This window comes from Acinetobacter sp. 243_ASPC (assembly GCF_001054715.1).
GTDB classification, from domain to species: domain Bacteria; phylum Pseudomonadota; class Gammaproteobacteria; order Pseudomonadales; family Moraxellaceae; genus Acinetobacter; species Acinetobacter soli.
The window spans coordinates 1-57,671 of the sequence record NZ_JVOR01000098.1 but is presented as its reverse complement, the minus strand read 5'-3'; the positions used below and the strand labels follow the sequence as shown (position 1 = coordinate 57,671).

The following is a 57,671-nucleotide window of genomic DNA, read 5'->3' as shown; positions in this document are numbered from 1 at the left end:
AAAACTATATTAAACCCGGCAAATTATGGGAAGCTTTTCGTAGCGAGGAGCGATGTGTGTTGTTGATTGATGAAATTGACAAAGCCGACATCGAGTTTCCAAATGACCTACTGCACGAACTAGATAAAATGTCTTTCTACGTGTACGAAACTGGTGAAACGATTAGTGCAATTCAACGTCCGATCGTGATTATTACCTCGAATAACGAAAAAGAATTACCCGATGCATTTTTGCGCCGCTGCTTCTTTCATTATATTGAATTTCCAGATGAAGCGACTATGCGCGAAATTATTGATGTGCATTTTCCGCAGATCTCAAATACCTTGGTCAATGAAGCACTTCAGATTTTCTTTAAACTCAGACAAGTGCCTAATTTAAAGAAGCCACCTTCTACCTCAGAACTGATCGACTGGCTCAGCTTGCTTATGGCCGATGATATGCCTGAAGATATCTTACGCAATCATGATCGTACCAAGGCCATACCTCCGTTATATGGCGCATTGATTAAAAATGAACAGGATGTACAGTTACTCGAACGACTAGCATTTATGACACGTCGTTAAGGATGGTGCGCCATGTTCGTTCGATTGTTTTATACGCTACGCAAGTATGGTGTTCCGGTCACAACACGTGAGCTGATTGATCTTAATCAGGCGATTGCTCAAGGCGTTGTCTTTGCGGATCAAGAGGAATTTTATGAATTGGCCAAAACTATTTTGGTCAAAGACGAACGTTTCTTCGATAAATTTGATCGTGCCATTAAAGACTATTTTGATGGTATCGAAACCTATGATCTTAATGAGCTGCTTAAACAGGTTCAAAAACTCCCCAAAGACTGGTTCGATCTAGAACTATTAGAAAAGCATTTATCGTCTGAAGAACGAGAGGCACTTGAAAAGGCAGGCTCGATCGAGGCACTAATGAAAATGCTCGAAGAACGTCTTCAAGAACAGCATAAGAAGCATCAAGGTGGCAATCGGATGATTGGCACAGGGGGTACTTCACCATTTGGTGCATTTGGCGATCATCCCGAGGGTGTTCGCATTGGTGGACCGGGGCGAAAAAAATCTGCGGTTAAGGTTTGGGAACAACGCAAATATCAAAATCTGGATGATGAGCAAGTTTTAGGTACTCGGCAAATGCAGCTCGCATTAAGGCGATTACGTAAATTTGCGCGTCAAGGTGCTGCCGAAGAGCTAGATGTCGACAAAACTATTCATGAAACAGCCAAGCAAGGCATTTTAGATGTGCAAATGGTTCCAGAGCGACGCAATCGCATTAAGGTATTGATGTTATTTGATGTTGGTGGCTCGATGGATGCCCATGTGGCGCAATGTGAAAAATTATTTAGCGCTGCAAAGACTGAATTTAAGACACTTGAATACTTTTATTTCCATAATTGTTTATATGATTACGTCTGGAAGGATAATTATCGACGTACCTCAAGCCGCTTAAACACTTGGGACTTGTTGCATACTTATGGCCGTGATTATCGTGTGATCTTTGTTGGTGATGCCAGTATGGCGCCATATGAATTAAGATCGGTTGGTGGCTCGGTAGAATATATGAATGATGAGTCAGGTGAAGTGTGGTTACGCCGTTTGCGTCAGCACTTTGATAAGACTGCGTGGTTAAATCCAGAAGAAGAAGGGTATTGGAAATACACACAAACCATTGCACAGATTGATGAAATTTTTGAGAAGCATATGTATCCCATGACCCTCAAAGGGGTTGAGGACATGACACGTTATTTATCTCGATAATGATTGATGAAGGTGCTTTTATTTATTGATGTTGTGACTAAAACACACGCTTAGCCACCTTCAACGATGTGCTAGGCGCGTGTACGGCTTTAAACTTATAGCCTTAACCCGAGATATATTGCTTAAGCTGTACGATCAACTGACGTTGATCTTCCATAGCAGCCTTGACCAAGTCACCAATTGAAATAAGCCCTTGAAGTTTACCGTTTTCGACCACTGGAAGGTGACGTAAATGTCGGTCTGTCATGAGCTGTAAGCAATCTTCTACACTAAATGATTTATCAACTGTAAAAACTTTTGCAGTCATGATTTCGCTGACCAACGTGTTGTCTGAGGAACGTTCCATCAGCGTGATCTTGCGCATATAATCGCGTTCAGACAATATTCCCGCTACTGCATCATTTTCAACCACAACCAGCGCACCAATGCCTTTGTCTGCCATGAGGGTAATGGCCTCAAGTACTGTTGCGTCCGGTGAAATGGTATATACGGTGTGTTCACGTTTTTCATGTAAAACTTGGGCGACATTGGTCATATTCGGGTCCCTCTGGATGTTTTTGTTGTTCCCATTAAACTTAACTTGAATTAAGCAAAATTCAAATATGGGCTGATCAACAATTATGCAAAAAAATCACTTCCTACAAAAAAACTTATGACGAGATGGATTTACATTACATTCAACTGAGATTGCGCAAAAAAGAAATGACTCATTTGCGTAGTTGAGAGTTTAAATTTGCACTGCGATGAACTAAACAAGGCAGGCGTTACGTTTAACCGCTTTAAGGTGGGTAATAAAGCGGTTTGAAAATCCTGCGGCTTGATTTTTTTTGGAACATAATTAGGCCAATGCTTTTTGGCATAACGATGAGCTTGTACACCATTTAACCAAAAGGGAAAAATGAAGCTGTCTTCGTCGGATTTAATTGCCCAGCCTTGATGGTAAAGACCCCAAAGTGTACCGCAGTACATCATTGTTTTAAGAATTGAAATTTTGAGAATTAAATCTTTAGAAGCTGGGGGAAGGTGAGTAATGCGTCTCATGATATAAATGTTCTAAAAATGCTTTTGTATTATAAAAAAGAAAGATTTAAGTTTCGTTTAAGTCTTGAATAAAATCGTAATTTTTTTTAACCGGACATTAAAAAACGCCACCTAGGTGACGTTTCATTATGCTTGCATTGTGGCCATCTTTTGCCAGTACTGGGCTTTCATCGAATCACGTTCTACGCGAAAACCTTGATAATAAAGTTCTGCCAAGAACAATGCCGCTTTACCATGGCCGGCACGGGCCGCTTCTTCGAGCTGTGTTACTGCGTCTTGAAAATTCATTTGTGATTGAATTGTGTTGACTGCAGTTGCATATACATGCTCTAACTCATGATGAGAGATTTGCTGAATCATAGTTAAAAACTCCTTATAGTTGTAGTTATGATTACATTTTTAGACTTATCTCAGTCTTGCGAACCAATTTAACAGTTCATTGTTAAACTAATATTACATTTTAGTGGATAAGTCAAACAATAAGTGGGGTAACTTTATTGTATTTCAAGTTTACATGATTAAACAATGAACTGAAATATTTTTTATTAAAATCAATTGAAGAATTATATCAAAGGAGAAAAACATGATAACCACGATTGATGGCTTTAACTTTGGCATCCCTTTTGATCGTAATGACATTATTGCCTTGGCTCAATATCATCGTCAACAGCTTGACGAGGCGGTATTTCACCAAGAAATTCACTTAGGGGACTACTGCTTAGCACAGCGTAAACGCGTGTATGATTATACTCGCCAGCTTGATCCAGAGCTTAAAGCTGAGTTTTATCGTATTTACGATGGAGAGCTGCTTCGTTTGGCCGACGAAGATGATTTGCATCCCGCAGATGCCGAAGGGGGACTAAGTTATTTTGCAATTGGCGTTACGCTTTTGTTAATTGCATTTATTTTGTATTTTGCTTTTGTGCGCGCATTAACCAGTTAATGTGCTCAAAAATGCGTTTCATTTCACACGATTACTTGTGAAAAGTCTCAATGAGTCATACACTACTTCAGATTCGAGGTAGGGTATGCTCATATCTAAACAAAACATTTTAAAACTTAAGTCAGAATTTAAAATTGAACGAATCTATAATGCCGTCGTTATTCTGATTATTTCTGCAATTCTTTTCTTTGGTTTTCAGTCTCTTCATAAGCCGATTAAGACTCAATATTATCGTCATATCGTGGCACTTTCGCAGCAGGCCAATAATCCAAAAACGCAAATTATGGCCAAGCACATATTGCAGCAATCTGAGATTGATTTGGGTGATTATTTAAAATTGATGCATGCATATCAATTTGAAAAATCTCAAGCGCGTTATTATCCAGCAATTTCTTTAGACGACCCACAATAGACGATTGAGCTATTTTTGTACAGACTTTGCCGAGCTTGATAAGTTGTGCAGATTCTCTTTTAAAAGCGTTTCAATCTGTTCTGAACTGATATCTTGACCTGCCACAATCACGGTAAGGCGGTCGGGGTGAATGTGGCGACGAATGGCGTGCTGAATATCTTCTGCTTTAATCGCATTCAATGCTTTGGGATATTCTGTCAAATAGTCCGATGGCAACCCGTAAAAGCCAATTGCTCCGAGTTGGGCATTAATACTGGCATTGCTACTAAAGCTCATTGGAAATGCACGTAGCATGCCTATTTTGGTTTCTTGAAGTTGCTTTGAATCAATTGGTGTGTTTACAAAGTTGATTAAGGTTTGATGCGCCACGCGTATGCTTTCAAGAAGTTGTTTTTGCTGAGTGGAATAATTAAGCTGAAAAAGTCCTGAAGATTGGGTGAAGCTAAACGAACTGTATGCGCCGTATGTATAGCCGCGTTTAACACGTAATTCTTTCATGAGTGCCGAGTTAAAGCCATTCCCTCCGAGCATTTGATTGGCAACTTCAAGCGCCAGAACGTCAGGATCGCTACGTTTCAAGCTTAGGTGCCCCATACTGACATGCGCCTGTGTGGCTGCATAAGGTAGAATTCGGACATCAAATCCCTGTTGCTCAAGTGCATCTGGTAGTGGTGCTGCAAGTTGCCCTTGAGGAAGGCGTTCAAAAATACGTGCTGATAATTGCTTGGCTTCTAGTGCATTGAGCTGTCCTGTTATAGCGAGGTTCATATTTTGCGCCACTAAAAATGTATCGCGAAATTGTTTTAATAAGACGGGTGTGAGTTTTTTTGTACTGACTACGGTGCCACTAGTTGGTTCTGCATAGGGATGATAGCCATAAATTGCACGGTACAAGGCAATATTGCTTAAACGTTCCGGATTTTCCTGAAGCTGTTTTTGTCCCACATTGGTATTGCTTAGTATCAAATTGAGTCCCGAAGGCTCAAAGCTTGAATGTTGAATCAGATCAAGCATTAAATCGACAGCCGGATTAAGCTTCTGGGGATCAGACAATACACGTAAGCGAATCACAAACATATCGCGGTAAGCTTGTACGTTTAGCTTTGCTCCCAATTGCTCAAAACGATTTGCAATTTGCGCTGCACTTAAATCGGGTGTTCCGTCATCGAGCAGTTTGGCCGTCATATTCGCAATACCATATAGCCCCTTGCCAAGTGATTCGTCTCTGGCAGAGCCGGCGTTAAAGGTCAGTTGAATGTCGACCATTGGCAGCGCTTGCGACTCTACAAATAGTGAGCGAATGCCTTGTGGAGCGGGCAGTTCGACCACATACGGTGCGCTACTGGTCAAATCGTCTGATATGCTTTTTAGGCTTCTGAGCTGTTGAAGTGATTTAAGTTGTCCGCTTTCAGTTTCTGCCATCACATTTGCCGATTCGGTTATTTCGGCGTAGACTGTGGTACATAAAAAACTTGATAGCAGCAGTAATTGAAATGGTTTTAGGCAGAGGACTTTGTTCATGGGTTAATCTGTCTGTGTATCTTTAGAAGCGGGTTGCAAGTACAGTGTGGTCAGGTTGTCTCGAACAAAATAAGCATTTGCAACGCGCTGAATATCTTGTGGCTGAACGCTTTCATAGTGGCTTGGCAGTTCGTCAATCAGACGAAAACTTAATCCGTTCACTTCGAGATTTCCAATCATGTGCGCTTGTCCTGCAATATCGTCTTGGCTAAACACCAACTGTGAAACGAACCTTGATTTTACTCGTTGTAGTTCATTGTTATCTAAAGGCTGAGTTTTAAGTTGGTCTAGCTCTTCTTGAATAGCGTACTGTGCATCACGAAGTGATATGCCAGGCGCAGGCAGTGCGGTAATGGTAAACAAGCTATCGCCACGATTGTATGGTTCATAACTGACATTGATCGATGTTAAAATTTTCTTTTTGCGGATCAGCTCAGTTTGTAAGCGTGAAGAAACACCACCATTGAGTATGGATTGAATAATACTCAACGCATAGGCATCCTGCGGATTTTTAGCGGTGACTAAAGATTTAACATTCCATGCCATATAAAGGTTAGGGACCTGTACACCTAAACTGGATTCCATATGTCGGTAGCCAACACGTTCAAATTCAAGCAAATCGTTACGTGCGGGTAAGGGAGACGATGTGATTGAAGCAAAGTAGGTGTGAACTTGTTTGAGTGTTTGCTCTGCATCTACATCTCCAATAATCACCAATGTTGCATTGTTTGGTGTATACCAAGTCTTATACCAGTCTTTGAGCTGATCAAGCTTGAGATTTTGAAGATTTTTCATATATCCAGCGACAGGCTGTCGATAGGTACTGGTGGGATAGGTAAGCCATTGAAAGCGTTCAAATCCTAAAGCAGTCGGTTTATCTTCAATTCGCTGGCGACGCTCTTCCATCACCACCTGAATTTCGGTATCGAAATCTTGCTGTCTCATGCGCAGATTTTTCATTCGGTCGGCCTCGAGTTCGAGTGCCAATGGTAAATAGGCTTTAGGATACAACTGATAGTAATAGGTGTAGTTACTCGCAGTTGCAGCATTGACACGGCCGCCGTAAATTCGGCTTAAGCGAGTGAACTCATTGTCTGGTACTTTGGTGGTGCCTTTAAACATCATGTGCTCTAAAGCATGCGAAATCCCCATAAGGTGGCCGGGTTCGTCGGCACTTCCCACACCATACCAGAGTTGTACCACTGCAATCGGGGCGCGGTGATCCTCACGGATAATGACTTTCAGACCGTTTGGAAGTGTACTTTCTACAATGCTACGCGATAACTGACTCTCAGCCGCTTGTAGCGTCGATACTTTACATACAACTAAAACACTTAAACCACACAAAAAGGAATGAACGCCTTTACGTAAAAATGTCTTATATTTCGCTTTTAACACAATCCAATCCGTGACAAGGCGCTTGATCTTGAGTTCTATTGTTGAAAAAACATTTTTTGAAAACAATGTTTTCCTGTTGTGATTTAGTTATGCCGCTTCCTGTGCCAGATATTCACAGGCATGGCGCTGAAACTGTGTTAAACTCTCGCTTTTAACCCGCTGCTTTTCAAGGGAATCGGCATGCAACAGCAATCCAATATGCACAATAAATTCTTGATAGATGCTGATATCGGTGATGACGATGTCACATTACCTAATTTACCAGCAGTTGATGTGCCTATTGTTGAATCTCATACAACAAATTTCACCGCAGCCCCTACACCTGCGGTACAAGAACAAAAAATAGAAACTGAACAGACTGAAGAGACATCAGCAAAAGGTGGTTTTTTCAGTCGAATGAAAGAAGGTTTAACCAAAACCCGTCGGAACCTTGCCGACGGAATGGTAAATATTCTGATTGGTGGTAAAGAAATTGATGATGAGTTGCTCGAAGAGGTTGAAGAGCAATTACTGGTGGCCGATATTGGTGTCGAAGCAACCAAAACCATTATTACCAACTTGACCGAACGAACTGCGCGTGGTGATTTGATTTATTCGCACTCGTTATATAAGGCTTTGCAAGAAGAACTTGTAGCACTGCTTGCACCACGCGTTAAACCGTTGCATATCGATCCGAATAAGGCGCCGTATGTGATTTTAATGGTAGGTGTCAACGGTGTGGGGAAAACCACCACCATCGGTAAACTTGCAAAACGTTTACAGGGCGAAGGAAAGAAAGTCATGCTGGCTGCTGGCGATACTTTCCGTGCTGCTGCCACTGAGCAATTACAAATCTGGGGTGAACGCAACAATATTCCAGTTGTAGCGCAAGGCCATGGCGCAGACAGTGCGTCGGTTATTTTCGATGCCTTTGAAAGTGCGCGTGCTAAAGGAATAGATGTTCTGATTGCAGATACGGCTGGACGTTTACACAACAAGAGCAATTTGATGGAAGAGCTCAAAAAAGTAAAACGTGTCATGCAAAAGATTGATGCAACTGCACCGCATGAAATCATGTTGGTGGTTGATGCTGGAACAGGTCAAAATGCGATTAATCAAGTGCAAGAGTTTGATCAGGCCGTTGGATTAACAGGACTGACCATCACGAAGCTGGATGGAACTGCAAAAGGTGGCGTACTTTTCAATATTGCAAGTCGTACTCATGTACCCATTCGCTTTATTGGTGTGGGTGAGAAAATTGACGATTTGCGTCCTTTTTCCGCTAAATCATTTGTTGCAGCGTTATTTGAAACTGAGAAGTAACAAATCGCTTAGTTTGATTTCAAAACTCCACATTATGTGGAGTTTTTGTTTCAATCTGCTTAATAATATAAAACTGTCCTATAAATAAAACGATATGTCGTACATTTAATACTGATTTCAACATATGACCTCGATAAACTTAACTCATTCAAAGACAACTGGCCTGCGTGCCTTAAATCGATAGGACACAAAAAATGGTTTCATTTTTAGACAAAATTAAAGAACGCCGCTCAATCTATGCCATTGGTAAAAATGTTGCCCTAGAGCAACATCAGATCGAAGACATCATTAAAGATGCCGTAAAACATAGCCCGTCTTCATTTAACTCACAGTCATCACGTGTCGTGATTTTATTTGGTGAGTCACATCATCAGTTCTGGAATATCGTACGTGAAACATTGCGTAAAATCGTACCAGCAGATGCGTTTGAAGGGACCAATACCAAGATTGATAGCTTTGCTGCAGGTTTTGGTACAGCATTGTTTTATGAAGATCAGGCTGTGATTAAAGGGTTACAAGAGCAATTCGCTGCTTACGCTGATAATTTCCCAGTATGGTCTGAACATTCGTCTGCAATTGCACAATTTGCGACATGGACTGCGCTTGCAGATCATAACATTGGTGCATCTTTACAGCACTACAACCCAATTATTGATGAAGAAGTTGCACAAACTTTTGACGTTCCAGCGAACTGGAAGCTTCGTGCACAACTGGTATTTGGTTCAATTGAAGCACCAGCGGGTGAAAAAACATTTATGAATGACGAAGAGCGTTTTAAAACCTTCAACTAATTCATATTGAATATAAAAAAAGAGCATCTAGGATGCTCTTTTTTTATAAAGAGATTTATTGAACTAATCATCAGTTAATTCGCATAAGTGTCATAAAATTGTCATGCTCTCGTTGCATAGTGCCTGCACTGAATCGAAAAAATGATCCAAAAGAAGGTAGGCCATGACATTTAGATTAACTGCTGCTGTACTGGGATTGATGCTAAGCAGCTCTGTGTTCGCAGCTGCAACATTGACCACACCAGAAGAAATTGTAATTCTTGCTGTCAATGATCAAGAAGTGAATAGCGGACTATTTCGTGGCACTAAAAATGTGTTTAAAGTCGATTCAGGTGAAAATAGCCTAAGTGTTCGTTATCAAGGCTACTTTGGTCATAATGATGGTGAGCATGACATTTTAAAATCAGGTGTAATTACATTGAAAACACCTGCACTACAAGACAATCAAACCTATCGCCTTGCATTGATCAATGCACCTCAAGAGTTTGAGGCTGCCAAAAAATATGCCGAACAACCGACCATTGGTTTGTATAACAGTGCCAATCAATTGCTTGTTCAGCAAACAGGTGCCAATACACAATCTAAGCCTTGGTTAAGTGGTGGTATTTTTGGTAAAGCCTATGATCTGACGCAAAAAAAGACAACAGCGATTCAGCAGCCAGCACCTGTCTACACAACGGTTCATACAGCAAATACGGCTTCGGTTGCTGCTAATGGCCAGAGTTTAGTTGATGTCTGGAAAAAGTCCTCCAACGCTGAACGTCAAAAATTTATGGCCTGGTTGGCAGAGCAAGCACAGTAAATATATAACTGACTGAATTTTGTTGGAATTAAAGTGCATTTAGAGTAGTTTGAGGGTATGAATTTTTGTGTAAATAGCGCATGCATAACCTCACTATTCGAGAAGCACAACCTGACGACCTAACAACTTTAGTCGAGATCATTAATCAATCGTATCGAGCTGGCGGACAGCGTAGCTGGACCTCAGAGCAAGGGCTGGTACAAGGGCAACGTATTGGTTTCGATCAGTTGAAGCAGCTCTTTTATAAGAGCAACGTAACGCTTTTGGTTGGAGAAATTTTCACTGCGAGCCAGCATAGTCCTGTTACTGTTGCTTGTCTGGCCTTAAGCTCTAACAAAGATCGGGTTGAAATTGGCACTTATTGCGTAGCACCAGCATATCAAAATTTAGGATTAGGACGACAAGTACTATCTTTGGCTGAAGCCTATGCGCTTCAGAACTATCCAAATCTGAAAATTTTTGAAATGTATGTACTAGATGTCAGGACTGAGCTTATCGCATTTTATTTGCGTGCAGGCTATATCAAAAGCGGCCATACAGAACCTTATCCGGTTGATGCAGATGTCGGCGTACCATGTGTGCCGATTGAGTTGATTCATCTATATAAATCTATTTAAATTATCCACCCTCCCTAAGCAGGGTGGATAAATAAGTTCTAGGGTAAATACCACAGTACGTAGCCCAACAGCATGAGTGGCCAAGAAATTAACGGGCTAAAGAGCAGTTTCCAAAGCCAAAATTTTGGAATAAATCCCACGCCATGAACAAATCCACCGCAAATCCCAAACATGATCAGTGTTAAAGCACCGTGACTATAATTTCCATATTGATCAAGCATGAGATTCGGATAGACCATCATGATTGCGGCCAGTGGTAAAGCCATTAAAAATGAGATCGGTCTAGTCCAGCTTATGAACCGATGATGTAAAGGAGTGGATATATCGACTGACATGATCTAATCCTCATCGAGATTCTGATGATGTTCAATATAAAGTGCCCCTAATACACTGGCAAAACAGGCCATCAATATTCCTAAAATCCATGCAAAGTACCACATAAACGTTCTCCGTCTTAATACAAGTGATGTGAATGAGATTCAACATGTTGATTGGTGATGACGCCCCACATTTTGTAATACGACCACGCGGTATATAGCAAAATGAGTGGTACAAAGATACAGGCCGCAATGGTCATAACGCCCAATGTTTTTTGGCTAGAGACAGCATCCCAAAGCGTTAAACTCGAATTTGGCTGAACACTCGATGGCAGTAAAAAAGGAAAGAGCGCAAAGCCAGCAGTTAGAATGCATCCGATAATACTCAGGCTGGTTCCGGTAAAACTTAAACCTGCTTTATTTATTACGCTGCCACCAGTCGCCAGCAATGCACCTAAAATAGCGATGAGGGGAGCAAGCAATGTGACCGGATAAGTATGGTAGTTATTCATCCAGCCAGGATTTGCAGTGGTCACTACAACTTTTGCAAGAGGATTTAAAGCGGCGTTAGTGTTTATATGGCTTGCGAAGCTGTATCCGTTAATATGACCCATAAACAGCCAAACGCCTGCAACAACAAAACCCATCAGAAAAACGATAGACATATAACGTGTTGTCCGCGCTGCGCGCTTATACAGATCACCCTCTGTACGAAGCATCAGCCATGATCCACCATGTGCACATAGCATAGAGAGGCTAACCACACCGCACAGCAGCGCAAATGGATTTAATAAACCAAAAAAGCTACCGCTATATGTGGAGCGTAAGGTGTCGTCAAGATTAAATGGAATTCCCAAAAAGAGATTGCCAAATGCAATACCAAAAACTAAAGCAGGTACTGCACCTCCAATACAAAGCGCCCAGTCCCACGCATTACGCCATGTCGTATTTTCGAGCTTAGAACGATAATCGAACCCCACCGGTCTTAAAAAAAGCGCAAATAAGACCAAGAGTAATGCCCAGTATAGACCTGAAAATGCGACAGCGTAGACCATAGGCCAAGCAGCAAATAATGCGCCCCCTGCAGTAATAAACCAGACCTGATTGCCATCCCAATGCGGGGCAATTGTATTGATTGCGCTACGTCTTTCAGTATCCGTTTTACCAACGAAAGGCATAATGGCCATAGCCCCCATATCAAAGCCATCTGTCAGTGCAAATCCGATGAGTAATACGCCAACCAAAACCCACCAAATGATTTTTAATAGTTCGTATTCCATTATGATTTTACCTCACCAGTCGAGAACGTTTGCGGCTGTGGCTGTTCAAAGTGATATTTGCCTGTGTGCAAAGCACTTGGACCTAGTCGTGCAAATTTGATCATTAAATACATCTCAATAATCAGTAAAACGGTATAAAACGTTGCAAGCGCTAGGATTGATCCCCATACATCATGTGAAGTTAAAGTTGAAGCTGATAAATGGGTTGGTAATACTTCACCAATTGTCCAAGGTTGACGGCCGCCTTCTGCGACATACCAGCCTGTTTGTGCAGCAATCCAAGGTAGAGGAAGAGCGAAAAGCGCAAATTTGAGTAGCCAAGGTTTGTTTTCTGCATTGCGTTTTGCAACGGCCCAAGCGGCTAAAATAAATAGCAGCAACATCAGCATGCCTGCTGCAACCATGGCACGAAATGAGAAAAACAAGGCTTTTACATTTGGAATTGAATCTTTAACCGCCATTTTGATTTCGGCTTCAGAGGCATCAACAACATTGGGTGCATATTTTTTCAGTAACAGACCATAACCAAGATCTTTTTGGTTTTTCTCAAAAGAGGTCAATACTTTTAATGAACGTTCGCCAGCGCGCAACTGCTCTAAATCTCGATAAGCATGCATACCATTTCGAATCCGAATTTCATGCTGGCGCATTAAGTCCTGAATGCCGGTCACTTGCTCTGTGGTTGATCGTGTTGCAATCAAACCTAATGCATAAGGTATTTTGATTGCATAATCGGTTCGCATTTCTGTCTGATTTGGAATACCAAAGAGCGTAAAACTTGCTGGAGCCGCTTGAGTTTCCCATTCAGATTCAATTGCAGCAAGTTTAGTTTTTTGTACATCACCAAGTTCATAGCCTGACTCGTCTCCAAGCAATATGACCGACAAAATTGAGGTCATGCCAAAAATGGCAGCAATTGCAAAAGAACGACGTGCAAAGGGAAGGTCGCGTTTTTTAAGTAAATAATAGCTTGAAATGGCCAGCACAAATACGGCGCCTGTGACATAACCAGCAGACACCGTATGAACAAACTTGACCTGTGCAACAGGGTTGAAAATTAATGCTGAGAAATCGACGAGCTCCATGCGCATTGTTTGATAATTAAATGCTGCACCCACAGGATTTTGCATCCAGCCATTGGCGACTAAAATCCACAATGCTGACATATTGGAACCAATCGCGACGAGCCACGTGACAGCAAGGTGTTGAACTTTAGATAATCTGTCCCACCCAAAGAAAAACAGGCCAATAAAGGTTGATTCAAGGAAAAAAGCCATTAAACCTTCGATTGCCAAAGGTGCGCCAAAAATGTCTCCAACATAATGAGAATAGTATGCCCAATTGGTTCCGAACTGAAACTCCATTGTTAGACCTGTGGTAACACCGAGCGCAAAATTAATCCCGAAAAGTTTTCCCCAAAACTGGGTCATATCCTTATAGATTTGTTTGCCAGAAATCACATAAGTGGTTTCCATAATCGCCAGCAGAAATGCTAGACCAAGCGTCAATGGTACAAATAAAAAATGATACATCGCAGTCATGGCAAACTGGAACCGCGAAAGATCGACAACGCTTTCTGAAATCATCAACGTGTCTCCTTGCTTGAGGATAAACTGCCAGCAATATGCTCAGCAGCGTGATGGTCAAAGTTTTTGGGAGTTGTAGGATGATCAAACCAAATAAGTTTGATTGATATTAGAAGAATTAACTTTAAGATTAATATTAAAGTTAATTCTCGAATTAGCTTTTTATCTAAATTCTGATTTGATTTCATTATTTAATCAAATAGATTGAGTTGTTATTTTTATTATTAAATAAAAACAATTTAAAATAAATATAATTTAATAATTTATTTTAAAAAATTTAATATTTATATGTAAATCATAAACTTAAATAATAAGAAATTAATTCATATTAAAATAGTTGGGTTTTTATTTTAATCCTATTGAAATGGTTGGAATTAATGTAATTCTGATAAAATTAGTAAGATTAATCAAGTTAATTCTGAGTGAATTAATCAGAATTAACTATGTTTTTATAATATTTTAAACCAAGTTTTTTGGTTGGATTAAATTGTGAATAAAATTGAATTAAATAGATAAAGATTAAAAAATAAAAAATTAGGAATGAATTGAATACATATTAAAGTATGATGTATTAATCAGAAGAAGTGACTGTCTTGATTAAAAAAGCCCCGAGTGCGAACACTCGAGGCTTTTTTTTATGAGCTGTGTGCAGATCGCTCATGGCGTTGTTTAAGTGAAGCAAGCGCATCAATACGATACTGAATCAACATTTCGCCAATTTCCGGCCCCTTAATGTCAGCGGGTAAATCTTGTGCCTTGATTGAGCGGACCACTTGTATCGCCTCATATAAAAATGATGCTTGAGGATAAGGACGATTTTCGAGTCCTAAGCGTCCACGTGCATCACATTCACAGGCTTGTATAAAGGCTTCTACACGTTCAGGTCGACGTAACACATCTAGGCGTTGTAATAAACGCCATAACGTACCGGGCTTGAGCGACATCGCTTGATGGCATTTTAAGTGTTCTTTACATACTGCAAGCGCAAGCTGTTTGGTTTGTGTTGATACTTTTAATCGATCAGACAATGCCTCGACAGGTGGGATTCCTCGCTCTTCGTGCATGATGTGCCGCGGTAGCATCTCTTTGGGGGTGAGGGCCTTACCTAAATCATGAACCAGTACCGCATAACGCACATCGAGTGAATAGTTCGCTTTACACGCTTGTCTTAAAGACATCAACGTATGAATACCACAGTCAATTTCGGGGTGATATTCTGGCCGCTGCGGTACACCAAACAGCGCATCAATTTCTGGAAAAAGTACTTTGAGTGCATCACAATCGCGTAAAACCTGAAAGTAAACATCTGCGTGCTCTTCCATCAGTGCTCGCGATGTTTCTTTCCAGACACGTTCCGCTGTTAAACATTCAAGTTCACCAGATACACTGATCCGCTGCATAAGTTGTAAGGTTTCATCAGCAATTTGAAAGCCATATTTTTTATAGCGGGCTGCAAAACGAGCTACACGTAATACTCGTAAAGGATCTTCGACAAATGCCTCGGATACATGACGTAATATCCGGTTATTTAAATCATCTTGACCACCATAGGGATCATAAACATTTCCAGCATCGTCCATGGCCATGGCATTGATGGTTAAATCCCGACGGATCAGATCGTCTTCTAAACTGACTTCTGGCGCGGTGAAAAAATTGAAACCATGATAACCCGTTCCCGATTTACGTTCGGTACGGGCGAGTGCGTATTCTTCTTTTGTTTTTGGATGTAGAAAAACGGGGAAATCTTTCCCCACGGGGGTAAAACCTTGATCGAGTAATTGTTGTGGGGTTGCACCCACCACCACGTAATCTTTTTCGTGATAGGAATGACCTAAAAGCTGATCTCGAACGGCGCCGCCGACTAAATACACGTGCATGAAAAAACCTCTGTTCCTTAAGCAATCATGCTACAGAACAGAGGTTTTCACAAGTCACAAAAATGTGCTTTTCAATAAAGCAAAGGCTTATGCTTCACTTTGCTGAATTTCTGCTACAGTCAAGGCGGTCATGTTTAACACACGACGTGTTGTTGCTGTTGGCGTCAAGATATGTACAGGTTTTGCAGCACCAAGCAAAATTGGGCCAATCGTCACGTTGTTACCAGACGTTGCTTTTAACAGGTTAAACGAAATGTTTGCCGCATCAAGATTTGGCATGATCAACAAGTTTGCAGAACCTTTAAAGCTTGAGCTTGGGAATGCAGAATGACGAATGCTCTCATCAAGTGCTGCATCACCGTGCATTTCGCCTTCAACTTCAAGCTCAGGCGCACGTTCACTGAGTAAACGATGCACTTCACGCATTTTTTGCGCACTTGGATCATGCTGATTGCTACCAAAGCTTGAGTGTGAAAGGAGTGCAACACGTGGTGTAATACCAAAACGACGCACTTCTTCAGCTGCCAGAATAGTCATTTCGACCAGTTGTTCTGCGCTTGGATTGGTATTGACATAAGTATCTGCAATAAACAAGTTACGATCTTCAAGCATCAAGGCATTGAGAGTGAAGAACGTATTTGAACCTTCTTTAAGCCCAATAATGTTGCTAACAAAGTCTAAATGAATATCGTAGCTACTATAAGTACCGCAAAGCATACCGTCTGCTTTACCAAACTTCACCAGCATCGCTGCAATTAAGGTCGAGCGGCGACGAGCTTCACGTTGAGCATATTCAACAGTCACGCCTTTACGCTGCATAATCTGGTAGTAATCTTTCCAGAACTCTTCGTAAAGCGGATTATTTTCTTGGTCAACAATTTCAACGTTTACGCCATTTTCCAAGCGAAGCCCCAATTTTTTGATATTGGCTTCAATGACAGCAGTACGACCAACCAAAACAGGGAAGGCAATACCGTCGTCCACTGCAATTTGTGCTGTACGTAACACGCGGTAATCTTCACCTTCAGCATATGCGATACGTTTAGGATCGGTTTTTGCCTGAGAGAAAATAGGCTTCATAATAAACGCTGAGTTATATACAAACTCAGACAGTTTTTGGCGATACGCAGAAAAATCTTCGATTGGACGAGTCGCTACGCCAGAATCCATTGCTGCTTTTGCTACGGCAGGTGCAATTTCAAGAATCAAACGTTGATCAAGCGGGCGTGGAATGAGGTAATCACGACCAAAAGATGCTGATTTCTCACCGTAAGTTGCAGCATCGGCTTCAATGTGTGCCATACGCGCAATCGCGTGAACACAAGCAATCTTCATATCTTCATTGATTGTGGTTGCGCCCACGTCCAATGCGCCACGGAAAATGTACGGGAAGCACAGTGCGTTGTTTACTTGGTTTGGATAGTCTGAACGACCAGTTGCCATAATAACATCTGGACGCACAGCATGCGCATCTTCAGGTAAAATTTCAGGATCTGGATTGGCCAAAGCAAAGATGATTGGATTTTCAGCCATCACCTTCACCATTTCTTTGGTGAGAATACCCGCAGCTGAAAGGCCAAGGAACATATCTGCTCCCGCCATCACTTCGTGAAGCTGAGTGGCAGCAATGTCTTGAACATAACGCTTTTTGGAATCGTCCAAGCCGTCACGAGAAGTTGTGATTAGGCCGCGTGAGTCCGCAACGATAATATTTTCTTTATTTACGCCAATAGCACAAAGTAAATCTAAGCAAGAAAGTGCCGCTGCACCTGCGCCTGATGCCACAATTTTAATGTCTTCAATCTTTTTGTTGACGATTTGAAGTGCATTTAATAGGGCAGAACCGACAATAATACTTGTTCCGTGCTGATCGTCATGAAACACAGGAATGTTCATGCGTTCACGAAGTTTTTTCTCGATATAAAAACATTCTGGCGCTTTGATGTCTTCAAGGTTGATCCCACCAAAAGTAGGTTCTAACGCTGCAACAATATCCACAATTTTGTCTGGATCATTTTCATCAATTTCGATGTCAAATACATCTACACCAGCGAATTTTTTAAATAAAACGCCTTTACCTTCCATCACTGGCTTAGATGCCAAAGGTCCGATATTGCCTAGACCTAAAACAGCAGTACCATTACTGACAACGGCGACCAAGTTACCACGTGCCGTATATTTTGCAGCAGCTGAAGGATCACGTTCAATCTCTAAACATGGAGCCGCAACGCCAGGTGAGTATGCAAGTGCTAAGTCATGCTGATTGACAAGCTGCTTACTCGGCGTAACGCTGATTTTCCCCGGAGTTGGGTTTTCGTGGTAATACAAAGCAGCCTGTTTTAATGATTGATCGTCCATCTGAGTCTCGGTTGTTACAAGTGTTTAACTAGTCAAATACAGGGGGTGTAATGGGCTAAATTCAATCGAATATATCATTAGTTCGATACTTCTCACAGTCAAAAAATATCAAAATTCAATAAAGTTCGCCTTTACCTGTATAGCGAGGTCAGACCACACTGACCAGATTTTTTTTGAAAAAAGCCCTGCGTGATCTAACTTATAGATTTTAGCGCTTAATAGCGCATCGCTTGTTGAATATGAAGTTGAGGTGATTAGATCACCAAAATGTTAAGCACTAAAGTGATAGTTCAAAATTGATAAAGCAACTACAGGTGCGGTTTCCGTGCGTAGTACACGCTCACCAATACACCAGTTGATGAAGCCTGCTTGATTGGCCGCACTGATTTCAGATTCGCTCAAGCCACCCTCGGGGCCAATCAGTAAAGCCAGTGCCTGATTTGCATGTTGCAAAACGGGGGATTGCTCTTTTTCGGGAGCCAGTACCAATTTGGTCGCTGGAAGTGAATCAGACTGCAACCATTCATGAAGTGCAATGGGTGCTAAAATTTGAGGCACACGATTTAAACCGCATTGTTCACATGCTGCGATTGCTACACTTTGCCAATGATCCAGCTTTTTTTGATCACGATCGTATTTTAGACGCATCTCACAGCGTTCACTGGTAAGAAGTTGAATCTGATCGACTCCTAGTTCAGTGGCTTTCTGAATTGCATAATCCATACGATCGCCTTTACTCATGACCTGCCCAAGCAAGGCTTTAAAGCGTGGGCTACGATCAGTTGCATCAAATGCCTCGACTTGTACAGTGGCATTTTTTTTATTGATTTCAATAAGGCGGACATGATATTCACCGCCCTGACCATTAAAAAAAACAGCCTGATCATTCAATTGTGCGCGCAACACACGAACCCAATGATGAAATACAGACTCGGTTAACAAGAGTTGCGTGTCGACGTGAAGATCTGCTTCGATAAAAAAACGGTTCATTGGGATGTGACTCAAAAAAGTTAGTTCAAACCTAAATCAACAACGAGTTGGCGAGTAGGTTCTGTGGTGTTCATGGTGTAAAAATGCAAACTTGGTGCGCCGCCATCGATGAGGCGCTCACAGAGTTTCAGGATCACTTCATGACCAAATGCTCTGATACTGCGGCTATCATCGCCGTATGCTTGTAGTTGTTTACGAATCCAGCGCGGTATTTCTGCACCGGTACCGTCAGCAAAACGTATCAAATTACTGGCATTGGTAATCGGCATAATTCCCGGAGCGACCGGAATGGTAATGCCTTGCTTTTGAAGGCGATCTAAAAAGTAAAAATACGCATCTGGATTAAAGAAAAACTGTGTAATCGCAGAATTTGCGCCTGCATTGACTTTTTCAGTAAAACGCTGAATATCTTGATCGAATGTTTCTGCCTGAGGATGCATTTCAGGATAGGCAGCAACTTCAATATGAAAATGATCACCAGAATGCTCGCGTATAAATCTAACCAGATCTTGAGCATACGGCAGTTCGCCTAAACCCACCTGACCTGAAGGTAGATCACCACGTAATGCCACAATTTTGTTAATCCCTTGCGCAACATATAAATCAAGCAATTCGGCAATTCTGGCTTTATCATCGCCAATACACGACAAATGTGGTGCAACAGGCGTGCCTTTACCATTGAATTCTTTGATTGCTGCAAGGGTACGCTCACGTGTTGAACCGCCTGCACCATATGTAATCGAAAAAAACTCTGGCTGAAGCTGCTGTAGATCTTGGTGTACTGTAATTAACTTTTCAGCACCAATGTCTGTTTTAGGTGGGAAAAACTCAAATGAAATTGGAACACGTTTGGTCATCATCAAATCCTTTTAACTCACTGAAACGATACCAGAAAAAAGGGCAGTCCGTTAAACGTCTGCCCTATATTTCTTAGTACTTATAAGCGTCAGACTTGTATGGACCTTCAACTGGTACACCCAGATAGTCGGCCTGAACATTTGTCAGTTGTGTAAGCACACCACCAAAGCCAACCACCATTGCAGCAGCAACTTCTTCGTCAAGTTTCTTCGGTAGTACTTCTACACGAATTTTTGCCGCTTTTTCTTCAGCAGGAAGATCAGCAAATTTTTCTTGGAACAAATGCATTTGACCCAATACTTGGTTTGCAAATGAACCATCCATCACACGTGAAGGGTGACCAGTCGCGTTGCCTAAGTTAACCAGACGGCCTTCAGAAAGCAAGATCAAGTAATCTTGGTCGTTTTCTGTGCGGTAAACTTGGTGAACTTGTGGCTTCACTTCAACCCACTTATAGCCGCGTAAGTAGTTGGTATCAATTTCGGTATCGAAGTGACCGATGTTACATACCACTGCGCCCGCTTTTAAAGTATCAAGCATTGCAGCATCACAAACATGGTAGTTACCAGTTGTGGTTACAATCAAATCGGTATTTTGAAGAAGATCAAGGTTGATGTCTTCTTTTTTACCCGTTTGAATACCGTTTTTGTACGGTGAAACGACTTCGTAACCGTCCATGCAGGCTTGCATAGCACAAATCGGGTCGACTTCAGTCACACGTACAATCATGCCTTCTTGACGAAGCGATTGAGCAGAACCTTTACCTACGTCGCCATAGCCAATCACTAATGCACGGCGGCCAGATAAAAACATATCCGTTGCACGTTTGATCGCATCGTTTAGAGAGTGGCGGCAACCGTATTTATTGTCATTTTTTGACTTGGTCACAGAATCATTGACGTTGATTGCAGGTACTTTCAGGCTGCCATCTTTCCACATTTCGAGCAGACGCTGAACACCTGTCGTGGTTTCTTCTGTAATCCCGTGAATACGGTCTAAAAGCGCAGGGTAGTTGGTGTGAACAAGTGCAGTTAAGTCACCGCCATCGTCCAGAATCATGTTGGCATCCCATGGTTTGCCGTTCACATTGATCTGCTGTTCAAGACACCAGTTGTATTCTTCTTCTGTCTCGCCTTTCCATGCAAATACAGGAATACCACGCGCCGCAATTGCTGCTGCTGCATGATCTTGTGTCGAGAAAATATTGCATGATGTCCAACGTACTTCTGCACCAAGCTCAACCAAAGTCTCGATAAGTACAGCAGTCTGGATGGTCATGTGAATACAACCCAGAATTTTTGCACCTGCAAGTGGTTTGTCTGCTGCATAACGCTTACGCAAACCAATCAAAGCAGGCATTTCAGCTTCTGCAAGTTTAATTTCTTTACGGCCGTATTCTGCTAAAGAGATGTCAGCAACTTTGTAATCAGTAAATGAAGCATTAACCGCGTTCATCACGATCTCCTATTAAAAAACAAATATTGATCATTCAGTTCGCGGATGCCGTTGTTGGTCAGTTGGTGCAAGCACTTTCAATTGACCGATCGTCGAGCCTGGCGAATTGATTTTTAGTGCCAATCAATCGTCGCAGCATCCCTCGACTAGTGAGGTATTGTACTTGGAAATCACTATAGTGCCAACGCTGTTTTGTGTATGATTCGCATAAATAAACAGCGAGCTCAATTCGATGGCTTTAAATATTCCTGAATCATTACTTCATCTTGAGGCCAATTGTGGGGTTTTTTCTTTATGGATGCTGTTTCAACATCACGGTATTGAAATGGATGTTGGCGAAATTGCAAGATTATGTCAGCACGATCCGGAGCAGGGTACTTTTACCATTGCATTGGCAGTGGCACTCGATACGCTTGGCTTTCAGGTGGCTTTTTATACCGATAAAGATCCGCATATCGATGCCAGTGAACGCAAGCTTTATCAGGAAGCACGTACGCGTGATATTGCTATAGAACCTGCAATCTCCTACGAGGCGATTCAAACAGCAATCGAACAGGGCAAAATGGCCATAGTGTCGTATGACACGCTGGATGGAATAGGAAATCAGTCTTTGGTATATAGTATTGACGATCAAGAGATCTGTTTTTTTGATAGTTTTGACCCAATGCCAAAGCTCGTATTTGAGCATCAGCGCAAGGCTGAGGGCATTTGCCGACAAGTGATCCTGATCGATGATCGTCGGGTTCAACTGATGCATTCGGGCAAGTTAAACTAAAATATTTTTTTAAATCGCATTAAAAAAGTGGGCAATATTGCCCACTTTTTTTATATGACTTAATCGATATCTGGATGTTGTTTAGCAAGTTTGTCGCGTTTTTTTTGCAACTCATCAATTTGCTCGTCAATTTGCTCGATTTTTTGTTCGATATTACCGTGATATTGCTCAAGTAACTCTTCCGCTTCATCGCTGTCTACTGCCATTGGCGTTGCACCTTTTAATGGTAGATTGGCCGTTTCTTTCAGATAAATTGCGGTGATAATTCCAAATACACCACAAACCATCAGATAATAAGCTGGAATCATTATATTGTGTGTGGTTTCAACCAAAGTGGCTGTAATGGTTGGCGTCAAACCGGCAATGACAACAGAAATATTAAAGGCAATTGCAAGCGCGCTATAGCGTATTTCGGTTGGAAACAATGCAGGCAGGGTAGATGCCATTACACCAATCAACATATTTAATGACAGCGCTAAAATTAATAAGCCTAAAAAGATCAATAGGGTGTTGTTGGTGTCGAGTAATACAAATGCAGGATAAGCAAACAACACAAGCGCAATACTGCCCGCAAACACGAATGGTCTACGTCCGATTTTATCGCTCAGCATACCCACAAACGGCTGTACAAATAACATACCCACCATAACTGCGATAATGATCAGCACGCCATGATCTTCTGAATAGCCTAAGTTATGCGAAAAGTAGCTAGGCAAGTACGTAAGTAGCATGTAGTAGGTGACATTGGTACAAATAACCAGACCCACGCACACCATTAAACTACGTTTATGCTGACGCAAGATTTGCATAAATCCAATTTTTTTCGGTTTTTTTAATTGGCTTTGAGTTTCAGTATGGGCTTGAAATGTAGGTGTTTCATCTAAGCTATGGCGTAAATACAGTCCAATCAGACCCAAAGGCAGTGCAAGATAAAACGGAATTCTCCAGCCCCATTCCATAAAGGCATTTTCGCCTACGGCGAAGCTAATGACTGAAACAACACCTGCACCGACCACAAAACCCAAAATAGAGCCAAAATCTAACCAGCTCCCCATGAAGCCGCGTTTACGGTCTGGAGAATACTCGGCCACAAAGATTGCGGCGCCTGCATACTCACCGCCTACGGAAAAGCCCTGCGCAATTTTCACAATTAACAGTAAAATTGGTGCCCATATTCCAATGCTTTCATAAGAGGGAATTAAGCCAATACCAAAGGTACTCACAGACATGATGATAATGGTGATCGCTAAAACTTTTTGCCGGCCATATTTATCGCCTAAACGACCAAAAAAAAGCCCCCCAAGAGGCCTGAAAATAAAAGGAATAGAGAAAGTGGCCAGTGCTGCAATCATTTGAACACTGGGTGAAGCATTTGGGAAAAATACTTTACCTAAGATATAGGCGACGTAGCCGTATACACCAAAATCAAACCATTCGATTGCATTCCCCAGAGCTGCAGCCTTAATGGCTTTTTTGGTCTTGTCGTAGTCGACAATCTCGACATCATCAATACCGAGTGGTGTTGTTGTTTTTCTAGACATGAATCAAAGGTTCCTTGTGGTTAAACTCACTTTAGCTTTTTGACAAAGTAAAGTGATGTTTAGAGAACATAAGCATAAAATCGAACCAATAATCAGTTTGTTGCGCAATCAAAATGGCAAATTTGGCTGTTTTAACTGTGCTTAAACTAATTAAATATCAATTGATTATAAGTTTAAGACGAACACGCGATCTGATGTGTTGCATGATCATGAACAATCTGTACATGCTGTACGTGTTTTATGTAAAAAAATTTAAATTACTTTGGTATTAAGCAAAATGATAAATATTTATCGTAATTTTTTAGTTTGGCTGTAGGATTCAATCTCATTGAATAATATGTGATATATATCAGGTTTTTGGATATCGCATATTAAAAAAATGGAATTATGAAGTAAAGCTATTATATTTCTCTAAAAAGACAGTTAGAATTAATAATGACAAAAGTGATGGATCTACTTTTTCAGAACGTATAGGCAGTTACTTTCAATTTTTATACAGCAGCCGATCATGCCATACATAAAAACGGACAACACAATTTTAGTGACGCGTCGAAAACGTTATGTTTTTCGAATCTTTGTAATGCGTCAAGTTGGCTCGTTGCTGTGCTTCATGTCAATCGCATCGGTTCTGTATTTTTTAAATTATCAATACGAGTTTTATGTGTTATTGGCTTTTAATGCATTAATTTGGCCTTTAACTGCCTATGTAATTGCGATGAATTCCTCAAATGTGGTGCGCTTAACCAATATCAGTTTGATTATTGACGGTGCGTTGGGTGGCTTCTGGATCGCAATGATGCAATTGAGTCCTTTTCCCTCGTTGATATTATTGGCAATTTTAATTTCAGATCGATATGCAGCGGGTGGATGGAAGATTCTAAGACCTTCGCTCATCGCACTATTTATTACACTGATCATGGTGTGGGGATTGGCTGGCTTTAAGCTAAATCTCGCGTTGAGCCCCCAAATGGTGTGGTGGTCATTACCATTGGCGACGATCTATTTGATGTCGCTAAGTGTGCTCACCCGTAATCTGGCAATCCAATTAATTGATAAAAACCATGAATATGAGCGTATTGCGTTAATAGATCCCCGATTACAAATTCCCAATCGAAGATTGTTTGAGCAGCGTTTAGCAACCACTTTTGCTCAGACGCAAAATAGTAGCGTGACCGCACATTTAATGCTTCTGGATGTAGATTATTTCAAACACATCAACGATAACTATGGTCACGATGAAGGTGATTACTTTTTAAGTCAGATGTCAGACCTTTTACGACAAATGAGTGGACCCGAAGATACACCGGCTCGGTTTGGTGGGGATGAGCTTGCGATTATTGTTATGAATCGATCTGATGAGGATGTTATTCAGTTGGCACAAAACATTCAATCTGCTGTACAGCAGATTAGATTGTCGACAGATTCAGCTTTTTTTACCACAGTCAGTATCGGGATTGCCTCATCTGAGAGTGCACAGTCTGTCTCAGACTGGTTTGGTGTCGCAGATAAGGCGCTATATCTGGTGAAACGACATGGAAGAAACGGTATCCAGTTGTTTTAATCAGATTGCTTGAGTTGATACTCCTCAATTACTTCAAGCGCCGCACGAAACGCTTCTTGTGCTGCTGGTGCGCCGCAATATGGCAATGAGTGCAGCAAGGTTTCCTGAATTTCTTCTACAGTGCATCCATTGTTCAATGCACCGCGAACATGACCTTTGAGTTCAGTGGGAGCTTTGAGTGCTGTCAGCATCGCTAGGGTAATCAATGAGCGGTATTTACGTGGTAAAACACCGTCACGTTGCCATGTCGAGCCCCATGCATGTTCATTAATCCAATCCTGCAATGGTGCTGTAAAAGGTACGGTATTGTCTTGGGCACGTTTAACAAAGTGCTCGCCCATGACTTCGGTGCGTATTTTCAGTCCATTATTATAGTCGTCTTGTGACATTTCGATTTTCCTCTCAATAAAATAAAAGCGTCCGAAGACGCTTTTACCATAATCTATCGATTGAGTTAAATACGATCAAGATCGAAGGTTGCTTCGCCTGTTCGTGGAAGATGAGGATTATCCAGCTCTAAATCCTCCTTGAGTTGCATATCAAACACATCGGTGAGCATGCTGTCGAAGCGTTTTGCATTATAGACAATCAGGCTTTGTGCTTCAGATTCAGTGATAAAACCCTGACTCACCGCATCTGTAATATGCTCTTCAAAAGTAAGACCTTTAAACTGATCTTTAGATTCAGCTTTTTTAAATTTATGCCAGAGTGGTTCAATTTGCAGGAGCATCTGGAACGTAGACTCAAGTCGACCTGTCACATCATCTGGATCTTGTGTGTAAAACACATGCTTTTTAAGCTCGGCACGGAAAGGATTTTCTTTAATCATCAAATCCGCTACAGCTTGTTTAAGATCATCACTTGGTTTGGAGAGTGGGCGACCAAGCGGGAAGCACACGAATTTGACCAAAGCTGCACCCAGTTTGACCGGAAAGTTTTCAAATAACCCGAAAAATGCTTCTTGAACGGTATAAAGTGATTTTTCCAGTGCTAATTTTGCATGCAGTTGTTCTGCTTCCGATTTTGTACCATAGGCGTAGTATTTTAAAATCGCACTGGCGATGAAGATATGCGCGTGGATATCGGCCAAACGACCCGAAAGCATTTCTTTACGTTTAATATCACCTGCCAGTAGTCCCAAAGACATATCCGCAGTCAGTGCAAGATTGGCGCTAAAGCGATTGATGATCTTGTAGTAAGGCTGGGTAAAGTCATCCGAAATGACGGGTGAATCGTTTGATCCCCCGGTAAAGCCATAAGCAAATGAGCGCGCCCCACGGTTAAAGGTATATCCAAGATGCTTAAACAAAATCTCATGAAACTGCTTGATCGCAGATTGCTTGTCGTTCGATTGAAGTAGTTGTAGTTCATCAAACAAGTAGGGATGACAGCGCATCGAACCTTGCCCAAAGATCATCAATGAGCGGGTAAGAATATTGGCGCCTTCAACTGTAATTGCAACTGGAATGGCTTGATAAGACAGGGCCAAAAAGTTACGTGGTCCAAGCTGAATCGCACGTCCGCCGACAACATCCATACCATGGTTGATAACTTTACGCATAGTTTCAGTGGCGTAATATTTCGCCATGGCGGTCATGACAGCAGGTTTGCCGCCTTCATTTAGACCACAGGTCACAAAGTAGCGAAATGCCTCAAGCATATACGTATCGCTGGCAATATCGCTGGTGGCTTCTTGTACACCTTCAAACTTGCCTACAGAGAGTTTGAACTGTTCGCGTACTTTTGCAAATGCACCCACCGTCAAATAGCTCATTTCGCCTGCAGACGTTGCAAGTGCTGGAAGTGAAATACCACGGCCAACACCAAGGCATTCCATGAGCATACGCCAGCCACGCCCAGCATTTTTAGGACCACCGATAATCCAGTCGATTGGAATAAAAACATCACGACCTTCTACAGTACCATTCATAAATGGCGAGCCAGGATAGTGCCGCGCACCAATCTGAATTCCGTGATGTGTGGCAGGAATTAAGGCACAGGTAATGCCGTATTCATTTTTAGACGTATCGCCAAGCAATCCATCCGGATCGTAAAGTTTAAATGCCAGACCCACCACAGTCGCAACCGGTGCGAGGGTAATCCAACGTTTAGAGAAGTTCATACGTAAGCCAAGAACTTCCTGACCTTCGTATTCGCCGTAACACACTACACCTGTGTCGGGAATTGCACCAGCATCTGAACCAGCCTCTGGACTTGTTAGACCAAAACATGGAATTTCTGTACCAGCAGCCAAACCCGGCAAGTAGCGTTGCTTTTGTTCGTCTGTGCCGTAGTGCATCAAAAGCTCACCTGGTCCCAATGAGTTTGGCACCATACAACTTACAGCAGCAGTGAGGGAGCGAGAAGCAATTTTACTCATGATGCGGCTTTGCGCAAATGAACTAAATTCTTTACCGCCGTAAGATTTAGGAATAATTAAACTTAAAAAACCTTTATCTTTAATGAATTGCCATACATGCTCGGGTAAATCTTTACCTTTATGATGAATTTCCCATTCATCTAACATGCTACAAAGCTGTTCAACTTCAGTGTCCAGATAGGCTTGCTCTTCTTCAGATAATTGTGGAAAAGCATAGGCATTGAATGTATTCCAATCAGGTGCGCCTGTAAAAAGTTCTTTTTCCCACCAGCTGGTGCCTGCTTCAAGCGCTTCTTGTTCTGTTGTGCTGATGCTTGGCATTGAGTTGGCTAGAGTTTTATAGGCAGGTTTAGTGATCAGACCAAAGCGTAATGGATCGACCAGCAAGATGACGCTGAGCAGAATAAGTGGAATACCTAACAAGAGTGACCATGCAGTAAATACAAAAGCACAGGCCAAGGCCACAATAATGGTCACAATACTTCCGACACTTCTGGAAACGCTGAAATAAAATACAGCCCAAACAGTGAAGATTTGTACCAGTAGAGCAACGATAAACAGGAAAAAAGTCATACTTACTCCTTGGGTTGTTGCATTTAGAATTAAAATTAATGCGCTAACAGGTAACTAAAACAGGAACTTCTTTATTTGAATCAATGACGCGATTTGTCGTTTTTAGGGGCAATCTGATTAATCATGAATTAATTTTGTATTTCCCTTTATATTGATCAAGATAAACAAGTTATTTTTGTACTTTCAATGACTATTGTATATTAAAATGTAAAAAATGTGAGCTATGTTGTTGATTTGTCACAAAACGTTAAACTAATTTGGCGTTTTTTCAACAAAAAAAAGCCTCTCAAAGTGAGAGGCTTTTTTCGACTTTGAAGCTAAACTAAATTTAGGCTTCGATAGTTTGTACATTAATTTTTTTGGCTGGATCTGCTTTACGACGAACAGCAGGGACTGGCTCACCATGATACTGACGATCTGCAAAGTAGCTTGAACGTACCATTGGTGCCGACCAGATATTACGAAAACCGAGTTTACGACCATGCTCTGCATAGCGCTCAAACTCTTCTGGGCTGACAAATCGATCGATCGGTGCGTGCTGTTTAGAGGGTTGTAGATATTGCCCGATCGTGACGTAATCGACATCATGCGCACGCAGATCATCAAGTAGGGCAATCACTTCTTCTTCAGTTTCACCAATACCCACCATCAAGCCACATTTAGTTGGAATATCTGGGCAATATTCTTTAAACATCTTAAGTAATGTTAAAGAATGCTGATAATCAGAACCTGGACGCATTGCTTTGTACAAGCGTGGAACCGTTTCGATATTATGGTTAAACACATCTGGCGGACATTCAGTCATGATTCGAAGCGCAATATCCATACGACCACGGAAATCTGGTACCAGAATTTCAAGTAAGGTGGTCGGGCTTAATGCGCGCGCTTCTTTAATACAGTCGACAAAGTGCTGTGCACCGCCGTCTAGAAGGTCATCACGGTCAACAGAGGTAATCACCGCGTATTTAAGCTTTAAATTAGCAATGGTTTCTGCCATGTGGCGAGGTTCATCTGCATCTAGTGCATTTGGTCGACCGTGTGCAACATCACAAAACGGACAACGGCGCGTACAGATATCACCCATGATCATGAAGGTTGCTGTGCCACCACCAAAACATTCAGGCAGATTCGGACAAGCAGCTTCCTCACATACCGTGTGAAGTTTTTGTGCACGTAAAGTGGTCTTAATTCGTTGCACCTCTTCTGGTGCCGTCATTTTGACGCGAATCCAGTCTGGCTTGCGCGGTACTTCAACCGTAGGAACAACTTTTACAGGAATTCGGGCTACTTTTTCCGCACCACGTAGTTTTACACCCTGTTCAGGTTTACGGTTTTCAGACATAGTTAACAATTCCAATGTTATTCGCGAGAATTTTAATTGACATTATTATAACGGACTTAGTCTAAAATGGGGCAAATTCATTATTCATATAAAAAATGTCGTTATTGCATAATATAGGCTTGAGAAATACATTATTGGGCAGCATAGTGCCCCTATTTATTATAAAATGTTTCAACTGATCGGATTGAAGGAGCTTTAAATGCCACGTAAGAAAGAGGTCGTTAGTGGGAATTTCATCAGATATGATGCGTTAGTTCTCGGTTCAGGACCTGCGGGCGAAGGCGCGGCAATGAAGCTTGCAAAAGCAGGTAAGCGTGTTGCAATTGTAGATATTCGTGAACAGATGGGTGGAAACTGTACCCATGTCGGAACGATTCCGAGTAAGGCATTGCGTCAGACAGTATCAAGTATTATTCGTTATCAACGTGATCCAATGTTTCAAAAAGTGGGTGAATGGAAAAAATTCACCATGAAACAGGTACTCAGTAATGCCCATCGCGTGATTCAGCAACAAGTATCTACACATACTCGTTTTTACGATCGAAACAATATTGATGTGTTCAATGGTCGTGCATACATTCAAGATCAAAATACGGTGTTGGTGTTTACGCCTGAAGGAATCAAAGAAACCATTATTTTTGATCAACTTGTGATTGCGACCGGTAGCCGTCCTTATCAACCCAAAGGTCTAGACTTTAATCATAAACGTGTGTTTGATTCAGACAAGATTCTAGATCTCGACTACACCATTCATAAAATTATTATCTACGGCGCAGGCGTAATTGGCTGTGAATATGCATCAATTTTTATTGGTTTGAATCACAAAGTCGATTTGATTAACACGCAACATAAGCTTCTGAGCTATCTCGATGATGAAATTGCCGATGCATTGTCATATCACTTACGTGAACAAGGCGTGCTGATTCGTCATAATGAACAAATTGATCATCTTGAAACGCACGATGATTATGTGGTGTTACATTTACAAAGTGGTAAAAAAATCAAAGCCGATGCGATTTTGTGGTGTAACGGACGCTCAGGTAATACCGATGGTTTAGGCTTAGAAAATGTTGGCCTGAAACCAAATGGCCGTGGCCAGCTGGCAGTGAACGAGAAATATCAGACTGAAGTGGAAAATATCTATGCCGCGGGCGATGTCGTAGGTTGGCCATCTCTAGCATCAGCAGCTTATGACCAAGGGCGCTGTGCCGGTGCAAATATGAGTGGCGAAGAAAACGTAAAACCTGTAACCGATATTCCAACTGGTATTTATACCATTCCAGAAATTTCGTGTTTTGGTAAAACTGAGCAAGAGCTGACAGAAGAAAAAATTCCTTACGAAGTAGGACAATCATCGTTTCGTCATTTGGCGCGCGCACAAATTACGGGTGATACTGTGGGCGAGCTTAAAATCTTGTTCCACCGCGATAGCTTGGAAATTTTAGGGATTCATTGTTTTGGTAATAATGCGTCTGAAATTATTCACATTGGTCAGGCTGTAATGCAAAGTCCAAATAATACATTAAAGTATTTTATGGAAACGACCTTTAACTATCCGACCATGGCTGAAGCCTACCGTGTTGCAGCATTGAATGGTCTAAATCGTTTATTTTAAGATTTAAACTTGAGTATGATGTAGCTAAAAATGAAGCCCGTCGTTTGACGGGCTTTTGCGTTGATAAGTTGAATATTATTTTTGTTTTTTATTTTTATTAGATCAAAAAAATTTGATACTTTTATGACAATTAGAACGGACGACCACCAGCCAGACTAATACGTTTTAATAAGCGTCGCTGCTCTGAAGGAAAAGGCTTACGTGCATGTAAGGTAACTTGATTGTCCCAAAACACGATATCTCCGACTTCCCAATCATGCGTATAGCGAAATTCAGGTTGAGCCAAATGTTCGCGTAAGCGTGCAATTAATTCTGCCCCGGCAATATCATTGTAATTTACCAGTTCAACTTCATTTTTTGCACTGAGCCAAAGAGCTGATCTGCCAGATTCTGCATGTGTCCGAACCAGTGGGTGAGGATAAGCATGACCTACGACAGGCTGATCATCAAAACGATACAATGGAGTATGCCCATTAGCTTTTGAACCGTTGTTGCTTTGAGCGCGTACAAATGGATTGTAAGTAATCAATTGCAGTGAACGAATATGCTGTTTGAGATCGTCGTCGAGTGCTTCATAGGCTGCAATGGTATTGATCCATGATGTTTTTCCACCCGCTTTGGGTAATTCAATTGCATACAGCAATGAACCAAAAGAGGGTAAAGGTGTCCATTGGTGATCGGCATGGGGTGCCAGTTCGCCGTGCCCTGTATAGTCGCCTTGCCCCACGGCATTAGATACGGGTACAACGTCGGGTGGTACGCCTGTTTCCAAATCATATCCCAACACGGGATTGTCTTTGCTTGGTCGGAAAATTGAGCCAAAATAACTGGCAAATGCTAAAAACTGTAAATCATCGAGTTGCTGTTTTTTAAAAATAAGTACCAGATGCTGGGCCAAAGCCTGTTTTAACTTAAAGATGGTTTCGCCAGTTTGCGCTTTTTTTGCATCGAGTCCAGTCACAATAGCACCCAAAGCAGCATGATCAAGTGGTTGAATCTGAATTTCTTCACTAGGTTGAAGATGTTTAGGTTCATGCCAGCGCGGCGCATTATGGATCGCTTGTGAGAGTGGCGTGAGACTGCTCATTTAAATCTACTTGTATTCTAATTTGGCTGGTTTTGAGCATATGAAATCCCATACAAACAATGAAATGATAAAAAGTGAATAGATTATGAAAAGCTGGAATCTTAGTGCAGTCTTTTGTTTTTTATCTATTTATTATTATCAGATAACAATAGTCACATTCGGCACTCTTTCTTTTTAATCTCGCTTATGTGAAAAAAAAGCAACCGAAGTTGCTTTTAATTTGTATTTAAAACAGCTTAATCTTGCATTTAGAAACGATAACCGACACCGACATAAGTAATGATTGGATCAATATCGATTTTTGTTTTTGAGTTGATTAGCTCTGCGCCAGTATTACCATCGGTGACCGTAATTTTTGCCTCACTGTTAAGTTTGGCATAAGACACAGAACCCACTGCGAACCAGCTATCATTAAAGTCGTAAGTTGCACCCACTGTGGCAATCGGTGCGAATGCATCGGCTGCATCTACTTTCACCACTGGATTGGCGCTTGATGTTTTTTTATCTAATGCTGCGCCCGCTTTGTTGTCCTGAATGTTTCGGATCATATTACCTGCGGTGATCAGATCAGATTCAATCCCAGGGTTTAGCTTAATGTCATTAAAATATGCATACATCACGCCCACTCCCACATAGGGTCTGAATTTATTTACACCAGATTTACCAAACTGGTACTGCAGTTCTGCTGCAGGTAACCATGCCCGTACAGATGAAGCACGCTTCCCTTGAGATAAATCTGTAATTTTGATGTCTTGTTTTAGTGGGATATTACCACCTGCTGAACCAATAATATTACCCAAGGCATTACCCAGCAACGAACCGTCTTTTAGGGGAGTGGCAGCGCCAGAGAGAGGTGCATAAATTGTACCTTTACCTAAAATATCGACCTTAGGCGGGATACCACCTTTAATCTCAAGCGATAAATTATCGGTAAAATTATAGTTAAACAGTAGGCCAAGAGTATCGACATCATCGGCTTCAAGGCCTGAATTTGGTGCTTCCCATTGTGACAAACCGTTGATGGTTGCAGTACCAGATAATGCCGCAGGTAAGGTATTACCTCCAAGTAAGCCCTTATAGCCTGAATTAAGTAGGGTATACCATGCCTTACCCGAAACAGTACTTTGGTCAATGGCATTGAGTACGCTATCCGTCGAGACATCACCTACTTTAGACTGTGTACCTTCGGCAATTGGGGTATTGATTCTAACGGGGTTGGCTTTTCCTTGTGGCATGGCATGTAACCAGCCCGCTGAAACGGAAAAGCGTTTAAATCCATCGCCATCTTTTAAGCTAAAGTAAGGTGAGGCAGCATGGCTATGTGCAGAAATGAATAAGAGGCTTGTCATTAAGCCAGCAAAAGATTTGTTCATCTGAAGGGACTCCATGTCCAGTTTTTGTGATCATTTTTCTAAAAAACATCTTAAATGTTAAAACGAGCAGATCCTGTAAAATAAAATATTGCATATGTAGCAAAAAAGAAATGAAGTTTGGAATTATGAAGGAAATATGAATGAAAGCTAAAGTCAATAAAAAAAGGCCATCTTGATGGCCTTTTAAACACACAAATTTTAAGTTTTACATAAAACGAGACAAATCTTCTTCTGGACGAGCAGTGAGCACTTCGAGTCCGGTTTCAGTCACCAAAATCGTGTGTTCAAACTGTGCAGAGAGCTTGTGGTCTTTGGTGACCACAGTCCATTTGTCGCCAAGCAATTTGGTTTGCCAAACACCAGCGTTGACCATTGGCTCAATGGTAAAAGTCATTCCTGCTTCGAGTTGCATGCCGGTGCCTTTCTGACCGTAGTGTAAAACTTGTGGCTCATCATGGAACACGGTCCCGATACCATGGCCACAATATTCACGCACCACACTGAAACGCTCAGATTCGACATACTTTTGAATGGCATGACCAATGTCGCCAATAAATGAGCCGGCACGAACCGTTTGCATGCCGCGGTACATGGCTTCTTGTGCCACATTGCATAAACGATTTGCTAGAATTGAAGTTTCTCCACCTACCACATACATCATGTTGGTGTCGCCATGGTAACCATCTTTAATCACAGTTACGTCGATATTTAAAATATCGCCTTTTTTGAGAATCTTTTCAGCAGATGGAATCCCGTGACACACCACGTGGTTAACAGAAGTACAAATAGTGTGCTGAAACGCTGGACGACCTGGCGCTGCGCCATAGCCCAGACATGCCGGAATGGCCTGTTGAACATTGACGATATGATCATGACAGATTCGATCCAGCTCAAGCGTGCTCACGCCTGGCTGAATATACGGTTTAATCATGTCAAGAACTTCAGCCGCCAGTCGTCCTGCGATACGCATTTTTTCAATTTCTTCAGGAGTTTTAATCAGTCGACTTGGAGCCGTGTACGTACTATTCATGATACTTAAAAACTTTTGGTAATTTCAAAGCAGTTATGGTATAAATACCCGCCCATTTTATCAAATGCTTTTCGTGAATATATTTTATGAATTGCGTAGATGAAATAGGAAAAAATCCGCACATATGTCGTCACATTACTCTGGGTGCCTAGCAATAGGTGGAGAATGCGGACATATGGAGGCCTAACCCAACTTTAAGGTAAAGAAAATGGCAGATTACAACGTAAGCATGCGCGACCTTCTTCAAGCAGGCGCGCACTTTGGTCACCAAACTCGTTTCTGGAACCCAAAAATGCGTCAATACATTTTTGGCGCACGCAACAAAATTCACATCATCAACCTTGAGCACACTGTTCCTGCGTTAAATGATGCTTTGAACTTCGCTAACCAATTAGCAAGCAAAAAGAACAAAGTTTTGTTCGTTGGTACTAAACGTGCTGCTTCTAACATCATCCGTGAACAAGCTCAACGCGCTGGTCAACCATATGTAGATCACCGTTGGTTAGGTGGTATGTTGACGAACTGGAAAACACTTCGCCAATCTATCAGCCGTTTGAAAGATCTTCAAACTCAATCTCAAGATGGTACTTTTGCTAAGCTGACTAAGCGTGAAGCATTAGAGCGTAGCCGTGAGATGGAGAAACTTGAGCGTTCTTTAGGCGGTGTTAAAAACATGGGTGGTTTACCTGACGCATTATTTGTAATCGACGTTGATCACGAAGCGATTGCAATTAAAGAAGCTAAAAACCTTGGTATTCCTGTAATTGGTATCGTTGATACAAACTCTAACCCAGACAACGTAGACTACGTTATCCCGGGTAACGATGATGCGATTCGTGCAGTAACTTTATATGCTTCAGCTATGGCTGATGCAATTCTTGCTGGTAAAGAATACGCGCAATCTCAAGCGAATGCTCAAGCTAAAGGCGAAGAAGCAGCAGCTGCTTCTGAGGCTTAATGCGTTTGACGCCTGATTGTCATTTTTGCGACATGTAAGGGTGGCAAATTAAGCGTCGAAAAAAAGCAAACGGCCCAGAGTTTCCTTGGGCCGTTTTTGTTCAAAGATTTACTTTTTCTACCTATTTAGGAGAACAACATGACTGCAATTTCTGCAAGCATGGTAAAAGAATTACGTGACCGTACTGGTCTTGCAATGATGGAATGCAAAAAAGCATTAACAGAAGCGAATGGCGATATCGAGCTTGCGATTGATAACCTTCGTAAATCTGGTCAAGCAAAAGCAGCAAAAAAAGCAGGTAACATTGCAGCTGATGGCGCGATCACAATCGTTCAAGACGGTAACAAAGCAGCATTGGTAGAAGTAAACTGTCAAACTGACTTCGTTGCAAAAGACGAAAACTTCTCTAACTTCTCTAATGCGGTTGCAAAAGCAATTCTTGCTTCAGGTGTAACTGAAGCTGAAAAAATTGCTGAACTTAAATTGGAAGACGGTCAATCAGTTGAAGAAGCGCGTATTGCTCTTGTTCAAAAAATTGGTGAAAACATCCAAGTTCGTCGTGCGAAAATTGTTGAAGGTCAAAACCTTGCAGTTTACAAACACGGTCTTCGTATCGGTGTTGTTGTATCATTTACAGGTAGCGCAGAAACTGGTAAAGGTATTGCAATGCACGTTGCAGCGTTCAATCCAGTTGCGGTAAGTGCTGATGCAGTACCAGCAGATCTAGTTGCAAAAGAGAAAGAAATTGCTGAAGCAAAAGCAATTGAATCTGGCAAACCTGCAAATATCGTAGAAAAAATGGTATCTGGTTCAGTTGATAAATACTTGAACGAAGTTGCACTTGATCGTCAAATGTATGTAATCGACAATGACAAGAAAGTTGCTGATGTACTTAAAGCAACTGAAACGACTATTGTTGAATTTGTACGTTTCGAAGTGGGTGAAGGTATTGAGAAAAAAGCAGAAATGAGCTTCGCTGAAGAAGTTGCTGCTGCTCAAGCCGCTGCAAAATAATTACTTATTTTGTAAAAAAAAGCCCCTAAATTAGGGGCTTTTTTTTTAGACAAAAATGGATATTTCAAAAATGAAAAAAATAAATACCTACATCGTTGTGGCTGTTATCGCCTTTTTGCTGGTGTATTTTTTTGTTTTAAACCAACGTGAGCCTCATGTTGCATCACAAATTCAAACGTCGCCAGTCACTACTCAAGATTTTAACAACGATGCAATCAAATTGGCTTTCGAGCAGAAAAAAAGCAATGTTCAGGTACAAGGAGCAGGGCAGGTCAAAGCCGTTTTGCCTGACGATAATCAAGGGTCACGGCACCAGAAATTTATCTTAAGATTGGAAAATGGACAAACAGTACTTATTGCACATAACATCGACTTATCGCCGCGTTTACAAGGCTTGCAAAAAGGTGATCGTGTAGAGTTTTATGGTGAATATGAGTACACGCCAAAAGGCGGTGTTATACACTGGACGCATCGTGACCCGAAAGGTAGGCACTTAAATGGCTGGCTAAAATTTAATGGAAGCATCTATCAGTAATGAAGAGATGCTTCCAGCGAAACATTTAAATTATTCATTAAATGCCAAGAGAGTGCATGTTAATTTAATTGTTGTTTACTTTTCCAACTGGGTAAAATTTTAGCCAAGTAGGCATCCATGCACCAGAGCGGACCAATCAACAGAAATTGTACATCTTTTAAAAAGGAAGGTTTTTTGCCTTCAACCTTATGGCCGTAGAATTGCCCGATCCACGCCACAATAAAAACACCAATATAAAACCCCACGCCAACAGGCAATACATAGATCAACCATGCCATGACAGCAACTAGAGCCGCCATTGCCACGGCAAGGACTAAGTCTAGTCGTGCATAAAATATCAGTGAAAGTACAATCAGGAGTGCGGTCAGTAATGCACTAAAATGGTAAATTAAACCAATAATTGAAAACAAAATTGCAGGTACGCACACCCAATGAATTTTTTTATTGGTTTGGTTTTGATGGCTTTGGCTGTATTCGTCAAACCATTCCGTAATGGTTTTCATGTGGATCATCCTTGTTTTATTTATTCCTTTATTTAACGAATATAAAACACAATATGCATGCGGTCAAAACAGATTTTTGACTCGGGCGAACAAATCTAAAAAATATAAAAATTCATCGCCAAAAACGTTTAAAACAATTGGAAAAACCATTTTGAGCAAAAGTGACCTTAAAACTTTCTCGAATTTGCCTTATAAGCTCGCGTTAAACCGCATCTTTAAACATTTTTGCTACTAGGGTAGCTTTTGAGGCGTTTTGTTGTATAGCACGCAAATCAGAGCAAATTAAGACCAAGCTACAATTTGGTTAGTTTTTGTGTTTAAAAAGTGATCGTTTCGTAAAATTGCATTGTGAACCACGGCTAATCATTTTAACTTAAACATTCACACATCAGAACAAGAATGTATCGAACAAAAATAAAGAAACCACCGGATGGTGGCTTCTTTATTGCAAAAGTGAAGGAGCTAAAGCTTATGAATTTGGACCATCAACACGCTCAATACTTACTTTGCCTGTACCCGCACTCGCGAGTCCAATGCGTTTAGCTGCTGCGTAAGATAAATCTACGACTCGATTGCCATGAAATGGACCTCGATCGTTGACTTTAACCACGACACTTTTGCCGTTGTCTTTGTTGGTCACGCGAATGTAGCAGTTCAGCGGCAGACTACGGTGTGCTGCAGTAAGCTCGTTCATGTCGAAAGTTTCACCGTTAGCCGTTTTACGACCATGAAACTGACGACCATACCAAGATGCGATACCGGTCTGGCTAAATTTACGAACAGTGTTCGATGCTACAGAATTTAATTTTTCAATCACTGAAGGCTCTTCTTCAGGGATCTCGATTTTAGCCGCGATAGTTTGACGACGGATTTTGTCACCCGAACTTTCGGTGATTGAAAGACTATTTAAATTAGAGAAATGGGAATTGAAGTTGTTCTGCGAATCTTTATTCAAGACGCGAGCAGCCAAACTTGAACCGTCTGCATCGCCATTAAGAGATGATGCGGGAACCATTTCTGCTTGTGACTGGATAACTGCCAGTCCAATACTGAGTGCTAAAGCGTACTTTAACGTTAACTGCATTACTTAAACTCCTAGAGACAATTCACAAGGCTTAGCAAGTAGCCAAAATAATGTGAACAGCCTAATTTATTCACTTTTGCAATTGCTTTATGGAGGGGGATGATATTCATCGGCTTTGCAGAGTGTCTAGTGTTTGAAGTAAAAAAGTTACAAAAAGGACAAAATCTCACAAAAAATGAGCAAAAAATAACCTAAATTGTAACATTAAGTTTAAAGTGGCTATTTAGTGCTCTTTTTAACAAAAATATTTATTGACTTTTATATATTTTTAAAAAATTACATCATCTACTGGCGACTTCGGTACCCAACAACCAAACCGCTGTGGCATACATTCTGCTGCGGTTATAGGTCGTAATGACTTGAAAATTTGGATAGGTAATATAGTACATAGGACCATAATTTTCTTGTAATTGTATAACGTTGACCAAGTCAAGATCATCGATTTTCACAATCGGATTTAGCGGCGTAACACCTTGCGTTTTGAGTGCGCCATAAGGGGTAGGCTGGGTCAGATCCTTTGCAATAATTGTATCTGGCGTATTACCTGTATAACGTGCGGCAAATCCAATAGGTTGATTTCGTTGCCAGCCATTTTGAGCAAGGTAATTTGCAATTGACGCAATTGCATCTTCAGCAGAATTGCGTAGGTCAATATGCCCACTTGCATCGTAATCAACACCAAACTTGGTAATGTTGCTTGGCATAAATTGAGGATAACCAATCGCACCCGCATAAGAACCCACGATACTGTTGGTTGGGTAGCCTTCTTTATATGTCCAAGCGATCAAAGCACCTAATTCATCACTAAAATAATCTGCTCGGCGAGGGTAACCAAAAGCTAGAGTCGCAAGTGCGTCACGCGTGATAAACGAGCCTTTGTTTGCGCCATAGCCTGTTTCGACCCCTAAGATACCTAAGATAATCGATTGCGGCACACCAAATTGCTGTTCTGCGCGGTTTAAAACATCTGCATACTGATTTTTAAAACGCACGCCACGCTGAATAGTACCTTCGCTCAAAAACATGGCTTTATAGTCATACCATGGCTTACTTTCACCAGGACGTGTCATGATGTTTAAAATATTGGGAAGATTTTTGGCGCCTGACATCGCATTGTCGACTTGCTCGGCAGTCAGACCATAAGTGGCCATGGTTTTTTGCTTAAAGCTTGGATAATTTGGATCGGTGATAAAGTCGTTCGCTTGAGAGCAGCTGGCAGTAAGAAAAAAACTGCCGAGAAGTAAAAAACGTCTAAATGGTTGCTTCACTACCATGTTCAACATAGTATTATAAATTCCTGAATTAAAATAAAAAAATATAATTATCGATGGGTGTGGATCGACATGACCAGTCCAAAAGTCGCCATCAGGGTAATAATTGCGGTGCCGCCATAGCTCATAAACGGTAGCGGTACACCCACTACGGGTAAAATACCACTAACCATGCCAGCATTTACAAATACATAAACAAAAAAGGACAAACCTAACGACCCTGCAACAAGGCGGCCGTAGTTATGAAAGCACTGTAATCCAATTTGGAATGTTCTAAAAATAATTGCAAAATACAGCAGCACTAAAATGGTGACACCAATCAAACCAAATTCTTCGGAGTAGGCTGCAATAATAAAATCGGTATGACCCTCAGGTAAAAAGTGTAAATGTGATTGTGTGCCTTCTAAAAAGCCTTTACCTGAAAATCCACCTGAACCAATGGCTGTTTTTGATTGGATAATATTCCAGCCTGTACCGAGCGCATCTGCCTCGGGGTTTAAGAGTGTGAGTACACGTTGTCGCTGATAATCATGTAATAAAAATTCCCACGCAATTGGAATTAAGAGTCCTGCGCCAGCAACAGCAGCACCAATGAGTTTCCAAGAGAGCCCGCTTAAAAACAACACAAATAACCCACTGGCCAATACCAGTAAAGATGTACCCAAGTCAGGTTGTTCTGCAATTAAAAGAAATGGAATTCCAACCAAAAGCATGGTGATCATGACATTGGGAACGCTCGGCGGAAGCGGTTTACGCGATAAAAACCACGCCACCATCATTGGCATACCGATTTTCATGAACTCACTGGGTTGTACACTTCCAAAACCGGGAATATCAATCCAGCGCTGTGCACCCATGCGAATTTCACCAAATACCATTACAGCAATCAGTGAAAAGAGGCCAAACAGATAAAAATAAGGAGAAAATGCTTGATAAACCTTCGGTGGAATTTGTGCGAGCGTCAACATGACAATAAAGCCAATTCCAAAGCTCATGGCTTGCTTAGAGACTAACCCGATATCTTGTGCAGAGGCACTATATAAGACAGTCAGCCCAAGACAGGCATTTAAAATCAAAAAAGAACATAACCAAGGATCAATATGTAATCTTTGCCATTTGGATGGAAGCATTGCTGTGCTTAAGCCATCGCGCGGCGCTTGGCGTAGAAATTTGTATTGAGAGCTTGGAGACATAAGGTTTTACAAAGGAATAATCAATGCATGGCGCATGCTAACATATCCCTTAATTTAGGCAATCTATATCCATATTTTGCAATAAAAAAACCTGGAAAAATCCAGGTTTTTTTGCGCTATGTTTTAGTTGCTAAAAAATAACGTATCATGATACTCAGCGAGCGCTTTTAACTCTAAACGATTTAGATTTGGAATCAGCTTATCGATGGCGATATGAACGGCTTTGGTCACTGCGGCAGCACCAATATCTGCAGCCTTGCGTTTGATCATGCCTAAATCCAGTGTTTTATTAAATTCAATCATAAAATGACGGATCGTGGCATCTGCAAATTGCTTATAAAGTTCAGCCAGTGCTTGCTTGTCGACAGCATTACCTGCTTGAATTTCAGCAAAACTATGCTTCAGATTTGTGACCAAACCTGGATCAAGCGACTCACCGACTTTATATTCTCCTTCAGCAGTTTTAAATAAACTACGTTCGGAAAACTCGATGGACTGTTTTACAACATCATTGGGCGCTTTGCTTAAAAGTTGTTTGAGCAAAACGGCAACGGTTGATTTGACATAGCCTGCCAATTTTTCAGCGGTTTCACGCTTATCGCTCTCTGGAAAGCGACGAACAAGTTCGATTAAAAGCGCATCAATAATTTCATCATTGATTTGTAGGGCTACCTGATCGCGTAATGGATACAGTGGCTCACTTGAGTTCTTTTTTTCGATACCTGTCTGAATATTTTTAAGCAATGCTTCAGATGGAGTAAAACCAAAAAATGGCATGTCTGATCCTCAATTATTGATTTTATTGTCGGGCCAATCGAATAGGGCTTGGCATCCATGACAAGTCAGATACACGACACGGATTAATGTCTAAACCACCGCGTCGCGTATAGGTTGCATACACCATCAGTTTTTCAGGCTTTAAGTTTTGCCATATGTCGGCGTACATCTGCTCGACGCATTGCTCATGAAAGCCATTGTGCTGACGATAAGAAATAATATACGCGAGAATACTGTTATAACAAGGCTTAATACCTTGATAACGAATGAAAACTGTTCCCCAATCCGGTTGTCCAGTCACAGGACAATTACTGCGTAATAGATGTGAATATAAATTCACTTCGATTTGTGACTGGTCATCAGCATCTAGCGCAAGCAAGCTTGCATCCGGATGTGACTCCAAGCGTGCTGGTTTGAATTGATCGATACAGATTCCAGACGGTTGGCTGATCTCGAGCGCATCTACATCAAACAACTCAAAGCCGACCTTTGCATTGGCAGCTTGACTCAAATCTTTTTCAACAAGGTCAATTAGTGCTGCTTTAGACACAAAACGATGAAAGTTTAGACTATTAAAATATAACTTTAATGATTTTGACTCGATCAGATTTTCAGAGGTTGCGGGAAGGGTAATCCGTCCAATTGCAACTTGTGGAATCCTGTCTTGATTGAGCCAAGAAAGCTCAAAAACATGCCACCAATCTTTGCCCTGAGAAACACCTGTAATGTTTGCATATTGTTCACGTGAAGATGAACGTGAAATAGGAAACAAAATGCCGGGTTCATAAGTTGTTGGATATTCTGTTTCTTTACCTAAAAGAGATTTTTCTACACTCATTCACGCATTCCTGAACCACGAGAAAGTAAATAATACGCTACGCCATATAAAAGAACGCAGCACACGGTCACCACAATCAGTGACAATGAAACGTTGACATCGCTCTGACCCAAAATGCCATAGCGAAATGCATTGACCATATACACAATTGGATTGATCAACGATAATTTTTGCCAAAATGGCCCCAAAGCACTAATGGCGTAGAATACGCCACCTAAATACGTTAAAGGGGTAAGAACAAAAGTGGGAATAATCGAGATATCATCAAACGATTTGGCATATACGGCATTGATGAATCCACCTAAAGCGAACAAAAAGGATGTGACCAAGACGGTATAAATAGTCACAAACCAGTTATGTATATAAAGGTCGGTAAAAAATAGGCTCATCATGGTCACAATAATGCCCACCAAAACCCCACGAAACACGCCTCCAACCACATAGCCCCATAAAATGAGATGTAAAGGTACTGGGCTCATGATCAGTTCTTCAATGCTTTTTTGAAACTTGGCACTAAAAAAGCTTGACGAGACATTTGCATAACTGTTGGTAATGATAGCCATCATGATCAGACCCGGCACAATAAACTGCATGTAGCTGAATCCACCCATTTGACCGACACGAGAACCGACCAGATTACCAAAGATAATAAAGTACAGGCTCATGGTGATGGCAGGTGGTAGCAGTGTTTGAGGCCAAATCCGCATAAAACGACGAATTTCTTTACGTACTAAGGTACCGAAGGCTGTACAGAGCTGACTAAAATTCATTGTGCCGCTCCTTGTTGCTCTAGATTTTTTTCGACCATACGTACAAATAATTCTTCAAGTCGGTTGGACTTATTTCGCATACTGCGGACTTGAATGCCTTGTGCTTCTAAAAGCTGAAACAAATCATTCATACTGTGTGCTTTATCTAGTGTCACTTCAAGTGTCAGCGGATCGATCAAATTAAAGCGCACCCCAATAATGTTAAGATCATTCGATAACTCAACTGGTTCTGCCAGATCAAAAATAAAAGACTCTTCACTTAACTGATTTAAGAAGCTTTTCATCGTGGTGTCTTCTTTAATCACGCCCCGATCAATAATTGCAATGCGGCGACATAACATTTCGGCTTCTTCAAGATAATGCGTGGTTAAAATGATTGAAGTACCGGCATTATTCATCTCGACTAGAAAATCCCACATCGAACGGCGCAACTCGATATCGACACCTGCGGTAGGTTCATCAAGGATCAGTAACTTTGGTTCGTGCATCATGGCTCTGGCAATCATTAGTCGACGCTTCATACCGCCAGAAAGCATTCTGGCCTGCATGTTGCGCTTTTCCCAAAGCCCTAATTTTTCGAGATACAATTCTGCGCGCTGCTCGGCAAGTTTTTTAGGGATGCCGTAATAACCAGCCTGTGTCACCAGAATATCGAAGGTCTTTTCAAAATGGCCAAAATTAAACTCTTGTGGCACAACACCTAAGCATTGTTTTGCACGGGAAGGTTGCTTGTCTAAATCATGGCCAAAAATATTGACCTCACCAGCACTTTTTTTTGTTAAGGAACTGATGATACTGATGGTGGTCGATTTTCCAGCACCGTTTGGACCTAGAAGCGCATAAAATTCACCTTCCGGAACAGTTAGGTTGATTCCTTTTAAGGCTTGAAATCCATTGCGATAAGTTTTGGACAAATCACGTAATATCAAGGCATCAGTCATGAAACGCTCACACTTAATTCAATAGTACTATTTTGAGTGATATCGAAAAATAAACCAAGTGATAAGATGGGATTGAGCGGAACGAAATATAGAACGCTGAAAAAACAGACATACTATGTGATGTGTAATATAGTTATTTAGCATGATGCTTTTTAAAATTGTTAAGTAAAACGAAACAATAAGCATAAAATAGGATACATTATGTATTTTAAGAAATATAAAAAAACACTTATGATATATTGGAACGTGTGATCTAGAAGCACTTTGGCATAAACTATTAGATGACAAAAGGCTTAAGTTGATAAATTAAGATTAAGATAGAGTTATGAATAATCGACACGTTACTTTACAGGATAAATATTCGAACATTCACCATCTTATGCGAGTGAAAGACCTTATTGTAGATCCAATCAAGAAAACTGAAACGTGTCAGTGGTTATGGATTTATAAAACAACATCGGAGTTTTTTCCTTTCGAGTTATGGACCCAACTTGATCGTGTTCAAGTGAATGAGAAATTAGTTTATAAGGATCTTACCTTTAAGGTTATTCACATTGACGATGAAGATCATCCGCTATTCTCTTGAACTGATGCGAAATTAACATGAACTGACGATTGTGTATCGAAATACAACACACCATGAACAGGATGAAATTTAAATATCTGAATAAATAGGCCATATTGATATTTTTACATTGAAGAAAATATCATGGATAACACTTTAAACGATTACGAAAAAATTGAAAAACTGATCCAGCATAGTCGAATCGTGATGGTTACTTTTACCAATCATGACGGACACTTACATAGTGCGCCTATGACCAGACAAAATAAAACATTTGACGGTAATGTATTTTTCATCGGAGCCAAACACTCTGAATTAGTTCAAAGTATTACATCACAGCCAGAAGTTAACCTTGCTTATTCGGGTAGTGATTCTTTTGTATCTATCAGCGGTAAGGCGCAGTGTATTAATGATCCACAGTTGCTCGAAGAACTCTGGTCGCCTGCTTATCAAATCTTCTTTAAAGAAGGTTTACACGATCCTGATATTCAACTGATTCAAGTCACATGTCATGGTGCGCAATATTGGGAAGGGGATGGAAAACTTGTGACGTTATTTAAGCTTGCCAAAGCTTCAGTTACGGGAGAGCAAGACAATCTGGGTGAATCGAAATCTATGCGATTATAAGCCATTGATCTGTTAATTGTATAAGCGTCGTAGAGATGGGCTTTTTACAGGTAAGGGTTAATTCCTCGCTGATGAAGTCCCACCTTGCGGCGCAGCTTGGTTTGCTCTTCTTGCAGCAACTCATTCACAAATTGGGGTAGAACATCCTCATTCAACATGGAGGGGTGAAAACCATCTGCATTGAGCTGTTGGAAAAAAAGGTCAATTTTAGAGCTTTTTTGGGCATATTTCATCGACCATTTTTTAAAATAAATTCTTTTAATTTCAATGGCTTTAAACACATTAATTTCATGGTGACGAGGGTCTTGCATTATGCGTTGCATAAGATCGTTTAAGATTTCCTCTTCACCTTCAAGGCACTGGAAAAATGCATTATTGGCATAATACAGTACACCATAAATTTGGTGCTTTGCATTGAAATCACGAGCCTTACTTAAAATATCATTCAGATTCTCAATCAAATCGCCAGCATCCACTGGTCGTATGCTGGAGTAGCACAGTCTTATTTTCATTAACTACGTCCTGCTATTGAGAATAAATCGAAATCAAATTTTAGGATGATGATACTGGTTTGCCAACGTGTGCGGTTCTTCACTTAAAAGCTGGATGAATGACGGTATTGTTGAGTCAGACAAAAGATAAGGGTTAAATTCATCTAGATGGGTCTGTTGGAAAAAATCAGCTAAACGTTTATTTACAGGTGCAAACTTCATGCTCCAATGTTTAAAAAGACGCTGTTGCATCGATTCACGATATAGAATTTCGCAATTTTGATGTCGGGAATCTTTAAGAATATGTTGATAAAAAAGCGTATCGATTTTCGATTGTTCACCTTCTAGGCACTGCACAAAGTAACCATATCCGTAATATAGTACACCTGTTATTTCATTTCTAGAATTAAAATCAACAGCAGTGTTTAAAATATCAATCAGATCTTGCTTTAATTCTGGGTGTAGATGACTTGCTTTACTTGCGTACAAGATTCTAACCATTTCCATGACATTTTCCAAAGCTAACAATAAGGTTTTTAGTGGGTAATGGCACTGGTACTTCGCCCACGTGTGGTAAAACAAGAAATGTAAGGTGTGCATTGGTCTTTATGTGATAAGCCGCACACAATACATAGTTTTAATCGACAAAGCCACTTCTTTCATAAGGAATTTTCCGATTCATGTATATTATAAACTAAATCACTGTTTTATAAGTAAAAAAATACAAAATAAAATGTTTCTAATTACAGGTGGTTTTATATGTTTTTGTAAATATAAAAAGTAAAATTTACCAAATGGTATACATAAGATTTTGAATTTATTGAAATATAAATTATTTTTAAAAATTGATGTTGTATAAAAAATAGACAAATGTAAGCTATTTCTCACAATCATGTAAGCTATGGATTATTTTAAGTTTGCGTAAGTTATCTATACTCAGTTCGTACATTATCTTGTTCATTTTTTCCATAGAAAAATGAATAATAACTTAAACACCTTTATAATAATTTTATAAAGAATAAAAGAATAAGATTAGGGGACTTACGAGTTAGATAATGTGTAGCGTGTTTCCTCCTCCTTAGCACACACCTTCCTAAGGAGGAGGAAATTTTTATTTTCATTCGAAAAGGTCATCAAAATGCAGATTGTTAAAAATATCTTTATATCATTTGTGTATATGATGATTGTTTCTATTTTAATTGTAATATTTTACCGAATTGGTATTCATAAATATGTCAATATTACCGTAAGTGCCATTATCTTTGGTTTACTAACTTTCTTCTATTTTAAGACTATTGTTTCATCATTGCTTTGTCATTTATTTTATTATGGTATGTTGTTTTACTTGAGTCAGACGCTTGATGTTTTAATGATGCTTTTAATTTCCATAAGTACAATGATCGTCATGAAAATATATTTAATCGGGTGGAGTAAGTTTGATACTTATATTAAAGAAAATCAGATATATAGAAATTAAATTAATCTATATAAATAAAGAATGAAAATAGAATTTAGATTATGGTCTTTATATTTTAGGTTTTTTTATTTATTTCAATAATTTTATTTATAAAATATTTTGTGTAGCCATAATTTTAACTAGAATTTGAATTTAAAAAATTACAGTTTACTAGTTGCTTGATTAGTGATAGATATTTTGATTTTTTTGGAATTTATATAGTAATAGAAATTTTTTTAAACATAGTTATTTAAGTAACTTTTTAATCTTATTCACAATGTTAAAAACACTATACATAGCTACATATGTTCTGATACGATCTTAATCACTAAATCAAAAGGTTTGTATAAATACATTCTAATTTAATTTTAAATCTTCATTGATCTTTCCATACTAAACTTTAACTTATAATTAAAAAAAGAGGTGTAAGATGTCTACATTATTGGTATTAATCGTTCTGATTGGGGTGGTTGTATTTGTTCTTGCAACATTAAAAGGAGATAAAAAAGCAAGTAAACAAAGAAATCCCATTAAGGGCAAACGCATCTTAACGATGAATGAGCAACCAACTTTTTTTAGATTAAGAGAAGCACTTCCAGAGCACATCATTCTAGCGCAAGTTGCTTTCAGTGCTTTTATGACTGCTAAAGGATTTCCAACACGTAATTTATTCAATCGTAAAGCTGCAGATTTTGTAGTGTTAGATAAATCACTCAATATAGTTGCAATTGTTGAGTTGGATGATTCATCACATATCGGAAAAGAAGATAAAGACGCAGACAGAGATGCATTAGTTGCTGAAGCAGGTTTCCGAGTGATTCGATACAAGAGAACCCCAGATTTTGCACAAGTACAAAAAGATTTTGGGGTTTTTCCCATCGCCCAATCTGTTCCTGAATCTAACCCAATCAAAGAATCTGAAGAAAATTTAGAAAAAACCAAAATTATTACAGATGCTTTTATTTTTCAATCAGAATTAGGGGAGCGGAAAAAGCTATCTGAATAGTTCAGATACTTTGATTGGTGAGTATCGGGTGTGCAAGCGTTAATCGACTTTTTTGATGTAGCATTTTTGCATGGTCCAACTTCACAGAACAAATGATTGAACTAATCTGATTCTATAGCCGTATAAGTTGAATTAAAAAGATGAATTCTGTTTTGAAGATTTGGAACGCTGAAAGTGAATTCGAACATGTGCTATTTTATAATGTTACGCCAGATTTGCGCCAAAGTAGGTTGTAAGCTATATAATTAAAGAAATATTGGTGCGCTCGGCGGGGATCGAACCCACGACCCCAGGCTTCGGAAGTCGTGAATTATTTACAAAAGTTTACAATTCTATATGGCTGGAAGGGACTTCAATGCATTGCGCAAGTGGTCATTTTGCAAGTGTGCATAGCGTTCTGTAGTTGTAATACAGCTATGTCCAAGCAGATCGCGAACAGTGTATAAAGCAACTCCCGATTGTACCAACCATGATGCAAAGGTATGTCTTAAGTCGTGACAAACAAAATCTTCAATTCCTGCTCTTTCTCTAGCGTATCTAAATCCCTTCTTTAAGCTTTTAATATGAGTGTTGTAACGTTTGTTATAGAACACATATTCATCACTTTCCCGATTTTGATAGTGCTCACGTAATATCTTAATTGCATCATCACACAATGCGACAAAGCGCCTGCGCTTTGTCTTTGTATGATGTTTTGTCAATAAAATATATTTAGTGTCAAATTTAACTCGATCCCAAGTGAGTTTTAATAACTCACCAGTGCGACATCCTGTTAATAGAGCTAATCGAACAAATAAATGTAGATAGTAATTATCAGTACACGCATTAATTAGTCTATTAGCTTCATCATAAGTTAAAAACCTAATGCGAGGATCATTCTCAGGCAATTTAAAATTAGAGAATGGATTTTTGATATCAATGTCATGATCTTTTAAATAAAAATTTATTGCAGCTCTAGCAGAATGCAACTCTCTATTAATTGTTGCATTGTCAATTTGCAATACGCGTCTGAAATGCACGTAATCACGTATTGATTGTCTTGTGACATTGATGACTTCGGGATCTTGAAAGAAAACATCAAGATGATTTTGATGTCTGACCGTTGTTTCTTTTGAGCTATGCTCTGAATATTTTAAGTAGTATGTGAAGCATTCATTGAGTTTCATAATTCACCATATTTGTAATATTTTGCCAATCGATGTTTTTGGGTGAAAAATAAATGTACATAAATAACAGTCACTTGATAAATTTGAAATTTCTTCAGGTCAGGAGCAAAATTAAATCGAGAATGGAAGATAATGCCAATTTGACACACGTTAAAAGCCAGAGACTACGCCTTGCTACGTAGACACTCGCAATTCCCCTGACTGGCTTTTATGGTTGATGCAACGTTAAATCAAAGAGACGGTTTTAGTAATCAGGGAAAAAGCATTCAAATGCTTTATTAAAACAAAATATTGGAATAAGAATTAAGCTATTGAAAGTTAAATGAAATAACCAATTTAACTGTAAATCTATTAGAAAATAGAGAAATGAAAGATTAAATGCGTTAATCATAGAGCATGTGCTCCATTGATAGGATTATGTCTGAGATTGTCTTGTACATAATTTTGAGATTGATTTTGTTCTTCTAGATATTGAAGATACTTTGCATATTCAGTCGGTGACATTGTCTTAGTTGTTTGTTGTTGCTGAATATTTGTATTTTGCTGCGTTTGAAATTGTTGATTTTGTTGTTCAGAAAAATAGTTAAAAGGTCTGTCTCCAGATATGATCTTTTTACAATCATCTTGGCTAACATCTAGTTTAGTTCCTTGTTGAGTATAGCCCTGAAGTTTGCCATTTTTTGAAGTCATACATCCGGCAAGAACTGGTTTTGCGGTTACATCGTATTGAATAGAATCCTGAATATTTTGCGTTTCAAAAGGTTTATTGGGATTGTATTTAACAGAGATTGTTTGCATGTCGTTTTGTGTACGAGATAGCATTTCATCTTTCTTTTTTTGATCATATGCAGTGTCAAAAGTTACTCGACATTGTTCATATGTCCATTCTAATTGCTTTTGACAATTATCAATTTTAGCTTGTATATCTGGAGTTATTGTAGGATCAGAGGGGGTGGACGTTTGTTGTTGTGAAGTGGACGTTTGTTTTTTAACTTCCACTTGATCTTGTTTTTTTCCTAATCCAAGAAAATTTTTATTGTATGCATTGAATATACCGAATCCGATTAGTGCAATCGAGATTAATGCCCAACCATACAAACCGAAAGGAACGTTTGTGCGCTGGGGATGTTCTTCAGCAGAAATATAAAACTTGTACATGGTTTTTGGAAATCGCCAGAATTTCCAAGAAAGAGCATTTTTGATAGTTGAGAATCCAAACTGATCTTGAAGTTCTACATACTCATAAATGGTTGATGCTTTTAAGTTGAACAGACGTCTGAGAATTAGATGTTTTGTAACTGATGCTCTAACTGAGTTATTTAATCGTTCAGGTTTTTGAGTGATGAAATAGATATCAATACCAAAATGTCGATGTAATGTTAGTGATCTGCCTATGTCTAGTATGTCTTCTTTTGCCTTAAGGAGGGCAAGTTCATAATTCTTTTTTTCACGTCTTACCAGTTCTTCTTTTTCTTTTACTTTTAAATCATCTCTTGCATTGATTTTATCTATGTTTTCTAAATATGGCGTTTCGTCAATTTGATATGTTTTTAACAAGTCATCTTTTGAAAAAGCAGGATGTTCATGCGCTTCATCATAAACAAGTACAGAACCATTTGGCAGATCGCGCCAGTCGAAAGGTTTATCTGTTGTGGATTGAATAAGAATAGTGCCCGGGTATGAGCATCCGATAATATTTGTATAGATCCGTCTATTTGGTTGAGCTTTAGAAATTCTATCAATTTCTGACATACAGTAAAGTGTTTTGCCTGCGCCTAGCGGTGCTGAAATTACAATAGACATTTTTACTACTCCTCAAAGCAAATCGCTGTCACGTGTCGCTCGCTGAACGACGCGCTTCGCACATCGAACACCGCGCGCCCCGCGCCCGCGCTTAGCTTTTTCCAATAAATATTTTTGCTGATTTGATATATGCAGCAATCGCAATCGCAGACATTAAAATGCTGAGACACAAATCAATTTTTAGTAATTGAATAAATGAAAGTACGTCAGAAGGTAATGAATGTAATGCTGAACCGATTGCCAACTTTGCTTGATCGACTAGATCGTTAATAAACTTGTATGTGACGATTGAAAGACCTGCTCCTAAAAGTAGTCTTGCAATAAGCGACGAGACAAGGCTTGTTAAAATGAAAGTTAATAGTTTTGCCATTTAAGACCTCACTACTATTGAGGCTGCCCAGTAATAAGCAACTGCGACAAATATGTAAGAGATAAGATCAAGGTATGAACAAAATCTTGTGTATGTGAATGTGTAAGTAAAAACTGGACCGTGAGGGAGAGGTAAAGTTAAAGTGTTATCAGGGGGACATGATGCAGTCACTTTAAATAAGTTTTCTACAAATGATCTTTCAGTAAGTTCAGTAGTAGGCAACTCAATTGATTCTTGTTGTTCTGGATCTTCTTTTACCCAATCTATGAATTCACAGACGTATGATGCCCAGTCGCAGAAAGCTGGTAATTGAAAGTTAGTAGAGGATTTTGAAGGTTCGCCAGTTGTTCCGTCTTCATTTTTAGTTTCTGTTTCAGTCTCTGCCTTACCAGATGAACCCGATGTCAGTTTTGCGTTCTGTGGGTTAGCATCGTTTGCTATTGCTGATTTAGCTGCATCGACCATCTTATTGGCAGCTTGGTTTATTCCTGTGTCAGTATCTGCTTTAGATAGTGAGTCTGTGGCTTTACCGTTTGAATCTTGCAATGTGTATGCATCGGTGGCTAATTTATTTGATAATTCAGAGTTGGGAGCATTTGTAAGTTGATCTTGTATTGCTTGTTGAAAATCTGAGTCTGTTACAGTGGGAGAAACTGGAGAGGGATTGGGGTTATAGTTTTGGTTTAGTTTCGGCGTTAATGCAATCCAGTCGTTTTCTCCGTTTTCTTTTTTGCATGCTGCATATGCCATATCACCGATTTGAAAAGGTTGAAAAAGATGATTTGTTATAGCTGACCCTTTTGTATAGCCACGTAGGACACATATTGAAGACCAGGCTATATTTAGTGATGTGGGTGGAACTGAATCAATTGTGTCTGAATATAAGTATTGATGATTTGAACACTTAGAATCTATGCAATCGTTTGGATCTGTTTGTTGTTTAGTTATTTTACCCCCCTCATCAATTACCCATCCAATTGCATTTACTAACTCTTTGATAGCAGCTTCACCGACGTACATAACAGCAGTTCCGGCGACTGTACCAGCAGCTATTTTTGCGACATTTTTTCCGTGTCTTGCAACGAGTGTTTTTGCTATATCTAACTTAGATGCAGGTACTTGTAATGCTTCAATTGTTACGCCTACTTTGGAGCCTGCTTTGATTGCTGAATCCGAATATTTTGCAGATGATTGCTGAGGTGTAGCTTTAACATTTGAGAGAGTTTTATAAGTTGTCGTATCGTTGTTTAGTTTTTCACGTACTTCTTTTGATACAGTGCCGTTCCAATCATTAAGATCGTTAGCTGCATATGTATGTGTACATATGAGTATTATTAGAAGTAATAAAAATAAAAAGAGATTTCTCATTTAAGTAATCTCCAGAAAGCTAGAGCTACTACTATTAAAATCACATAATTAATAAAAGATTGATCACTCATAGTAGTAGCCTTTGTTTTAACCGCGACCGAAGAATGCGATGACTTTTTTAACTGCAAAAATGCCGACAGCAATTCCGAGAATCCAAATTGCTGCTGTATCAATGAGTGAAGAAGCATCGTTATCACTTGTTGCGGTAGTGATGTCAGCAGCAGTTAGGGCGAATGTTTGTGATGCACCGAGTGCTGATCCCGTACCTAAGATTGCAATTGCAAGACGTTGAGCATTGTCTTTTTTTGAAATTGCTTTCATGTTTGGTGTTTGATTCATAGTGAATCTCCTTATTTTTGATTTAATTAACCGCCGAAAAGGCGTTTTACTTTTGTAACGGTGAACACAAGAACGAAAACAGAGATCATGTATTTAAGTAGTTCATCTCTAGCTTCATCAGTGAGTTCAGGTAAAAGCGGACTGTAGACAGCCCACTGGTCACAAGCCTGAGTCGCTGTATTCACAATTTCGCAGACGTATGACATTTCTTTAATTCCTAAGACAAAAGCTTTTGTATTTCTGAAAATGGCATTGTCTTATCTGAAATAGATAAGTAAGTTGTCATGCGATCAGAGTAGCCATTTAGTTCAAAATCAAAATATCTGATAGTCGTGCCATGACCAGATTCATGCTTGTAACGGCTAATAGAGTGAATAAACGATTTACGAATTGCTGTCTCACCGATAAATACAAGATCATCAGGAACAGATCTGGAAAGTAGTTCTTGGTAGACGAGTGACTTAGATGTAATTCGGTTCAATCGCTCAGCGTGTTGTTGTCTGTCATATTCTTTTTCGCTAATTCCAAACATGATCAATACTCACTTTAAGAAATTAGCCTAAGCAGATTTTTGAGTCTGGTTAGGTTTTTGGTCAGCAGGGGTAGACTTTGGAACAAGGTCTTTAATAATCGTAGTCATCGATTTACCATTGGAGACTTGCTCCAGTGTCGCTTCCGCAATGAGTGGAAACTCGAAATGCTTGATCTTGTCGAAATTGGCAGATGTACCCCATTTCATTTGTTCACCCACTTCACCAACGAAGTTGTCGCCTTCTTGTAGGTCTGCTTTGAAAAATACGGTTGTGCTATCAAATGGACGTCCGTTGTATTCGCCCTTGCTTGATTTAGCCCCTAGTACGATCATTTCTGTTTTAAATAGCATGGATAAATTCCTTATATTGATTTTGGTTCACAAGCGGTACACGGAAAAAAGATGAGTTATCTGTATTAGCTTGTATTGGTTGATCAAGTCGTAATGCAGCCATGACAGCAGCATGTGAGAAATTAAGACGTTTAGGTACAACGTCTTCATCAGATGAAATGATGTTAAGCAGGTCTTCATCATTGATAAATTTGCGGAACTGGCGAATGTATTTGCCAAATTGGTGTTTAACAATTTCGAGTGCTTTATCGACGTTAATCGTTGCTTGCTTCTTAACGAGTTCGCATTTTTCAGGTGCTACAAATTCGTTTAGCTTGTTGCATAACGCTTCAAGGGCAGGGTATGCACCTTTAAAATAGGTACTGGGTGATAGAAGTACATCGAGAGGTAAGTAGCGGTCAGTTGACTTAAGCTCTAATTCAGCACGCGTCCACAAACTGAGTGAATCACCTTCTTTTTTGCCACGTTCATAAAAACGGAGGAATTTGGAGCTTGAACGGTTGCCAATAGTTAAAGTACGACCCTTGCCATTGATGCGCTTCCAGTCGCCTAGATGATTGACTTCTGAATTGCGTCCACCACACCAGAATAAATCTTGTGTATCCCATTGATCAGCTAGATCGACAGACACCCATTCACTTTCGAAATCATCGAATGCAATGTCGACACGGTTAAGCTTTGGTGTTTTGGCTTGCACTTTGAGAAATTTATAAAGTTGTTCGTTCCAGCCTTTACGAGCTAAAGCGCATCCAGTTCCGTTAATTTGCACCGTAATACGTTTATTATTATGGCCATATAAAACTACGCCTAAATTATCTTGTAAGTCATAGCCATACTTATTCCAGTGCATACCTTTATCGCGTTTTTGAGCGATACCAAAGCCGAAAATTTCAAATAAAATTTGATCTAACCATGTTTCAATGGCGTCACCAATTGATAGCTCAACTTGCTCGGGTTGTAATTGAACGTATTTATCGCCAAACGTGCTTTGACAGAAGCTAAAAGTTACCCAGTCCAATCCTACAATGTTGTTTTCGATTGGCGAACATCGGAGGACAGGTACAACACCTTGAGGAGTTGAAATAAGTTGGTAATTATCCAAATGTCTTGGAAAAGCCCATGACTCAGATGCCTGTTGCGTATCCGCTACCCCTATATTATAAAAAGGGGTGCTTTCTGCCGTGTTTTGCGCAGTTTTGGATATTTTTTGTACAAATATTTCTTGGATAGAAGTTTCAGCAGGCTTTACCTTTTTCTCTGGCTGATTGTCATAAGCAGCTAGCTTATTTTTGACAATGCTATCAAGCATGTTTTTCAACGATTGCCCATCTGCAAGTGATACATCACCAAATGTAGTGGCACAGTGAATTTCATCAAAAATGGTTTTTTGTCGATCAAACACTTCAACTAATGGAAGTGAAGCTTGATCAAAATCTTGTATCAGAGAAATTAAATTATTCATTATTCTTCTCCAAACGCTTCTATTAATTCTGAATTGGCGTTTTTGTATATATCAGCGTATGCATCTATAACTGATGCATCGTATGACCAGTCATGCGCAACAAGCGCTAAATGCATAAGACATTTTTCAGCAGCAATTGCTGGAGTTAATGCTTCTAGGCAAGGCTCGGCATGATCTGATACGATCTTAGCGACTTGATCAAAAGCAGCTTGAATAAATTCTGCTTTGGTTTTAAATGTTAATTGAGCTTCTGACATTAGAATGCTCCAATATAAAGTTTTGGGGAAATAATGGGTGAGTTAATATTCATAATGATTATTTTTGGTTTAGGTTTTTTAATAGGCCGTGTTACGGCACCAAAAAAAATTGAAGTTAAAAAAGTTAGAACAAGGACTCTTACATATAACGACAGACAAAAAGAGAAAATTAAATATGAGACTGATGCTGATCGAATCAGGGAATTAAATTCATTAAGTAAAAATGAAGGATCATTTCTGAGAGTTCTAAGACAAGAGTTTGCAAAGCATGATGTGATAGTTAAAGAAAAAAGATTTTTTATTGCGGATGAAGACAAGTATCCAATAGCAATATTTGAGTACCGTGAAGGGCATACGCCTTTAAGGAACTCAGATGTTGAAGACGGAATACCTTTGTTTTTGTATAAAGGATTAATTTCAAGTGAAGCAATCAGAGAAGATAAAGAGCAAATTTTTGCTATACAAGAAAAACGCTTATAGTAATAACTATTATAAAATTGAGCTTCTAACATTAGAATGCTCCTTATAATTTTTAATAAAGGGGATAAAAATGGAAAAACTATTACCTGTACTTATTGTTTTTGTTATTGTTTTAATTGTAATTGCATATACACAACGTAAAGGAAGAAAGGAAAAAGTTTTTAGAGATAAATTTAAACGTTCTAATAATTCAAAGCCTTTTAGAAAACATCCAAGTAATGCAACACGAAGTAATGACAGGTTCAGGTCAAAGGGTGGTAACTCAGTTGCTAGCTTGAAAGAAGCCATACAGCGAGAGTTCGGACGTTTTTCAATTAAAGAAAGAAATGGGCAAATATTAATTTGTGAAATTGACCATCGAGGTGAATTTAACGAACTAATATTTGTACGTTTTGAAGTGAATTGTGAAAAAAGAGTTGAAAATAAAGGACGATTTATTGTTGCTTCATATCCATATGTTCCGAATGGAGCAGAAATGCGAAGAGATTTCGACCCTATATTACGTAAATACAGATAAGACATAAAAAGCCCCTTGAATTATTTTTCCATGAACTTTATGTTTATGGAATATTAATTTACGCAAATGCATAAACTCATATGCGTAAAATATTTATTCATATGCGTAAAGTCAAGGGGCGGAAAATGGCTAAAGTTTTAATAGATCTAATAGATAGGGCAAGATGGAAGGCTGGAAGCTACAAAGCTGTTGCTGAAAAAATGGGAATAAGCTCTGCTAGATTATCAGAATATAAAAGTGGACATAGGAATCCATCGGCTTTTGCTATATGTCAACTTGCTGATATTGCTGAACTTGATCCAAAAGACGTTTTATTTGAAGTAATGCAAGAAGTAGATTCTGATCATTCTAGTTTATGGGAAAAATGGTGCGCTCGGCGGGGATCGAACCCACGACCCCAGGCTTCGGA

At 40.0% G+C, this 57,671-nt stretch carries 60 protein-coding genes (1 of these 60 running past the window's edge); 19 read left to right on the top strand and 41 right to left on the bottom strand.

The features are described from left to right. Positions 1-563: the 3' portion of an AAA family ATPase gene (locus ADA42_RS13525; RefSeq protein WP_004938619.1), read on the top strand. 289 nt of this gene lie to the left of the window's left edge; the window shows 563 of its 852 coding nt (coding positions 290-852); the start codon falls outside the window, past its left edge; its stop codon occupies positions 561-563. Between the two features lie 12 nt (positions 564-575). After that, a complete protein-coding gene (locus tag ADA42_RS13520; RefSeq protein WP_004948044.1) occupies positions 576-1,763 on the top strand; it encodes a vWA domain-containing protein in 1,188 nt (395 codons plus the stop codon). Positions 1,764-1,866: 103 nt separating this feature from the next. Here ADA42_RS13520 and ADA42_RS13515 read toward each other — a convergent pair whose 3' ends face one another. From ADA42_RS13515 to ADA42_RS13505, 3 genes are all read right to left on the bottom strand, one after another. After that, positions 1,867-2,298, bottom strand: a complete 432-nt coding sequence (locus ADA42_RS13515) for a CBS domain-containing protein (RefSeq protein ID WP_004938616.1) — start codon at positions 2,296-2,298, stop codon at positions 1,867-1,869. Between the two features lie 131 nt (positions 2,299-2,429). Beyond that, positions 2,430-2,804, bottom strand: a complete 375-nt coding sequence (locus ADA42_RS13510) for a DUF2750 domain-containing protein (RefSeq protein ID WP_004938614.1) — start codon at positions 2,802-2,804, stop codon at positions 2,430-2,432. 126 nt (positions 2,805-2,930) lie between these two features. Next, complete coding sequence (locus ADA42_RS13505) at positions 2,931-3,164, bottom strand: hypothetical protein (RefSeq protein WP_004938612.1); 234 nt, start codon at positions 3,162-3,164, stop codon at positions 2,931-2,933. Positions 3,165-3,387: 223 nt separating this feature from the next. On the opposite strand from ADA42_RS13505, the gene ADA42_RS13500 reads away from it, so the two are divergent. Both ADA42_RS13500 and ADA42_RS13495 read left to right on the top strand, forming a co-directional pair. Then, positions 3,388-3,747: a hypothetical protein gene (locus ADA42_RS13500; protein WP_004938610.1), complete on the top strand. Its 360-nt coding sequence runs from the start codon at positions 3,388-3,390 to the stop codon at positions 3,745-3,747. A gap of 85 nt (positions 3,748-3,832) precedes the next feature. Beyond that, positions 3,833-4,159 (top strand): hypothetical protein, encoded by a 327-nt coding sequence (locus ADA42_RS13495; RefSeq protein WP_004948039.1) that lies wholly within the window; start codon positions 3,833-3,835, stop codon positions 4,157-4,159. 9 nt (positions 4,160-4,168) lie between these two features. Here the strand turns inward: ADA42_RS13495 and ADA42_RS13490 are convergent, their stop codons facing one another. Beyond that, on the bottom strand, positions 4,169-5,680 hold the full coding sequence (locus ADA42_RS13490) for a M16 family metallopeptidase (protein WP_048765716.1): 1,512 nt from the start codon (positions 5,678-5,680) through the stop codon (positions 4,169-4,171). 3 nt (positions 5,681-5,683) lie between these two features. Continuing rightward, the gene (locus ADA42_RS13485) at positions 5,684-7,027 is read right to left on the bottom strand and encodes a M16 family metallopeptidase (protein WP_048765737.1); all 1,344 of its coding nucleotides are present in this window, start codon (positions 7,025-7,027) and stop codon (positions 5,684-5,686) included. Positions 7,028-7,258: 231 nt separating this feature from the next. Here ADA42_RS13485 and ftsY point away from each other — a divergent pair, with 231 nt between their 5' ends. From ftsY to ADA42_RS13465, 4 genes are all read left to right on the top strand, one after another. After that, positions 7,259-8,380: a signal recognition particle-docking protein FtsY gene (gene ftsY / locus ADA42_RS13480; protein WP_004938599.1), complete on the top strand. Its 1,122-nt coding sequence runs from the start codon at positions 7,259-7,261 to the stop codon at positions 8,378-8,380. A 194-nt stretch (positions 8,381-8,574) separates the two neighbouring features. Further along, the gene (locus ADA42_RS13475; RefSeq protein WP_048765713.1) at positions 8,575-9,171 is read left to right on the top strand and encodes a nitroreductase family protein; all 597 of its coding nucleotides are present in this window, start codon (positions 8,575-8,577) and stop codon (positions 9,169-9,171) included. 163 nt (positions 9,172-9,334) lie between these two features. Further along, positions 9,335-9,973, top strand: coding sequence for a DUF2057 family protein (locus ADA42_RS13470; protein ID WP_048765712.1), 639 nt, complete (start codon positions 9,335-9,337; stop codon positions 9,971-9,973). Between the two features lie 80 nt (positions 9,974-10,053). Next, positions 10,054-10,590 (top strand): GNAT family N-acetyltransferase, encoded by a 537-nt coding sequence (locus ADA42_RS13465; RefSeq protein ID WP_048765710.1) that lies wholly within the window; start codon positions 10,054-10,056, stop codon positions 10,588-10,590. 38 nt (positions 10,591-10,628) lie between these two features. Here the strand turns inward: ADA42_RS13465 and ADA42_RS13460 are convergent, their stop codons facing one another. From ADA42_RS13460 to ahcY, 10 genes are all read right to left on the bottom strand, one after another. After that, a complete protein-coding gene (locus tag ADA42_RS13460; RefSeq protein ID WP_004948020.1) occupies positions 10,629-10,925 on the bottom strand; it encodes a cyd operon YbgE family protein in 297 nt (98 codons plus the stop codon). A gap of 3 nt (positions 10,926-10,928) precedes the next feature. Continuing rightward, entirely contained in the window at positions 10,929-11,030 is a 102-nt protein-coding gene (gene cydX, locus ADA42_RS17890; RefSeq protein ID WP_004938584.1) for a cytochrome bd-I oxidase subunit CydX, read from the bottom strand. Positions 11,031-11,044: 14 nt separating this feature from the next. Further along, on the bottom strand, positions 11,045-12,190 hold the full coding sequence (cydB, locus tag ADA42_RS13450; protein WP_040053929.1) for a cytochrome d ubiquinol oxidase subunit II: 1,146 nt from the start codon (positions 12,188-12,190) through the stop codon (positions 11,045-11,047). After that, complete coding sequence (locus ADA42_RS13445) at positions 12,187-13,773, bottom strand: cytochrome ubiquinol oxidase subunit I (RefSeq protein WP_004948013.1); 1,587 nt, start codon at positions 13,771-13,773, stop codon at positions 12,187-12,189. The genes cydB and ADA42_RS13445 overlap by 4 nt, the downstream gene beginning before the upstream one ends. Further along, complete coding sequence (cydP, locus tag ADA42_RS18795; RefSeq protein WP_025094787.1) at positions 13,773-13,961, bottom strand: cytochrome oxidase putative small subunit CydP; 189 nt, start codon at positions 13,959-13,961, stop codon at positions 13,773-13,775. Before cydP ends, ADA42_RS13445 begins: the two co-directional genes overlap by 1 nt. A 447-nt stretch (positions 13,962-14,408) precedes the next feature. After that, positions 14,409-15,650 carry a multifunctional CCA addition/repair protein gene (locus ADA42_RS13435; protein ID WP_048765708.1) on the bottom strand — a complete coding sequence of 414 codons (1,242 nt, stop codon included), beginning with the start codon at positions 15,648-15,650 and terminating at the stop codon, positions 14,409-14,411. 87 nt (positions 15,651-15,737) lie between these two features. Beyond that, the gene (locus ADA42_RS13430) at positions 15,738-18,008 is read right to left on the bottom strand and encodes an NADP-dependent malic enzyme (RefSeq protein WP_004948008.1); all 2,271 of its coding nucleotides are present in this window, start codon (positions 18,006-18,008) and stop codon (positions 15,738-15,740) included. A gap of 270 nt (positions 18,009-18,278) precedes the next feature. After that, a complete protein-coding gene (locus tag ADA42_RS13425) occupies positions 18,279-18,998 on the bottom strand; it encodes a 16S rRNA (uracil(1498)-N(3))-methyltransferase (RefSeq protein WP_004938569.1) in 720 nt (239 codons plus the stop codon). A gap of 20 nt (positions 18,999-19,018) precedes the next feature. Beyond that, the gene (gene metF, locus ADA42_RS13420) at positions 19,019-19,855 is read right to left on the bottom strand and encodes a methylenetetrahydrofolate reductase [NAD(P)H] (protein WP_004948007.1); all 837 of its coding nucleotides are present in this window, start codon (positions 19,853-19,855) and stop codon (positions 19,019-19,021) included. A gap of 73 nt (positions 19,856-19,928) precedes the next feature. Next, entirely contained in the window at positions 19,929-21,311 is a 1,383-nt protein-coding gene (ahcY, locus tag ADA42_RS13415) for an adenosylhomocysteinase (protein ID WP_004948005.1), read from the bottom strand. Positions 21,312-21,543: 232 nt separating this feature from the next. Between ahcY and ADA42_RS13410 the strand changes: the two genes are divergently transcribed. Beyond that, positions 21,544-22,086, top strand: a complete 543-nt coding sequence (locus ADA42_RS13410; RefSeq protein WP_004948003.1) for a cysteine peptidase family C39 domain-containing protein — start codon at positions 21,544-21,546, stop codon at positions 22,084-22,086. 59 nt (positions 22,087-22,145) lie between these two features. Here ADA42_RS13410 and proP read toward each other — a convergent pair whose 3' ends face one another. Continuing rightward, positions 22,146-23,627, bottom strand: a complete 1,482-nt coding sequence (gene proP, locus ADA42_RS13405) for a glycine betaine/L-proline transporter ProP (RefSeq protein ID WP_004948001.1) — start codon at positions 23,625-23,627, stop codon at positions 22,146-22,148. 508 nt (positions 23,628-24,135) lie between these two features. Between proP and ADA42_RS13400 the strand changes: the two genes are divergently transcribed. Continuing rightward, a complete protein-coding gene (locus ADA42_RS13400; RefSeq protein ID WP_048765702.1) occupies positions 24,136-25,188 on the top strand; it encodes a sensor domain-containing diguanylate cyclase in 1,053 nt (350 codons plus the stop codon). Here ADA42_RS13400 and ADA42_RS13395 read toward each other — a convergent pair. The 3 genes from ADA42_RS13395 to lipA form a co-directional block, all read right to left on the bottom strand. After that, positions 25,185-25,577 carry a carboxymuconolactone decarboxylase family protein gene (locus ADA42_RS13395; protein WP_004947998.1) on the bottom strand — a complete coding sequence of 131 codons (393 nt, stop codon included), beginning with the start codon at positions 25,575-25,577 and terminating at the stop codon, positions 25,185-25,187. The genes ADA42_RS13400 and ADA42_RS13395 overlap by 4 nt on opposite strands. Before the next feature lie 65 nt (positions 25,578-25,642). Continuing rightward, a complete protein-coding gene (locus ADA42_RS13390) occupies positions 25,643-28,141 on the bottom strand; it encodes an acyl-CoA dehydrogenase (protein ID WP_048765700.1) in 2,499 nt (832 codons plus the stop codon). Positions 28,142-28,469: 328 nt separating this feature from the next. Then, the gene (gene lipA, locus ADA42_RS13385; protein ID WP_004947995.1) at positions 28,470-29,483 is read right to left on the bottom strand and encodes a lipoyl synthase; all 1,014 of its coding nucleotides are present in this window, start codon (positions 29,481-29,483) and stop codon (positions 28,470-28,472) included. Positions 29,484-29,682: 199 nt separating this feature from the next. On the opposite strand from lipA, the gene sthA reads away from it, so the two are divergent. After that, positions 29,683-31,098 carry a Si-specific NAD(P)(+) transhydrogenase gene (gene sthA, locus ADA42_RS13380; protein ID WP_004947994.1) on the top strand — a complete coding sequence of 472 codons (1,416 nt, stop codon included), beginning with the start codon at positions 29,683-29,685 and terminating at the stop codon, positions 31,096-31,098. Between the two features lie 130 nt (positions 31,099-31,228). On the opposite strand, the gene ADA42_RS13375 is transcribed toward sthA, so the two are convergent. From ADA42_RS13375 to map, 3 genes are all read right to left on the bottom strand, one after another. Beyond that, positions 31,229-32,185, bottom strand: a complete 957-nt coding sequence (locus ADA42_RS13375) for a TauD/TfdA dioxygenase family protein (protein ID WP_004947991.1) — start codon at positions 32,183-32,185, stop codon at positions 31,229-31,231. A gap of 248 nt (positions 32,186-32,433) precedes the next feature. Beyond that, on the bottom strand, positions 32,434-33,558 hold the full coding sequence (locus tag ADA42_RS13370; protein ID WP_004938535.1) for an OmpW/AlkL family protein: 1,125 nt from the start codon (positions 33,556-33,558) through the stop codon (positions 32,434-32,436). A 205-nt stretch (positions 33,559-33,763) separates the two neighbouring features. Further along, positions 33,764-34,588: a type I methionyl aminopeptidase gene (map, locus tag ADA42_RS13365; RefSeq protein ID WP_004947985.1), complete on the bottom strand. Its 825-nt coding sequence runs from the start codon at positions 34,586-34,588 to the stop codon at positions 33,764-33,766. A gap of 208 nt (positions 34,589-34,796) precedes the next feature. On the opposite strand from map, the gene rpsB reads away from it, so the two are divergent. From rpsB to ADA42_RS13350, 3 genes are all read left to right on the top strand, one after another. Next, entirely contained in the window at positions 34,797-35,546 is a 750-nt protein-coding gene (rpsB, locus tag ADA42_RS13360) for a 30S ribosomal protein S2 (RefSeq protein ID WP_004938527.1), read from the top strand. Between the two features lie 138 nt (positions 35,547-35,684). After that, positions 35,685-36,560 carry a translation elongation factor Ts gene (gene tsf / locus ADA42_RS13355; protein WP_004938524.1) on the top strand — a complete coding sequence of 292 codons (876 nt, stop codon included), beginning with the start codon at positions 35,685-35,687 and terminating at the stop codon, positions 36,558-36,560. A gap of 70 nt (positions 36,561-36,630) precedes the next feature. Next, entirely contained in the window at positions 36,631-37,095 is a 465-nt protein-coding gene (locus tag ADA42_RS13350) for a DUF3465 domain-containing protein (protein WP_004947981.1), read from the top strand. Positions 37,096-37,154: 59 nt separating this feature from the next. Here the strand turns inward: ADA42_RS13350 and ADA42_RS13345 are convergent, their stop codons facing one another. The 8 genes from ADA42_RS13345 to ADA42_RS13305 all read right to left on the bottom strand — a co-directional run bounded on the left by ADA42_RS13345 (position 37,155) and on the right by ADA42_RS13305 (position 44,472). Further along, positions 37,155-37,598, bottom strand: a complete 444-nt coding sequence (locus tag ADA42_RS13345) for a DUF962 domain-containing protein (protein ID WP_004938518.1) — start codon at positions 37,596-37,598, stop codon at positions 37,155-37,157. A 469-nt stretch (positions 37,599-38,067) separates the two neighbouring features. Next, positions 38,068-38,682 (bottom strand): septal ring lytic transglycosylase RlpA family protein, encoded by a 615-nt coding sequence (locus tag ADA42_RS13335; RefSeq protein WP_004938515.1) that lies wholly within the window; start codon positions 38,680-38,682, stop codon positions 38,068-38,070. Between the two features lie 281 nt (positions 38,683-38,963). Beyond that, a complete protein-coding gene (gene mltB / locus ADA42_RS13330) occupies positions 38,964-39,965 on the bottom strand; it encodes a lytic murein transglycosylase B (RefSeq protein WP_048765698.1) in 1,002 nt (333 codons plus the stop codon). A 38-nt stretch (positions 39,966-40,003) separates the two neighbouring features. Next, complete coding sequence (gene rodA / locus ADA42_RS13325) at positions 40,004-41,146, bottom strand: rod shape-determining protein RodA (protein WP_004938509.1); 1,143 nt, start codon at positions 41,144-41,146, stop codon at positions 40,004-40,006. A 123-nt stretch (positions 41,147-41,269) separates the two neighbouring features. After that, positions 41,270-41,923 (bottom strand): hypothetical protein, encoded by a 654-nt coding sequence (locus ADA42_RS13320; RefSeq protein WP_004947971.1) that lies wholly within the window; start codon positions 41,921-41,923, stop codon positions 41,270-41,272. Positions 41,924-41,945: 22 nt separating this feature from the next. Next, a complete protein-coding gene (gene queF, locus ADA42_RS13315) occupies positions 41,946-42,761 on the bottom strand; it encodes an NADPH-dependent 7-cyano-7-deazaguanine reductase QueF (protein ID WP_004947966.1) in 816 nt (271 codons plus the stop codon). Beyond that, positions 42,758-43,531 (bottom strand): ABC transporter permease, encoded by a 774-nt coding sequence (locus ADA42_RS13310; protein WP_004947963.1) that lies wholly within the window; start codon positions 43,529-43,531, stop codon positions 42,758-42,760. The genes queF and ADA42_RS13310 overlap by 4 nt, the downstream gene beginning before the upstream one ends. Next, positions 43,528-44,472 (bottom strand): ABC transporter ATP-binding protein, encoded by a 945-nt coding sequence (locus ADA42_RS13305; RefSeq protein ID WP_004938498.1) that lies wholly within the window; start codon positions 44,470-44,472, stop codon positions 43,528-43,530. Before ADA42_RS13305 ends, ADA42_RS13310 begins: the two co-directional genes overlap by 4 nt. 709 nt (positions 44,473-45,181) lie before the next feature. Here ADA42_RS13305 and ADA42_RS13295 point away from each other — a divergent pair. Then, a complete protein-coding gene (locus ADA42_RS13295) occupies positions 45,182-45,664 on the top strand; it encodes a pyridoxamine 5'-phosphate oxidase family protein (protein ID WP_004947957.1) in 483 nt (160 codons plus the stop codon). Positions 45,665-45,708: 44 nt separating this feature from the next. On the opposite strand, the gene ADA42_RS13290 is transcribed toward ADA42_RS13295, so the two are convergent. Then, positions 45,709-46,176, bottom strand: coding sequence for a BLUF domain-containing protein (locus ADA42_RS13290; protein ID WP_048765696.1), 468 nt, complete (start codon positions 46,174-46,176; stop codon positions 45,709-45,711). 33 nt (positions 46,177-46,209) lie between these two features. Beyond that, positions 46,210-46,662 carry a BLUF domain-containing protein gene (locus tag ADA42_RS13285; protein ID WP_004938485.1) on the bottom strand — a complete coding sequence of 151 codons (453 nt, stop codon included), beginning with the start codon at positions 46,660-46,662 and terminating at the stop codon, positions 46,210-46,212. Between the two features lie 1,379 nt (positions 46,663-48,041). Here ADA42_RS13285 and ADA42_RS13275 point away from each other — a divergent pair. Then, positions 48,042-48,617, top strand: coding sequence for a DUF2726 domain-containing protein (locus tag ADA42_RS13275; RefSeq protein WP_004947950.1), 576 nt, complete (start codon positions 48,042-48,044; stop codon positions 48,615-48,617). A 332-nt stretch (positions 48,618-48,949) separates the two neighbouring features. On the opposite strand, the gene ADA42_RS13270 is transcribed toward ADA42_RS13275, so the two are convergent. From ADA42_RS13270 to ADA42_RS13225, 9 genes are all read right to left on the bottom strand, one after another. After that, a complete protein-coding gene (locus ADA42_RS13270; protein ID WP_004947947.1) occupies positions 48,950-49,783 on the bottom strand; it encodes a tyrosine-type recombinase/integrase in 834 nt (277 codons plus the stop codon). 387 nt (positions 49,784-50,170) lie between these two features. After that, a complete protein-coding gene (locus ADA42_RS13265) occupies positions 50,171-51,586 on the bottom strand; it encodes a zonular occludens toxin domain-containing protein (protein ID WP_048765694.1) in 1,416 nt (471 codons plus the stop codon). Positions 51,587-51,677: 91 nt separating this feature from the next. Continuing rightward, positions 51,678-51,956, bottom strand: a complete 279-nt coding sequence (locus ADA42_RS13260) for a DUF2523 family protein (RefSeq protein ID WP_004947940.1) — start codon at positions 51,954-51,956, stop codon at positions 51,678-51,680. Beyond that, positions 51,957-53,324 (bottom strand): virulence factor TspB C-terminal domain-related protein, encoded by a 1,368-nt coding sequence (locus ADA42_RS13255; RefSeq protein ID WP_004947935.1) that lies wholly within the window; start codon positions 53,322-53,324, stop codon positions 51,957-51,959. Positions 53,325-53,411: 87 nt separating this feature from the next. Next, entirely contained in the window at positions 53,412-53,663 is a 252-nt protein-coding gene (locus tag ADA42_RS13250; RefSeq protein WP_004947932.1) for a hypothetical protein, read from the bottom strand. Between the two features lie 217 nt (positions 53,664-53,880). Beyond that, on the bottom strand, positions 53,881-54,195 hold the full coding sequence (locus ADA42_RS13240) for a hypothetical protein (RefSeq protein WP_004947926.1): 315 nt from the start codon (positions 54,193-54,195) through the stop codon (positions 53,881-53,883). A 27-nt stretch (positions 54,196-54,222) separates the two neighbouring features. Then, positions 54,223-54,546 carry a hypothetical protein gene (locus tag ADA42_RS13235; RefSeq protein ID WP_004947923.1) on the bottom strand — a complete coding sequence of 108 codons (324 nt, stop codon included), beginning with the start codon at positions 54,544-54,546 and terminating at the stop codon, positions 54,223-54,225. Beyond that, positions 54,536-56,008, bottom strand: coding sequence for a replication initiation factor domain-containing protein (locus ADA42_RS13230; RefSeq protein WP_048765692.1), 1,473 nt, complete (start codon positions 56,006-56,008; stop codon positions 54,536-54,538). Before ADA42_RS13230 ends, ADA42_RS13235 begins: the two co-directional genes overlap by 11 nt. Then, positions 56,008-56,265 (bottom strand): hypothetical protein, encoded by a 258-nt coding sequence (locus tag ADA42_RS13225; protein WP_004947918.1) that lies wholly within the window; start codon positions 56,263-56,265, stop codon positions 56,008-56,010. Before ADA42_RS13225 ends, ADA42_RS13230 begins: the two co-directional genes overlap by 1 nt. A 33-nt stretch (positions 56,266-56,298) precedes the next feature. Between ADA42_RS13225 and ADA42_RS13220 the strand changes: the two genes are divergently transcribed. The 3 genes from ADA42_RS13220 to ADA42_RS13210 all read left to right on the top strand — a co-directional run. Then, positions 56,299-56,745, top strand: a complete 447-nt coding sequence (locus ADA42_RS13220; RefSeq protein ID WP_040053927.1) for a hypothetical protein — start codon at positions 56,299-56,301, stop codon at positions 56,743-56,745. A 70-nt stretch (positions 56,746-56,815) separates the two neighbouring features. Continuing rightward, positions 56,816-57,262 (top strand): hypothetical protein, encoded by a 447-nt coding sequence (locus tag ADA42_RS13215; RefSeq protein WP_004947912.1) that lies wholly within the window; start codon positions 56,816-56,818, stop codon positions 57,260-57,262. Positions 57,263-57,387: 125 nt separating this feature from the next. After that, on the top strand, positions 57,388-57,671 hold a 284-nt coding region (locus ADA42_RS13210), incomplete at its 3' end, for a helix-turn-helix domain-containing protein (protein WP_161798551.1).

What these genes read in the sequence shown, in the direction of transcription:
- ADA42_RS13445 (WP_004948013.1), bottom strand. Translation starts at nt 13,773, where the DNA reads ATGATTTCAGAAAGCGTTGTCGATCTTTCGCGGTTCCAGTTTGCCATG.
- ADA42_RS13255 (WP_004947935.1), bottom strand. Translation starts at nt 53,324, where the DNA reads ATGAGAAATCTCTTTTTATTTTTATTACTTCTAATAATACTCATATGT.
- ADA42_RS13285 (WP_004938485.1), bottom strand. Translation starts at nt 46,662, where the DNA reads ATGGAAATGGTTAGAATCTTGTACGCAAGTAAAGCAAGTCATCTACAC.
- ADA42_RS13220 (WP_040053927.1), top strand. Translation starts at nt 56,299, where the DNA reads ATGGGTGAGTTAATATTCATAATGATTATTTTTGGTTTAGGTTTTTTA.
- tsf (WP_004938524.1), top strand. Translation starts at nt 35,685, where the DNA reads ATGACTGCAATTTCTGCAAGCATGGTAAAAGAATTACGTGACCGTACT.
- queF (WP_004947966.1), bottom strand. Translation starts at nt 42,761, where the DNA reads ATGAGTGTAGAAAAATCTCTTTTAGGTAAAGAAACAGAATATCCAACA.
- ADA42_RS13345 (WP_004938518.1), bottom strand. Translation starts at nt 37,598, where the DNA reads ATGAAAACCATTACGGAATGGTTTGACGAATACAGCCAAAGCCATCAA.
- ahcY (WP_004948005.1), bottom strand. Translation starts at nt 21,311, where the DNA reads ATGAACGCGGTTAATGCTTCATTTACTGATTACAAAGTTGCTGACATC.
- ADA42_RS13515 (WP_004938616.1), bottom strand. Translation starts at nt 2,298, where the DNA reads ATGACCAATGTCGCCCAAGTTTTACATGAAAAACGTGAACACACCGTA.
- ADA42_RS13305 (WP_004938498.1), bottom strand. Translation starts at nt 44,472, where the DNA reads ATGACTGATGCCTTGATATTACGTGATTTGTCCAAAACTTATCGCAAT.
- ADA42_RS13430 (WP_004948008.1), bottom strand. Translation starts at nt 18,008, where the DNA reads ATGGACGATCAATCATTAAAACAGGCTGCTTTGTATTACCACGAAAAC.
- ADA42_RS13460 (WP_004948020.1), bottom strand. Translation starts at nt 10,925, where the DNA reads ATGTCAGTCGATATATCCACTCCTTTACATCATCGGTTCATAAGCTGG.
- ADA42_RS13350 (WP_004947981.1), top strand. Translation starts at nt 36,631, where the DNA reads ATGAAAAAAATAAATACCTACATCGTTGTGGCTGTTATCGCCTTTTTG.
- ADA42_RS13250 (WP_004947932.1), bottom strand. Translation starts at nt 53,663, where the DNA reads ATGAATCAAACACCAAACATGAAAGCAATTTCAAAAAAAGACAATGCT.
- ADA42_RS13425 (WP_004938569.1), bottom strand. Translation starts at nt 18,998, where the DNA reads ATGAACCGTTTTTTTATCGAAGCAGATCTTCACGTCGACACGCAACTC.
- ADA42_RS13260 (WP_004947940.1), bottom strand. Translation starts at nt 51,956, where the DNA reads ATGGCAAAACTATTAACTTTCATTTTAACAAGCCTTGTCTCGTCGCTT.
- ADA42_RS13310 (WP_004947963.1), bottom strand. Translation starts at nt 43,531, where the DNA reads ATGAATTTTAGTCAGCTCTGTACAGCCTTCGGTACCTTAGTACGTAAA.
- ADA42_RS13435 (WP_048765708.1), bottom strand. Translation starts at nt 15,650, where the DNA reads ATGCACGTGTATTTAGTCGGCGGCGCCGTTCGAGATCAGCTTTTAGGT.
- proP (WP_004948001.1), bottom strand. Translation starts at nt 23,627, where the DNA reads ATGTCTAGAAAAACAACAACACCACTCGGTATTGATGATGTCGAGATT.
- ADA42_RS13320 (WP_004947971.1), bottom strand. Translation starts at nt 41,923, where the DNA reads ATGCCATTTTTTGGTTTTACTCCATCTGAAGCATTGCTTAAAAATATT.
- mltB (WP_048765698.1), bottom strand. Translation starts at nt 39,965, where the DNA reads ATGTTGAACATGGTAGTGAAGCAACCATTTAGACGTTTTTTACTTCTC.
- ADA42_RS13465 (WP_048765710.1), top strand. Translation starts at nt 10,054, where the DNA reads ATGCATAACCTCACTATTCGAGAAGCACAACCTGACGACCTAACAACT.
- ADA42_RS13295 (WP_004947957.1), top strand. Translation starts at nt 45,182, where the DNA reads ATGGATAACACTTTAAACGATTACGAAAAAATTGAAAAACTGATCCAG.
- ADA42_RS13370 (WP_004938535.1), bottom strand. Translation starts at nt 33,558, where the DNA reads ATGAACAAATCTTTTGCTGGCTTAATGACAAGCCTCTTATTCATTTCT.
- ADA42_RS13395 (WP_004947998.1), bottom strand. Translation starts at nt 25,577, where the DNA reads ATGTCACAAGACGACTATAATAATGGACTGAAAATACGCACCGAAGTC.
- ADA42_RS13290 (WP_048765696.1), bottom strand. Translation starts at nt 46,176, where the DNA reads ATGAAAATAAGACTGTGCTACTCCAGCATACGACCAGTGGATGCTGGC.
- ADA42_RS13400 (WP_048765702.1), top strand. Translation starts at nt 24,136, where the DNA reads ATGCCATACATAAAAACGGACAACACAATTTTAGTGACGCGTCGAAAA.
- ADA42_RS13375 (WP_004947991.1), bottom strand. Translation starts at nt 32,185, where the DNA reads ATGAGCAGTCTCACGCCACTCTCACAAGCGATCCATAATGCGCCGCGC.
- ADA42_RS13235 (WP_004947923.1), bottom strand. Translation starts at nt 54,546, where the DNA reads ATGCTATTTAAAACAGAAATGATCGTACTAGGGGCTAAATCAAGCAAG.
- ADA42_RS13215 (WP_004947912.1), top strand. Translation starts at nt 56,816, where the DNA reads ATGGAAAAACTATTACCTGTACTTATTGTTTTTGTTATTGTTTTAATT.
- ADA42_RS13510 (WP_004938614.1), bottom strand. Translation starts at nt 2,804, where the DNA reads ATGAGACGCATTACTCACCTTCCCCCAGCTTCTAAAGATTTAATTCTC.
- rodA (WP_004938509.1), bottom strand. Translation starts at nt 41,146, where the DNA reads ATGTCTCCAAGCTCTCAATACAAATTTCTACGCCAAGCGCCGCGCGAT.
- ADA42_RS13335 (WP_004938515.1), bottom strand. Translation starts at nt 38,682, where the DNA reads ATGCAGTTAACGTTAAAGTACGCTTTAGCACTCAGTATTGGACTGGCA.
- ADA42_RS13410 (WP_004948003.1), top strand. Translation starts at nt 21,544, where the DNA reads ATGGCTTTAAATATTCCTGAATCATTACTTCATCTTGAGGCCAATTGT.
- cydX (WP_004938584.1), bottom strand. Translation starts at nt 11,030, where the DNA reads ATGTGGTACTTTGCATGGATTTTAGGAATATTGATGGCCTGTTTTGCC.
- ADA42_RS13225 (WP_004947918.1), bottom strand. Translation starts at nt 56,265, where the DNA reads ATGTCAGAAGCTCAATTAACATTTAAAACCAAAGCAGAATTTATTCAA.
- ADA42_RS13240 (WP_004947926.1), bottom strand. Translation starts at nt 54,195, where the DNA reads ATGTTTGGAATTAGCGAAAAAGAATATGACAGACAACAACACGCTGAG.
- lipA (WP_004947995.1), bottom strand. Translation starts at nt 29,483, where the DNA reads ATGTCTGAAAACCGTAAACCTGAACAGGGTGTAAAACTACGTGGTGCG.
- ADA42_RS13500 (WP_004938610.1), top strand. Translation starts at nt 3,388, where the DNA reads ATGATAACCACGATTGATGGCTTTAACTTTGGCATCCCTTTTGATCGT.
- ftsY (WP_004938599.1), top strand. Translation starts at nt 7,259, where the DNA reads ATGCAACAGCAATCCAATATGCACAATAAATTCTTGATAGATGCTGAT.
- ADA42_RS13495 (WP_004948039.1), top strand. Translation starts at nt 3,833, where the DNA reads ATGCTCATATCTAAACAAAACATTTTAAAACTTAAGTCAGAATTTAAA.
- ADA42_RS13270 (WP_004947947.1), bottom strand. Translation starts at nt 49,783, where the DNA reads ATGAAACTCAATGAATGCTTCACATACTACTTAAAATATTCAGAGCAT.
- ADA42_RS13230 (WP_048765692.1), bottom strand. Translation starts at nt 56,008, where the DNA reads ATGAATAATTTAATTTCTCTGATACAAGATTTTGATCAAGCTTCACTT.
- ADA42_RS13520 (WP_004948044.1), top strand. Translation starts at nt 576, where the DNA reads ATGTTCGTTCGATTGTTTTATACGCTACGCAAGTATGGTGTTCCGGTC.
- ADA42_RS13390 (WP_048765700.1), bottom strand. Translation starts at nt 28,141, where the DNA reads ATGACTTTTTTCCTGTTTATCGTTGCTCTACTGGTACAAATCTTCACT.
- rpsB (WP_004938527.1), top strand. Translation starts at nt 34,797, where the DNA reads ATGGCAGATTACAACGTAAGCATGCGCGACCTTCTTCAAGCAGGCGCG.
- ADA42_RS13265 (WP_048765694.1), bottom strand. Translation starts at nt 51,586, where the DNA reads ATGTCTATTGTAATTTCAGCACCGCTAGGCGCAGGCAAAACACTTTAC.
- sthA (WP_004947994.1), top strand. Translation starts at nt 29,683, where the DNA reads ATGCCACGTAAGAAAGAGGTCGTTAGTGGGAATTTCATCAGATATGAT.
- ADA42_RS13475 (WP_048765713.1), top strand. Translation starts at nt 8,575, where the DNA reads ATGGTTTCATTTTTAGACAAAATTAAAGAACGCCGCTCAATCTATGCC.
- map (WP_004947985.1), bottom strand. Translation starts at nt 34,588, where the DNA reads ATGAATAGTACGTACACGGCTCCAAGTCGACTGATTAAAACTCCTGAA.
- ADA42_RS13505 (WP_004938612.1), bottom strand. Translation starts at nt 3,164, where the DNA reads ATGATTCAGCAAATCTCTCATCATGAGTTAGAGCATGTATATGCAACT.
- cydP (WP_025094787.1), bottom strand. Translation starts at nt 13,961, where the DNA reads ATGAAATCAAATCAGAATTTAGATAAAAAGCTAATTCGAGAATTAACT.
- ADA42_RS13470 (WP_048765712.1), top strand. Translation starts at nt 9,335, where the DNA reads ATGACATTTAGATTAACTGCTGCTGTACTGGGATTGATGCTAAGCAGC.
- ADA42_RS13490 (WP_048765716.1), bottom strand. Translation starts at nt 5,680, where the DNA reads ATGAACAAAGTCCTCTGCCTAAAACCATTTCAATTACTGCTGCTATCA.
- ADA42_RS13275 (WP_004947950.1), top strand. Translation starts at nt 48,042, where the DNA reads ATGTCTACATTATTGGTATTAATCGTTCTGATTGGGGTGGTTGTATTT.
- metF (WP_004948007.1), bottom strand. Translation starts at nt 19,855, where the DNA reads ATGACCAAACGTGTTCCAATTTCATTTGAGTTTTTCCCACCTAAAACA.